The following is a 57,067-nucleotide window of genomic DNA, read 5'->3' on the forward strand; positions in this document are numbered from 1 at the left end:
AGAGACCAGAAGGACTCGAATCGCCTGGCCGGCACGTGCGAGAGCCAGCACCCCATGAACACGACGTCATAACGGCGGTCGGGTTCCCAGGCGAACAGGTCAGCCTCGACGAATCTCACCTGGGCACCATCAGGGACGCGGCTCGCGGCGATCGCGAGCATGTCCGGGGACGCATCGACGGCAGTGACGTCACCGGCGTGGCGGAGCAGCTGAGGGGTCCAGGTGCCGGGACCACAGGCCAGTTCCAGCACACTGCCCGCCGGACGGAACGCGTCGAGCGCCTCAGCCGACTCAGCGCCGCCGGGAAGATCGAGCAGCTGGTCAAGGTAGTCCGGGGCAAGGGCACTGTAGTAGGCACGCTGTTCGGACAGGAGCCGTTCCTGAGCTGATCCGGTGTTCATGGCGACACTGTGGGACTTGCCCCAGAGGCAAGGTCAACTCTCAGAAGGAGCGGCCACATCGAAGGTGATGTGCGGCGCCAGCGCCCGGAGGAAGTCGGCCGCGTCGAAGATGTGGCCCGCGGAAGCCACGCCCGTCGTGTGGGTTCGGCCCGTGAGGATGCGGGCGGTCGCCTCTGCCGCCAGCGGTGCGGTGACGGCGTAGATGTCCTGGCCCGTTGCCACGGCGCGTCGTTCGGTGTCGCCGGAGCGGACGACGGCTTCGACGGTGAAGGTCTGGTCGGAGCGGCCGGTCTCGTCGGTCGCGGACGGGGCCGGTGTGTCCGGGGACGAGAGGTCGCCGGCCGCTTCGGTCGTCATGTGGGTGCGTACCTCGGGGATGGAGAGGTGGCTGGGGATCGTGACCACGTCGGCCATCGTGAACTCCCCGATGACTTGCCTGGTGCCCATGGGGGCGGGGAAGGGCCACTTCAGGACGGTCGGCTCGGCGTCGTGGTACTCCAGCCGGCCGTTCGTGAAGCGGACGCGCCGGCCGGCCCGGCGCTCACGGGAGACCGTGCCCGCGACGCGCGTCCCGGGGGTGGGGTGCCAGCCACTGAGTCCGTAGGCGATGGTCGCTTCGTCGGCTGTCGTCCAGTCGCCCATCGCGGCCGTGGTGAGGAGGTCGCCCAGGCCGCCGTAGAAGGCCATCGCGGGGACGATCACCGCTCCCGCCGCCCGGGCGCGGTCCGCGAAGTGCGTGAACGTGTCGGCGTTGGCCTCGATCTCGGCGGCCACGTCCACGTACGGGATTCCGGCCCGCAGGGCCGCCTCGATCACGGGCGCGGCGGTCAGGGCGAATGGCCCGGCGCAGTTGATCACGGCGTCCGCCCCGGCCAGGGCGCGGTCGAGCGAGGCGGGGTCGTCGACCGAGGCGGGGCGGGCCTCGAGGCCGGGGGCGGATACCGCCGGCTCCCGCAGTTTGGCCGCGTCGCGGCCGGCGAGGATCGGGACGAACCCGCGATCGCGCAGTTCAGCCACCACGAAGCGTCCCGTGTGGCCGGACGCGCCGTACACCGTCACCGTCTGTCCCGTGCCCGTGCCCGTGCTCATTCCCGTTCCCATGGGTTCTCCCCCGTCGAGTGCTCACGCCGTTCGGTCCGCTGCGAGCTGTCACGGACATCCTGGCCACCGTGGGCCACCCACCGTGAGTGTCCGGAACGACGTAGCCCGTACAGTTCCGGACATGAGTGGTGTCGTCGCGCTCGCCGTCACCGACGGGATGCTGCACTTCGAACTGTCCCTGGCGTATGAGGTGTTCGGCTCGGCTCCGGCGGACGTGGACGTGCCCTGGTACGACGTCCGGGTCTGCGGGGTGGACGCCGTGCGGGTCGGGCGGTTCCGGCTGGAGCCCGACCAGGGGCTCGACGGGCTTCGGGACGCGGACACCGTGATCGTCCCCGGCTGGGCGGACACCGACCTGGAGCCGCCCGCCGAGCTCGTCGGCGCGGTGCGGGCGGCCCACGAGGCAGGGGCTCGGGTGGCCTCCCTGTGCACGGGCGCGTTCGTGCTGGCCTCGGCCGGCCTGCTGGACGGCGGGCGCGCGACCACGCACTGGGCGCACACCGGGGCGCTCGCCGCCCGCTACCCCCGGGTGGAGGTCGATCCGGACGTGCTCTACGTGGACAACGGCAGCGTGCTGACCTCCGCCGGGAAGGCCGCCGCGATGGACCTGTGCCTGCACCTGGTCCGTCTCGACCACGGCTCGGCCGTCGCCAACGCCGTGGCCCGCCGCCTGGTCGTACCGCCGCACCGGGCCGGGGGCCAGGCCCAGTTCGTCACCGCCCCGGTGCCCGCCCGGGACGACCATCCGCTCGCCGCGCTGCTGCCCTGGGCGATCGAGCGTCTCGACCAGCCGCTCAGCGTGGAGGACCTGGCGCGGCAGGCGGGGATGAGCTCGCGCCATCTGGGCCGCCACTTCAGGGCGGTGACCGGCACCACTGCGCTGCAGTGGCTGCTGACCCAACGGATCCGTCGGGCCCAGGAGTTGCTGGAGACCACCGACGACACGGTCGATGTCATCGCCGCGGCCACCGGCATGGGCACCGCCACGACGCTGCGCCGGCACTTCAACCGCACGGTCGGCGTGCCTCCGGACGCCTACCGCCGGACTTTCCGGGACGCTGACGCGCCCCTCAGCCGTCGGCAGGACCGTCCCGTCGGGCACCTCGCCCCGCGGCGGTGACATCGCGCATGGTCAGCAGAAACCGCCGCACCGTGGCCAGCTCCTGTTCGTCGAAGGCTCCCATCGCCCCGACCATCTCGTGGATCAGCGGCCCGAAGAACGACCAGCCCAGGGCGACGGCCTTCTCCTGCACGACGAGAAGCACCCGTCGGCGGTCGCGGGTGTCGCGTTCCCGGCGGACGAGCCCGAGTCGCTCCAGCCGGTCGACCAGGGCCGTGGTCGATGCCGAGTTCACCCCCAGCTTCGCTCCGAGCCGTCCGGGCGTGGCCCTCTCGCCCGCCCGACCGGCGTCCAGCAGATGGATCAGCGCCCGTACGTCCGTGGCATGCAGGCCGTTGCGGACAGCGAACTCCGCGGCGAACAGGTCCAGTTCGACGGTGACGGCCCGCAGCAGATGGACCAGTTGAAGGCCAGGATCCTGCTCGTCCACGCTCTCACTCCCGTAATATCTCGACCATCGAGATTATTGATGGTCGAGATATTACGGGCAAGGGCGGGCGGGGCCATGGGTGACGAGGCAGTTTTCTACGCGGCGTACGACGCCGTCCTGCGGCAGTGGCCCGTCGAGGTCCGGAGCGTCGACGTGCCGTCCCCCCACGGCAGCACCCGGGTCCAGATCTGCGGCCGGGAGGACGGCGTTCCGATCGTGCTGCTGCCCGGCGGCGGGACGACCTCGGTGGTCTGGTTCGCCACCGTCGGGGCCTTGGCCGCCAGCCATCGGGTGTACGCCGTCGACCTGATGGGCGACATCGGTCGCAGCGTGCACGACGGGGAGCGACTGCGCGGGGCCGGCGACCTGACGGCATGGCTCGACTCGGTCCTCGACGCGCTGGACCTGGACGGTGCACGCTTGTGCGGCCACTCCTACGGCGCCTGGATCGCCCTGAACTACGCGCTGCACGCGCCCCGCCGGCTCGACAGGCTCGCGCTGCTCGACCCGGTCAACTGCTTCGCCGGCATGAGCCCGCGCTACCTCGCGCATGCCCTGCCGATGCTGCTGAGGCCCACGGCCGAGCGGGTGCGGGCCTTCCACCACTGGGAGACCGGCCGTACTCCTGAGGATCCCGTGTGGCGAGCCTTCCTGGACAGCACGGCCGGCGCCCGGCGGTCGAAGGTCGTCGCCATGCGGCGTCCCAAGGCCCAGGCCCTGCGGGGTTGCACCGTCCCGGCCCTGGTGGTCCTGGCCGAACGCAGCCGGGCCCACAACGCGCGACGCGTGGCGGCCGCCGCACGCCGGCTGCTGCCCGAGGCCGGCGTCGTCACCCTGCCCGGCGCCTCCCACCATTCCGTCCCCACCGAGCGACCTGCCGAACTCAACCGGCTGTTGGCCCAGTTCCTGGCCTGAGGACGCCCGGCCGCGTCCTACCCAGGCAGGAGCTCTCTCCCCACAGGGAACGCACAGGCACTGTTCCTCCTCTTGTACGGCGTCACCCCCCAACTGAAGGGAATGCGCCGTGCGTTCACGTACACGTACACGTATACGCCTCTATCCGGCCGGGTCGATGGTCCTGGCTCTCGCCGCGGCGGGGTCCGTGCTGGCCGGGCCGGTCGGCTCCGCTTCTGCTGCCGACGCGGCCGGTCGCGCCGATCTGCGGGCGGATGTGAACCGCGACGGACGGGTCGACGTCACGGGCGGCAGCGACAAGGCCGGTGAGGACAGCTGGTCCGTCGGGCGTGGAGCCGTCTACCTGCCCAACATCGATGACGACAGCAAGCGGTGCCCGGTCACCGGGCCGGGCGGCAGACCGCTGTCCGACGCCAAGTTGGCCGCCTGCAACGACGGGTCCGACACGTCGGTCAACGGCAGTGCGGACGCCGCCGACCTCGCCCCGGTCCGTTCCGTGCCCCTGCCCGGCCTCCCCGCGGACGCCAAGGGCAGCCTGAAGATCACCACGGGTGGCAAGCACGCGCACCTCTTCCTCAAGCGGTCCGGGAAGTGGGTCCTGGTGACGTCCAAGACCCGGCTGACCGCAGCCGAGCTGCGTTCCGGTGTGGAGTTCGGTGTCGAGGGCACCGACATCGTGCGGGACAGCGCGAAGTGGGACGGACGTGCGGTGGTCCGGCTGACGGTGACGACCGGGCAGAAGTCCACCTCCGACGCCGTGACCCTGCGCGTCGCGCCGCTGCTGACCCACCATCACCTGCAGAACACCCAGCAGGTGATGGTGACCGAGGTCCAGGGTGAGGGCCCGTACAGCCGTCTTCAGCAGAAGTTCGTCGCCGAGCTCGCGAAGGAGGTCGAGCAGGCCGGAATCACCAAGCCGCTGGTCACCTTCGAGAAGTACGCCGACCCCTGGGCGCAGGACTTCGTCGAACCGGCCTACGTCAGCATGACCGGGCCGGGTGGTCAGCGGCACGTGATGCGCGTGATGCTGCGGTCCGCCCAGCCGGACCGGGACGCGGGCCGGGAGCTGTTCGAGAAGGTACGCGGCCGGGACATCGGTGTGGTGCAGGTGACCGACCCGGCCGAGCCCGACGACTGGTCGCTCAACTCCATGGGGAACCTGGAGACCATCCCGCCCTACGCGCACGGCGGCCGCTCGTTCCCGGCCGGGCGGATCATCATGGGCGAGCGCAAGGACAGCGGGGCGCGTCCGTCGAAGGTGATGCGGACGATGCTCAAGTCGCAGGGGTTGCAGGATCCGCTGCTGCTGGACACCTCCTGGCTGGGCGTCGGGCACGTCGACGAGTTCGTGCAGTTCCTGCCCGCCGACACGCCGCGCGGCTGGCGCATGGGTGTCGCCGATCCGGAGGCGGGGCTGCGGCTGCTGCGCGACGCCGAGCGCGACGGCCACGGCAAGACGAAGATGTTCTCCGTCCCGGGCCGCAGTGACAGTCCGGCGCCCAAGGAGACCATCGACCAGGCGCTCGCCTCCAAGCATCTGGTGGCCGACAACGAGATGGCCGCACGGCGCATCGCGGCCAACCTGGAGATCCTCAAGCGCGAGACGGGTGTCACCGACGAGGAGATCGTGCGGGTGCCCGCGCTGTACACCCGCGAGTCGGAGGTGACGACCGAGAGCGGCGACGAGATTCCCGTGCCGCGTCTGACGCGCATGGGCGCCGGCTCCGACCTCGTGGACAGCCTCGCGGACCACGGCCAGCAGAAGTGGCTCGCCGAGAACCCGGCCGCCCCGCGTGCGGCGGCTCCGGCGGCCCGGGCGACGGTGATGACCAGCGCGTACGTTCCCGGAGCGGTCAACGGTGTGCTCCTGGGGCGGGACCGCTACCTCGCCCCGCGCCAGTGGGGGCCCGTCATCGGCGGCAAGGACATCTTCACGGAGGCCGTCACCGCCGCTTACCAGCGGGTCGGGCTGAAGGTGTCGTACATCGACGACTGGTACACCTACCACCTCGGCATGGGCGAGGTGCACTGCGGCACCAACACCCTGCGCGACGCGACGGCCGCGTGGTGGCAGCGCCCGGCGCGCTGAGCCGTCAACGAGGAGCAGGCGGCGGAACCGGACGGTCAGGAGCCGTACGGTCCGTCGCCCCGGCCCCCGTCCTGCCGGGCGCGCTCGGGTGCGAGGCGGCGGTAGGCGGCGCGGGCGTGGGCGAGGCGGGCCAGGGACGTGCCGATGAGGGTGGCGGTGAGCAGGCAGGCGAGCCATGTGGTGTCGCGGGAGCCGGCCCAGGTGAGGGTGCCCGCGGGCGGGATGGCGAAGCCGTTGAGGAACAGCCAGCACAGGACGGCCGTGCCGGGGGCCGCCGTGAAGCGTGCGCACAGGCCGAGCACGGCGGCCAGCAGGGACAGCGCGAGCAGGACCAGTCCCGGACGGTCGGTCCCCACCACGGTGTTGAGAACTCCCACCAGCACCAGTGCGCCGCCGAACGCCCCGGCCCAGACCAGCGGTGTCGCCACCGGCTGCGGAACGGGCCTGGCTCCGGTGCCCAGCGGTCTCCACTCGATCATGCCGGCGCTTCCTTCCCCGAGGGTGCTCGTCAGGGTCCCACTCCCACCCGTTCAGTGGAAACGCTCGAACCGGACAGTCGGACGATGCCGCCTAGCATGACGAAACCCCAGGTCCAGGACCTGGGGTTGCTTCGTCCGGACCCGGCTGGCCCGCGTCACACGAACGCGCTCCGGCCCGTGATCGCCTTGCCGACGATCAGCGTGTTCATCTCGCGGGTTCCTTCGAAGGAGTAGATCGCCTCGGCGTCGGCGAAGAAGCGGGCGATGTCGTGGTCCAGGAGGATTCCGTTGCCGCCGAAGATCTCCCGGCTCCAGGCCACGACCTCCCGCATCCGCGCGGTGACGAACGCCTTGGCCAGGGAGGAGTGTTCGTCGCGGAAGACGCCGGCGTCCTGCAGCCGGGCGAGCTGCACCAGCATGCCCCACGAGGCGGTGATGTTGCCCAGGCTCTTGACGAGCAGGTCCTGCACGAGCTGGAAACCGCCGATCGGGCGGCCGAACTGCCGGCGCTCCCGGGCGTAGTCGAGGGCCAGTTCGTAGGCGCCGGTCATGACGCCCAGCGCCTGCCAGGCCACCCCGCTGCGGGTGGCGCGCAGGATCTCGGCGACGTCGCGGAAGGAGTTGATGTTCTGGAGGCGGTTCGCCTCCGGCACCCGGACGTCGGTGAGGGTGATCTCGGCGTTCTCCACGATCCGGAAGGCGATCTTGCCCTCGATCTTCGCCGGTTCGAAGCCGGACGTGCCCTTCTCTACGACGAAGCCCTTGACGTGGTTGTCGTCGACGTCCCGCGCCCACACCACGACGTAGTCGGCGAAGGTCGCGTTGCCGATCCACTTCTTGGCGCCGTTCAGGACCCAGGTGTCGCCCTCGCGCCGGGCGGTGGTGCGCATGCCGCCGGCGACGTCGGAGCCGCCGAGCGGCTCGGTCATGGCGAACGCGCCGATCTTGTCCATCGCGGCCATCGCCGGGAGCCAGCGGTCGCGCTGCTCCTGGTCGCCGCCGGAGTGGACGGAGTACATGGCGAGGCCGTTGTGGACGCCGAAGAAGGTGGCCACCGAGGCGTCGGTGCGGCTCAGTTCCATCGCCAGCATGCCGCTGAGCAGGTTGCTGACGGCGGGCCGGTGCTCGCCGTAGCCCTCGTAGGGCAGACCGGCGAGGCCGCTGTCGCGGAAGATGCCGACGAGTTCCCGGGGGAACTCGCCCTTGGCCCAGTTGCTGTTCACCAGCGGCTTGATCTCGTCGCGCAGGAGGGCACGGGCCTTGAGGAGGATCGCCCGCTCCTCGTCGGGCAGGAGCGTCTCGTAGGCGTAGAAGTCCGCGGTGAGCTGGTCTTCGAGCGGTTCCGTGGTGGTGGTCATCTCAGTTCTCCTCCTTGTCGGCGCCGTCCAGGGCGGACAGCACGGCGAGTTGCCTGCGGTCGCGCGTCTCGGTGAGTTCCGAGTACGTGGAGGAGCCGTAGGCCTGTTCCACGGCTGCGATGAGCCGTTCCCGCTGGTCGGGGTTCTGCGACGGGGTGCCGAGGGTCGCCCACATCCGCTGCATCGAGGTGCCGATGTGCTCGGCCATGTGCCGGTAGCCGCCCGGTCCGCCGCCCAGGTGCGAGCCGAGGAACGGACCGACCGTGGCCCAGCGCAGGCCCAGCGAGTTGGTCATCACCGTGTCGAGCTCCTCGGGCGTCACCACGCCCTGCTCGACGAGGTACACGGCCTCGCGGCTGAGCGCGTTCTGCAGCCGGTTCCCGACGAAGCCGGGGATTTCCCTGCGCTCGACGACCGGGGTGCGGCCGACCGAGGCGTAGAAGTCCACCGCCGCCCGTACGGCGTCCTCGCCGGTGCGCTCGCCGGGCACGACCTCGACGAGCGGGACGAGGTGCGGCGGGTTGAAGGGGTGGCCGATCAGGACGCGGGCGGCGGCGTCGTCCGCCAGCTCCTCGGTGAACTCGGTCGACGGGATGGCCGACGAGGAGCTGAGCAGCAGCGCGTGACCGGGGGCTTCCCGGGCGAGGGCGGCGAACAGGTCCTGCTTGAACTCGACGCGCTCGGGGCCGTTCTCCTGTACGACGTCCGCGTCCCGGACCGCCTCGGTGACGCCGGCGGCGATGTGCACCCGGTCGGCGAGGCCGGTCACGTCCAGGCCGCGGGCGGCCAGGTGCGGGGCGGCTTGCGCCAGGGCCCCGTCCACGGCCTCGGCGAGGTCCGGTCGCGGGTCGCTCACCCGGACCGTCAGGCCGTGCGCGGCGAACAGCGCCGTCCAGGACAGTCCGATGGTCCCGGCGCCGATCACCGCGGCCGTACGGAAGGTGCGGGTCATGACCCGGCTCCCTTCAGGTAGTCGTGGACCGGCTCGACGCCGTTCAGCGTCAGGTCGGTGACGATGTGGCTTGCGGAGACGACCTCCAGCACCGGCAGGTCGGCCAGCGGGGCGAGCACGTGCGCGAAGAGCTGGAGCCGGGCGGGGCCGGTCCAGGCCTCCTTGACGGTGACGTCGGTGATGCGCGTGCGGACGAGTTCCTGCACCCGCGGCAGCCCGTCGTAGCCGGGAACGGTCTTGAGCATGAAGGTCGGCACGGTGATCTGTGCCCGGGCCTCCCGCCGGTCCAGCTCGTGGTGCTTGTAGCCCATGGTCGCGGTGGCGACCCGCAGGCTGCCGTGGTCGAGGGTGCCGACGAGCGCGCCGGAGTCGACGGTGAGCGACGGGGAGCCGAGCACCTTCGGGTAGGCCGAGACCTCGCGGCCGGAGGCGGTCGCCGGGAAGTTGTCGAGGTACATCGCGTGCAGGTACTCGCCGTGCTCGCCCTCGAGGCTGACGGGGATCGCCTGGCCGGCCTCCGTGTAGGGGCCGTAGCCGGTGACGTCGCCCATCTTCATGACCTCGAACCGGACCAGGGGTTCACCGATCCGCAGCGGTTCGGGGACGACGGCCCGCAGCGCGTCGGGGTCGGTGCGGTAGACGACGTTGAGGTACTCCCGGTCGGTGAACCGCGGGACCGTCGGCGCGTACGCCGGGCCGGTGAGCGGGGTGGTGAGGCGCTGTCGTACGTCCTCGGCCCTCATGGTGCGCCTCACCGTCCCGTCCACCGCGCGGGGCGGCGCTCGGCGAAGGCGGTCATGCCCTCGCGTACGTCCGCCGAGGCCATCAGGGTCTTCATCTCGCCGCGCTGGAAGGCGAAGGCGTCGGCGTCGGGCGCACCGTCGGCGGCGCGGGCGACGCGCTTGACGGCCGCGAGCGCGAGCGGGGCGTTCTCCGCGAGCCGTTCGGCCAGCCGGAGCGCCTCGGCGACGGCCTGGCCGGTGGCGGTGACCCGGTTCGCCAGGCCCAGTTCGCCGGCGCGGCGGCCGTCGACGGGGTCGCCGGTCAGCAGGAGTTCCATGGCCAGGTGGTGCGGGACGCGCTTGGGCAGCCGGATCACGCCGCCGCCCGCGGCGATCAGCCCGCGCTTGACCTCGGGCAGCCCGAACCGGGCGTCCTCGGCCGCGACGATCAAGTCGCAGGCCAGGGCCAGTTCGAAGCCGCCGCCCATGGCGTAGCCCTCCACGGCGGCGATCAGCGGCTTGGCCGGCTCGGCCTCGGTCAGGCCGCCGAAACCGCGGCCTTCGACCTCGGGGGACTCGCCGCGCAGCGCGGCCTTGAGGTCCATGCCGGCGCTGAACGTGCCGCCCTCGCCGGTCAGGACGCCGGCCCGCAGCTCGGGTTCGGCCTCCAGTTCGTCCAGTGCGGCGGCCAGTCCGGCGGCGACCGCGGCGTTCACGGCGTTGCGGGCCTCGGGGCGGTCGAGGGTGATCAGCAGGGTGGAGCCGATCCGTTCGGTGCGTACGAGGGGAGTTGCGGGGGTGCTCATGGCTGTCCTCCAGTGACGGTCAGCGGGCGGCGGTGTCGAGCTCGGCGAGGACGTCCTCGGTGTCCTGGCCGGCGACCGGCGCCAGGCGGCGGATCGAGCCGGGCGTGGCGGAGAAGCGCAGCGGGATGCCGATGGTGCGGACCGTGCCCTCGGTCGGGTGCTCGACGGTGTCGAGGAGGTGGCCGCCCTGGACATAGGGGTCCTCGTGGGCGCGGTCCAGTTCCAGCACCGGGGCCATCGGGATGCTGTGCTTCGCGCACACCTCCGCCCACTCCTCGGTGGTCAGGGCCGGGGCGCAGGCGTCGACCAGGGCGGCGAGGTCCTCGTGGTCGGCGCTGTCGACGGCGTCCCCGCCCACGCGCGGGTCCTCGGCGAGGTCCGGGCGTCCGGCGGCGGTGAAGAAGTCCCGGTAGTTCCGCGGGTTGTACGGGATGACGCAGGCCAGGCCGTCCTTGGTGCGCACCGCCTTGTGGCCCTTGAGCATCGACAGCGGGAAACCGGTGGAGCCGGTCTCGGGCACGTGGGTGTGTCCGGCCAGGTGCTCGACGAGGTTGAACGCGATCAGGGTGTCGGTCATCGGGATCTCGACGAGCTGGCCCTGTCCGGTCCTGTTCCGGTGCAGCAGGGCGGCGAGCACGCTGTAGGCGATGGTCAGGGAGGAGACCTTGTCGCCGATGATGGTCGGCAGGTAGACGGGCTCGCCCAGCGCGCGGTCGGCGATGTCGACCAGGCCGGACGCGGCCTGCACGGTCTCGTCGTAGGCGGCGTGGCCGGCCCGGTCCGAGTCGCTGCGGAAGCCCTGGGCGTGCGCGTAGACGAGCCCCGGGTTGCGGGCGGCGATGTCGTCGTAGGACAGGCCGAGGCGGTGCAGTGCGCCCGGCCGCATGTTGGTGATCAGCACGTCCGCGGTGTCGATCAGCTTCAGCGCCCGCTCCCGGTCCGTGTCCTCCTTCAGGTTGAGGGCCACGCTGCGCTTGTTGCGGTTGACGTTGAGGTTCAGCGGGGTCATGCCCGGCGTGGTGCGGTAGTGGCCCACGCGCACGGTGTCGGCGGGCGACTCGATCTTGATCACGTCGGCGCCCAGGTCGCCGAGGATCTGGGCCGCGTAGGGGCCCATCACCACGGTCGACAGGTCGATCACGCGGATGCCTTCCAGGGGGCCGGTGGCGGTGTCCGTGATGTCCGTCATCGCTTTTCCTTCAACTCCTCGCTTCGCCATATGTGTGTATCTGGAAACTAAGTTAGCAAGGAGGGGATGGGGAACGGAAACAAATGGAGTGACCAATGAAAGAAAGGCGGTATGACCGCAGTGGTCATACCGCCTTGGCGAAATATCTTTCGAATACTCCAGCGAGTCAGGCGTGGAGCGGCTCGGCGAAGATCTCGCGAGCGGCGGCGATGACTTCATCCAGGTCACCGCCGTGCGCCCGGTCCTTGCGCCAGAGCAGTCCGGTCTCCAGCCGGGGGTGGAAATCCGAGAAGGGAAGGACGGTCACATTGTCGAGACGGTAATTCTGCACGGGGCTTCGAGGATCCAGCATGGAAATGGAGAACGCCAGGCCGCTGGACACTATCTCGGAAACGCCGTCGAACGTCGCGCTGCCGATTTCGATCCGTTTCTTGATGCCGAGCTCGGCCAGCTGCTGGTCGAGACCGCGGAAATACGCGTTGGTCACGGCCGTGGGCGAGCCCGCGTAGGCGAGTCCGGACAGTTCCGCCAGGGCGATCGACTCCCGCCCCGCGAACCGGTCCCTGGGCACGACCGCGCCGAGCCGTTCCGACATCACCGGCAGCTGTTCCAGGGCCGGGTCGCCGCCGGCCGGGAGGCGAGCCAGGGTCAGCGCCAGTCTGCCGTCGCACACCGCGTCGACCAGACGCTCGGTGCCGCCCGGCCAGCGCTTGATCTCGAACCGGTCCCCGACCCGCTCGGCGAGGGCGTCCATCCGGGTCCGCAGGTCCGGGTGGATACCGCTGGGAACGCCGAGCAGCAGGGTGGTCCGCCGCGGCCGGGTCGTCTCGTCCAGCCGCCACTGGATGGAGTCGACCTGCTCCAGGACCCCGCGGGCGATCGGCAGCAGCGCGCTGCCGGCCGGGGTGAGCCGCACGTGATGGGTGTCGCGGTCGAACAGCCGGTGCCCGAGCTCGTTCTCCAGATCCTTGATCCGCCGGCTCAACGGGGAGGCCGCCATGTGCAGTCTGCGGGCCGCGGTGGAGAAGTTCAGTTCTTGGGCGACGGCGACGAAATAGCGCAGGTGCAGGAGCTCCACGCGGTTCACCCTAACCGCTGCGGCCCTGGCTCCCCGGGGCCGTGGGACCGGAGAGTTCCTTCTCCATCAGCTCCTTCTCCAGCAGCGTGAAGGACTTGGGCGGCCCGCCCGGCTGCGGCTTGCCCTCCTTGTGGCCCACCACGCGATAACCGGCGTCCCGGTAGTAGGCGTTGAGCGGTGCGTTCCCCGCCAGGCAGTCCAGGCGGACCCGGCGCCGTCCGGCCTCGGCCACCCGGCGCTCCGCGGCCTCCAGCAGCAGCCGCCCCGTGCCGGGCGCGGCGGTGCTCCGGTCCACCATGAGCCGGTGCACGTATCCGGCCACGGGCGGCTGTGGCCCCCAGGCGGCCTCGTCGTCCCACCACAGCTCCCAGGCGCCGGTGACGCGCCCGCCGGCCTCCGCGAGCCAGACCTCGCCACGTGCCATGACCTGGCGGAAGTGGTCCTCGTCCAGCTCCCCCGGCCGCCACTGCCCGGTGATACCGCGGGCCAGCATCCAGCGGGCCGCGTCGTCGCGGAGGCGGACGAGGGTGGGCAGGTCGACCTCGGCGGCCGGGCGGACGCGTAGATCATTCACTCGGGGATCGTCGCACACCCGTCCGATGACGATCCGTGAGGACCGCTGTCCGTACCGCACTTGACCGATCCGGCCCCGGGAGGTCCCCGCCTGATGGAAACTCTTAGGGCGAGTCGGAGGGGGAACGGGGGGGCCGGGTGGCGGACGACAGGCGCATTGCCCTGCTCATCGGGGTGGGTGAGAACCCGGGGGCGCAGCATCTGCTTCCCTCGCTGGCGGCGACGGTCGACGCCGATCTGCGCGCACTGGGCGCCTCCCTGGAGGGCAGCGGCTACGAGGTGGAGACACTGGCGAATCCCACCCGGAACGAGATCACCGAGCACATCTCCGACGTGTCCGCGAGCGCGCCGCCCGGCAGCACGCTGCTCCTCTACTTCACCGGGCACGGCGTCCGGATCGGCACCACCGACTACCTGGTGCCCGCCGACGCCCTCGCCCCCGCCGGCGACGACGCGGACGGGTGGGAGCGGCCCCACGTACGGGAATCGCTCCTGGAGGCCGACATCAGCCGGTATCTGGCCGACTGCCGGGCCGGCACCGTGCTGTGGCTGATCGACGCCTGCCGCGCGGCGGATGCCCAGCGAGGCGGCGCCTTCGGGAGCAACATCGTCAAGGGTCCCCCGCACAGCGGATTCGCCATGATGACGAGCTGCGGCCCCGGCGAGCTCAGCGGCGGCGCCGAGACGGGCAGTTTCTTCACGTCGGCGCTCGCCCGGGCCTTCGACCCGCTGACCGAGGCCACCACGGTGGAGCAGGTGTACGAGAGGGCCCGGCGCGACACCCGGACGCTCGCCGTCGAGGCGCAGGCCGGACCGCAGCAGGTCCTGATCCGCTACGGCGACGACCTGGCGGAACGCACCAGGTCCCTGGTGGTCGCCGAGGGCAGACGGCTGCTGGAGGCGTGGCAGGACGCCGTGCGCACACCGGCCCTGTGGGAACGGGTCCCGGAGTGCGAGGCGGGCGCCGTGGCGCATTTCCAGGACTGTCTGTCCTCGCTGGCCGCGCAGGCCGCCCTGCACGTCCACCACGCCCAGCGGCGGCTGCCCGACCCCTGGGCCGACGACGAGTATCCGGTCCGGCTGCTGGGCGACCGGCTCCCCCTGCTGCTGCCCAAGGGCGCCGAACTGTCCGCCCTGGAGGTCACCGCGCTGATCGCCGGTGTCCTGTTGCACGAGACGGCCTGGGCCGAACGGCTGGGCCAGGCCGCCGGGTGCCGTCCGCGGCTGGTGTGGCGTGACGACGAGGCCGACGACCAGCGGCGGCACTACGAGCAGATCACCGAGCACTATCCCCAGATCACCGAGAAGCTCACGCACGCGTACCGCTGGCTCGGGGACCCCGCGGACGACCGGCACGCCGTCACGCTGTGGCTGGTGCACCGCTGGATCGAGGAGCGGTTCGCGACCGACGAGGAGGCCGTGCCCGCGGTGTTCGCCGACCGCTTCACGGCCCGGCTCCTCGACATGGCACCGCCGGCGGCGGGCGAGCGGCTCGGCGGCCGGGCGGAGGCCCTGTCCCAGGCGCTGCGCACGGTCGCCGCGGGCCTCGTCCTCGGGGCCCCGCCGGAGGACCAGCGGCTGCCACCGGACCGTCACGTCGTCCGCAGAACACCGTGGCGCCTGCGCGTACGGCCCCTCGCGGCGCTGCTGCGGCTCGCGGGGCTGCTCGCCTTCGACACCCGGTGTCTGCCGGAGGTCCTGGCCGAGCACCTCGCCGTCTCCGACCCGGTCGTGCCGCGCGAGGTGATCACGGTGCTCCGGGACGCCTACTGGGTCTCCGACGGGGACGGAAACGCCGCCTCGTACCTGCATCTGGACGCGGTCTGCCCGCATCCGGCGCTGCACGCGGCTCTCGCCACGGTCGTCGAGGACGCCGACGACCTCGGCCACCTCCTGCGGGAGTCGGCCCGCCGCCTCCCGCAGGACGAGGCCGCGCTGCTGAGAGGGCTCCCCGCGCGGCTGTCCGACCACGGGCTGCGGCCGGACCGCCGGCACGGCACGGACGCCTACGACGTGCCGCTCGCCCGTTTCTCACTGGCGCAGACGGAGATCCGCCGCCTGCTGATGGGCGAGAAGCTGTACGACGGCGAGCCCGAGCTCGCGCTGCGGGAGCTCTACCAGAACGCGATGGACGCCTGCCGCTACCGGGAGATGCGCGTCCGGTACCTGCGGGACCTCGGCCGGGAGCCGGCGCCGTGGGCGGGCCACATCCGTATCGAGACGGGCGAGGACGACCGTGGCCGCTACGTCGAGTGTGTGGACAACGGCGTCGGCATGACCGTCGACCAGCTCAAGAGCACCTTCACCCGGGCGGGCCGCCGGTTCGACCAGTCCCACGCCTTCCGCCGGGAGCAGGCCGCGTGGCTGCGGCACGACAGTTCACTGCGGCTCCACCCCAACAGCCGGTTCGGGATCGGCGTCTTCAGCTACTTCATGCTCGCCGACGAGATGACCATCGTGACCCGGCCGGTCGGCACCGACGGCCGTCCGGCCGCGAAGGCGCTGCGCGTCGAGATCCCCGTCAGCGGCAGTCTCTTCCGGGTCCGGGAGGAGGACGAACACGGCGGCACGGCCCTGCCCGAGGGCGGCACGCGCGTCCGGCTGCACCTGCGCCGCGCGGGAGCGTTGCCCGGGGACTCCGCCGTGTCGGTGCTGCGCTCGCTGGTCCTCCTCAGCGAGTTCCTGCTGGAGGTGCGCGACCAGGACGGCACCGAGGAGATCTGGCGGCCCGGGCGTCTCAAGTCCGGTGAGGAGCCGGGCGCGTTCACCACCCGGTTCGCCGTCGAGGCGGTGCCGGGCACGCTCTGGTGGGTCTCCGGCAAGGGAGCGATCGTGTGCGACGGGATCGCCACGGACGAGCGGCCCTTCGGGTACGTCCTCAATCTGTCGGGCGCGCACGCCGGCGAACTCAGCGTCAACCGCAAGAAGCTGGAGAGATACGACGTCCTGTGGGCGCAGGAGCAGGTCCGGGACGGAGCCCGGGCGTTCCTCGACGAGGCGGTGGCGGTGCCGGAACTGGAGTGGCTGTGGAACATGGAGTCCCGCGAGCCCTCCATCGCCCGCATCCTGTGGAAGGTCCTGCGGGGACACGGGGTGCTCGTGTCGGACAAGCACGGCCGGAGGATCGGTCTCGACGAGGTCGGCTGGTTCAGGCTGGACGCCCACCTGAACGACGGGCGCGGCCTGCGCGAGGAAGAGGAGCTCAAAAGGGTCCGGCCCTGGCGGCTGGCCGCCCTCGGTGCCGTGCATCGGGCCCGGAGCGAAGCCGCACCGCTGTCGCTCTCGGGCCACCCGGTACCGCAGCCGGGCTGGGCGGAGATCGCGGGCGAGGTCGAGGGCGACTGGCGCAATGCGGTCCAGGTGGCCAACAGGCAGGCCACGACCGTGGCGGAGGTGCTCCGCGCCACGCGGGGCCTGCGCGTCGCGCATCCGGATCTTGCCGGGCCGGCCGTCTTCGGTGACGGCGACCTGGAGTGGGAACCGGGCCGCACCGACTGGTACGTCATGACCGGGCTCCTCGGCAGGAAACGTGACCCGCTGGACGGCCTCACCCCTCCCTGGGGACGCCGTGCGCCCAAGCGAAGGGCCGGCGACGAGATCCAGTACCGGCACCCGCCCGAGGACCTCTCCGGTATCGCCCGCGCCTCCGCCATGTTCCAGGTGCCGCTCGGCGAGCTGGCCGAGGCGTGCGCCCGGTACGCGCCGTTCCTGCGCAGGCCGCTGGGTGCCGTCCCGGACCACCACCGCGACCACGTCTGCACGGAAGACGAGTTGCAGCTCCTCTATCTCCAGGAGGACAAGCACCACTGGCGGCCCGCCGTCCACCCCTGGGACGTACCGGTGGTGGCCGCCGCCACGGGCCTCGACCCGGGTGAAGTACAGCGGCGCATGGCGGGTTACGGCTGGCTGGGCCGCCCCGTGCCCGATCCGTTCCTGACCTCACACTGGGGCGCCGTACCGGCCGAGCTGCTCGGCATCCTGCGCACCTACCTCGTCCCGCGCGCCGGCGGCCGGCCCGTGCTGCCGTGGGCCGCCACCGTCGAACTGGCCGCGGAGGACGAGCTCTCCGTGTGGGAGGCCGAACGACTCCTGGCCCGTGAGACGGAGGACCTCGGAGTGGACCACCGACGGCGCTACACCCGGCGCTCGCCGGGACGGGACGTGGTCCCCTCGCCCGAGACCGCCCGTCTCGCCCATCGGCTGCACCAGTCGGGCATCCGCCTGGAGGACGGCGTCACACTCCGGGACCTCGCGTCCGTCCGCTCCCACGCCACGTCGTGGGAAGAAATGTCCTGGTACGCGGACGAGTTGCGAGAGGCCGGAGTGGATGTCCCGGACGCCGGCAATCTGCTGCGCGCCTGGGACGAGCTGCCCACGCCCAGCAGATACGCGTTCTCCGGGGAGGATCCCAACTGGGACGGTGCCGACTATCCCGTGCCGGCCACCTCGGCCGTGCTGTTCACCGGGAGCCAGCGGCTCCGGCAGCGGCTGTCGGTCCTGTGGGACACCGCGCACCGGGAGGCCCGCAACCTGGGGCTGGACGCCGGGCTCGTGGCCCCGCGCCCGCCCAAGGCGCTGCGGACGTTCGTCCCGACGCACGACGAGATGGCGGCGCTGGTCGAGACGGGCCCGCACGAGGACGTCGACTACGAGTGGTTCGAGACGCCACGCTGGACCCCGCTCACCGCGCAGCGGCTCGTGGGCTACGCCCGCGCACGCAGTCTCGGTGCGCGGGCGGCCTACCGGGCGCTGGCTCCGCTGCGGGCCATCGGTGCGCTGGTGCCGGAGCTGTCCACGGAGGCGGAGGCCGCCCTGCCGGACGACGTGCCCACCGCCCACGACGCCGTGGCGGTCGACCCGGCGTACCGCGTCTCCGCGCCCGGGGCCCCGCTGCACCCGCTCGACCTGGTCGGCATCGCCGGCCGCCTCGGTGAGCCGGTGCGGCACACCTGGGAACGGCGCATCACGCCGTACCTCGCCCTGGAGGCGTCACCGCCGTCGGTCACCGCCGTACCCGACGTCGTGCCCGGCTGGCAGGACCTCGCGATCCTCTCCGAGGGCCTCGACGGGCGACTTCCCGCACTCACGGGCCCGGTCGGGCAGGACCGGATCGAGCAGGGTGCCCGCGCGGTGGGTGAGACGCCCGAGTGGGTACACCGGCGACTGGAGCTCTACGCGGGGCTGTTCGGGCTCCGGCTCCCGTAGGTCGGCGTCAGGAATCCAGAGTGAGGACCGCCTGCACGCAGTGGTCCAGCATGGGCAGGTTGCGCGCGCTGAACGGCCGCTCCCGGGCGACGATCGGCCGGGGCCCGGGCACCCGGGCGGTCACGCGGGTTCGGGAACCCGCCGGTGGCCCACGAGGACGAAGAGTGCGCCGACGACGGCCAGGCCCGTCAGGACGGTGCCGAAGACGGTCGCCCCGGCGGGCAGCCCCACCGCGTCCATGAGGTAGCCCGTGGACACCGGCAGGAGACCGGCAGGGAGGTAACCGCCCACGTTCAGCGCGGCGTTGGCCTCGGCAAGCCGCTGTGGCGGGACGGTGGAGTTGAGCAGCGAGAGACCGCCGAGCTGGCCCATGCCCTGGCCGGCCCCGGCGAGCAGGGCCGAGGCGACGAGAAGGGCGACCGACGAGGCGTGCACAGCGGTGATCAGTGCGGCCATGCCGAGGGTGGTGCTGACCGCGCCGGCGGTCAGGACGGTGCGCCGGGGCAGCTTCCGCACGGCGAACTGGACGCCGGTGGCGGCGAGGAACATGACGAACGCCATGGCTCCGGAGACGATCCGGCTGGTGGTGCCGAGCAGTTCGGTCAGCAGCGTGGGGCCCAGCGACAGCACGAAGGACGTGGCGGTGATGCCAGGGGCGAACACGGCTATGCCCAGGGCGAGATGGACGCCGTTGCCGCGCGGGACGCCGGGTACGCGCACCCAGGCGCCCTCACCGGGCACGGCGGGACGGCGTACGGGCATGCGCAACACGGCGAGGACGGCCGTGGCCAGCAGCACCGCCTCGACGACGAAGACGGTCACCGTGGGCGCCGACAGCGTCTCGGACAGCAGGCCGGCGAGCAGCGGACCGAGGCCGGCCCCGAAGACCATCGCGCAGGAGGCGAGCAGCGCGGCCAGCCGCCTGCGCTCCGGGCCCGCCACGTCCGTCACGGCGGCCATGCCCGCGGAGACGACGGCGCCGACTGCGATTCCGGTGAACAGCCGGGCGACGAGCAGCGCCGTGACGGTCGTGGCCGTCGCGAAGATCGCGCAGGCGGCGAGGGCGAGGGCGAGCGCGGGCAGCAGCACGGGCTTGCGCCCCAGCCGGTCCGAGACCACGCCCGAGACGAGCAGCGAGCCGAGCAGGCCGACGATGTAGAACGCGAAGACGACGGTCAGCGTGCCCTTGGAGAAACCGATGTCGCGCTGCCACAGCACGTACAGCGGGGTCGCCGCGTTGGACAGCACGAAGACGGCCGTGACCGGCCACGCCGCCAGCCACACCCACCAGGTGGGGGCAGTGGTTGCGGCCTGACGTTCCGACATGGGTGGTCCCTCCGGTCAGCGTAGTACGAGTTTTTTCGAACCTAGCATGCAGTACGATGAAACTCGTACAGGCGATTCGGATGACAGGGAGCTGCCCATGTCCGCGACGGCTCACGACGTGCCGGTCTTCAAGGTGCTGCCGGAGCCGGAGAACCTACCGGAACCGCTGCCCGAGCCCGCGGTCGAGGAGCTGCGCCTGGAGACGGTGCTGGGCGCGCTGAGCGACCCGCTGCGCCTGACGATCGTGCGCAAGCTCCTGTTGGAGTCGGAGGCGTTCGACCACTCCTGCGGCTGGTTCGGCCTCGACCGCCCCAAGTCCTCCCTCACCCATCACTTCAAGGCGCTGCGCGAGGCCGGTGTCACCCGCCAGCGCCAGTACGGCCTGGAGCGCCGCAGCCACGTCCGCGTGGCCGACCTCGACGCCCGCTTCCCCGGCCTGCTGGAGCTGGTGGCGGCGTGGACTCCGGACACGCCCTGAGCTGACGCGAGAACCGCCACCGACGACCGCCCGGACACCTTGTTCAGTCAGCGGACCGGGTGGCCGAACAATCCGTGCCGCGACTGAACTGGGCTCGCCGGAAAGGGCCGCAGCACGGAGAGGGGTCGTCGGATGGGCGGGAGCGGGGGCGTCGCGGTCATGGTCGCCGGGCTGGTGCTGGCCGTCGGGGGTTGCGGGGACGGCGGGACGGACGGGAGGGCCGCCAAGTCGTCGGCCGAGCCGGAGCCGACCCGGTCGCCGTCATCGTCGTCGGCCGAACTCGTGGAATGGGTCGGCGACATGTGCGAGTCGACGGTCGCGCTCGAGAACCTGCGGAAGGGGAGCGCCGCGGACCTGAAGGAGATCCAGAACTCGGACGACGGTACCGGGATGCTCGCCCACGCCCACGCCCTCAGTTACCTCTCCACCACACCGGCGGACGTGGAGACCGTGGCCGGCGACCTGGAGGCCCTCGGTGCGTCCGGTGTCCCCGCGGCCGACCGGCTGCGCGACGCCCTGCGGAAGAAGGTGCGGAGGGTCGCGAACGAGCTCGGAGCCCGGCCACCGGCCGTGGGCCTCGAGTACGCCGAGAGCACGGTCGCGGACGTCGACGAGCAGGTCCAGTCCCTCACCCCGCCCGAGCCGGACCTGCCCGCGCTGACCGAGAAGATTCCGCGGCTCGCGGCGGCGTACGAGCAGGCCGAGCAGTGCGCACCGGGCTGGAAGCCCGACGGATCCTCCGGGGAGGGGGACTCACCCGCACCCGACCCCACCGGCCCGCTGCCCAAGGCCGCGGACGGCAAGAACTACGCGGCCTGCTCGGACGGCGCGTGCGAGGTCCTCGTGACCTCCACGGCGGACATCACGGCGAAGGGCACGAACGTGCACGTCATCGTGTCGGACGACTCCGTCACCTTCCAGTCGGGGGGCGGCGTGATGCAGTTCGGCGGCGCGGGCGGTGAGGCCGGGTTCGGCAACGGCCTCAAGGCGACCGTCGTGGCACACGACAAGGACGGCGCCGTACTGAGATTCGGCCTGTCCTAACTCCCGTGGCAGGCCTCCCGGTAACCGAGCTGCGGCAGGTACTGCCGCCAGTCGGCCCGGGTCAGGACCCCGCCGGTGTGCGCGCAGACGTACTCCGCCGCGCGGTCCTCGTCCAGCGTCCACACCCGGGCCGTCAGGTCGTAGCCCGCGGAGGCGAGGGCGTCGCCGCGGGGGCTGAACGCGACGGTGATGACGGTGTCGAGATGGCCGGTGAGTTCCTGCCCGGACGGCTCGGCCCGGGCCGGGTCGGACACGTCCCACAGGCGGACCGTGTGGTCGCCGCCGCCGGTCGCCAGCGTTGTGCCGTCCGGGGCGAAGGACAGGGCCCGGACCGCCGCGCGGTGTCCGGTCAGCTCCTCGCCCAACGGGCGGGCGCGGTCGTCCCGTCCGACGTCCCGCACGTCCCACAGCCGCACCGTGCGGTCGTCGCTGCCCGTCGCCAGTGTCCTCCCGTCCGGGGCGAACGCCACGGCTTCGACCGCCTCGTCGTGTCCGGTGAGGGCGGCGCCCGCGGGCCGGGCCCGCGTCCCGTCGCCGCCCACGTGCCACAGGCGGGCCGTGGCGTCCTCGGCGCCGGAGGCCAGAAGGCCGCCGTCCGGCGCGAAGGCCACGGAGGTGACGGTGTCCGTGTGACCGCGCAGCGTCGCGCCCAGCGGCCGGGGGCGGCCCGGTCGCCGTACGTCCCACAGCCGGACCGTGTCGTCCGCGCCGCCGGTGGCCAGGGTGCGGCCGTCCGGCGCGAAGGCGACGGCGTGGACTCCCCCGTCGTGGGCGCGCAGGGGTGCTCCGAGCGGGGCCGGGCGGTCGGGCGTGGAGACGTCCCACAGGCGTACGGTGCCGTCCCCGGACCCGCTGACCGCCGTACGGCCGTCGGGCGCGAACGCGACGGCCAGCACCCGGTCCTCGTGGGCGAGCGGCCGCGGCAGCCGGCGCGGGCGGTCCGGGCGGCGTACGTCCCACAGGCGGACCAGACCGTCGTCGGTGCTGGCGGCGGCGAGCAGGCGGCCGTCGGGGCTGTAGGCGACGGCGGTCACCGGGTTGGTGAAGTCCGTGAGGACGGTCGGCGGCCGGTGCCAGAGCAGGACGCCGCCGTCGGCGCCGGTGCTGGCGAGGGTGCGGCCGTCGGGGCTGAAGGCCACCTCCCACACGGGCTCCGTGTGCCCGGTCAGCGGTTCCCCGAGCCGCTGTGGATAGGCGGGGTTGGCCACGTTCCACAGCAGCGGCGCGTCGTCCTCGCCCGCGCTCGCCAGGGTCTCCCCGTCCGGGCTGAACGCGACCGACATGACGGGCGCGGTGTGCCCGGTGAGCGGCTCGCCCAGTGAGGTGGGCCGGTCCGGGCCGGACACGTCCCACAGCCGTACGGTCTCGTCGAAGCCGGCGGTGGCCAGCGTGCGGCCGTCGGGCGAGAAGGCCAGGGTCCAGACCGGGGCGGTGTGGGCGCGCAGGGGCTTGCCCAGCGGTGCGATCCCGTCGTTCCCGCCGTACCGCCACATCCGGACGGTGCCGTCGTAGCCCGCCGTCGCCAGGGTGTTCCCGTCCGGGGCGAAGGCGACCGCGCGGACGCTGCGCTCCTGCGAGTCGTCGGCCGCGGCGGGCCGGCCGAGCGGCGCGGGGCGGGCCGGGTCGGTCAGGTCCCACAGGCGTACGGTGCCGTCGTCGCCTGCCGTGGCCAGCGTGCGGCCGTCGGGGGCGAAGGCGACGGAGACGATGTTCTGCCCGTCGTGGCTCGCCGGCGGTCGGCCGAGCGTGCGCGGGTGCTCCCGGTCGCGCACGTCCCACAGGCGGATGGCACCGCCTTCGCCGGCGGCCGCCAGCAGGTCGCGGCCCACCGGTGCGAAGGCGACCGCGCCGACCCGGTCCGTTCCCAGCCGCAGCGGTTCTCCCAGGGCCCTGCCGCCGGCGTCCCACAGCCGGACCGTTCCGTCGTGGCCGCCGCCGGCCAGGGTGCGGCCGTCGGGCGCGTACGCCACGGAGCTGCCGACCCCGTCGTGGCCGGGCAGCCGCGTGGCCAGGACCCGGCCCGCGTCCGAGGCCAGCCGGGTGTGCAGGTCCGGGGTGGAGCGCATGCGGTACGCGGCCACGTCGAGCCGGGCGGCCAGCCCGGCGTTGGTGTCGCGGATCCGGTCGGCCTCGGCGGTGAGCTGCCCGAACACGGCGTCGTCCCGTTCGGCCTGCGCGGTCGCACGGGCCTGGAGGGCGACGACCGCGGTGCCGGTGGCCAGCAGGGCGAGCGCCGCGAGGACGGCCACGACCGTGCGGCGCAGGAGCGCGGCGCGGTGCCGGCGGCGGAGGGAGGTGGTGAGGAACCGCCGTTCCAGCGGGGTCAGTTCGTCACTGCCGGGAGCGGCGCCGTCCGCCGGGAAGGCCTCGCGGGCGGCGGACAGCCGGGAGCCGGCGTACAGCGCGGCGTTCTCCTGCCCGAGGTCCTGCCAGGTGCGGGCCGCCTCGGAGAGCGCGCGGTGGACACGCAGCCGGTCGCGTTCGGCGTCGATCCAGTCGCGCAGCCGGGGCCAGGCGGTGATGAGCGCCTCGTGGGCGAGCTCGGCGGTGCCGTCGTCGAAGGTGATGAGGCGGGCCCGGGCCAGCCGTTCCAGGACCACCCGGGTGTCGGCGGGGTCGCCGAAGCCCAGCTCCGCGTGGTCGGCGGGACGGCGCGTGTCGGCGGTCCCGTCGCCCGGCGCGACGAGACGCAGCAGAATACGGCGCGCCACCTCCGCCTGCGACGGGGTCAGTTCCCCGTACACCTGCTCGGCCGTCCGGACGACCGCGCCGTGCAGGCCGCCGGCCGCCTCGTACGCCGCCTCGGTCAGGGCCCGGCCGCTGCGGTGGCGCCAGGTCTCCAGCAGGGCGTGCGACATCAGCGGCAGTCCGCCGGGGGCGCCCTCGACTTCGTCCAGGAGCCGGTCGGTCAGGGCGCGTTCGACGATCAGTCCGGTCGCGGCGGCCGGGCGGACGATGGCCTCCCGCAGTTCCGCCCGGCTCATCGGCCCGGCGAGCAGCGTGGCGTCCTGCAACGCGGCGGTGAGACCGGGGTGCTCGGCGCACCGGCCGAGGAAGTCGGCCCGCACCGCGATGACCACGCGCAGCCTGCTGTCGGCGGCGGTGGCGGCGACGAGCCGGTCGATGAAGGCGTCGCGGTCGGCCGGGTCGGCGCCGAGCGTGTACAGCTCCTCGAACTGGTCGACGACCAGCCAGGTGTCGGCGTCGGTGTCCGCCACGGGTTCCAGCCGCTCGGCGTGCGTGCGCAGCGGGTCCGCGCCGGGGGTGAGGATCCGTACGGCCGCGGGCGGCGCGTCATCGCCGTCGGCCGCCCGCAGCCGGGGGATCAGGCCCGCTCGCAGCAGCGACGACTTTCCGCTGCCGGAGGGGCCGAAGACGGCGGTGAAACGGTGTTTGCGGTTCAGTTCGGTGAGCCGCTCCACGAGCTGGTCGCGGCCGAAGAACAGCTCGGCGTCGCCCGGTTCGAACCGGGTCAGGCCCCGGTAGGGCGGCCGGGTGGTGTCGTCGGCGGCTGTCTCGGCGGCCAGTTCGTCCGACGCCTCGCGCCAGCGCCGCTCCCATTCGGCGAGGTCACCGCCGCACGCCTTGGCGTAGGCGAGGGTCACCGCGCGGGTGGGCAGCTGCTTGCCCGCCGCCGCCTGCGACAGCGTGGTCACCCCGTACCCCGCCCGCCGGGCCATCTCCCGGTACGTGGGCCGGCCCGCGGCCTCGCGCAGCGCACGCAGCCCGGCGGCGAACCGCTGCACCGGCCCGGCCTCCGGATCCAGCTCGCCCTCGGCGCGCCCCGGCCCCGATCGTCCCGGCACGTGGCCGCCCCCTCCCCTCGTACGCCCTCCCCCGACCTTCCGCCGCATCAGCGGCCGTGACACGGGCGTTCACCCGATCCTCACGCTTCCTCCAGGTCACTCAGCCCGCTGCACGGCTCCCGGGTTGTTCGGTGCCGGGAGAGGGCCAGCCGAACAACGGCGGGCGGCGGTCGAATGGCCGGGGACGTGGCCGGGACGGGCCATGGGGCGGCGGTCCGAACCCTGCGAGGGGAGGGCTCGGGCCGCCCCGCGTCCGCACACACCCGCGACAGGCTGGAGGAGAGCCATGCACGGACGGCATCACACGGGGTTGATCCCCGCATGACGTACCCGGCGTACGAACCCGGTCCGCCGCTGCCGCCGGAGCCCTCCGAGCCGCCGCGGCCCCCGGCCCCTGCCGACCCGTGGGCGGTGGCCCTCGGCAACGCCGCACTGCTCGGCATCGGCTATCTGCTGCTGCGTCAGTGGCGCCTGGCCGCGATCGCCCTGCTGGGCACGGCCGTGCTCCTCGACCTCACCGCCTCCACCGCCGAGACCTGGTACGAGGTCCTGCTGCTCCTGTGGTGGGCGGCCGGTGTCGCACACGGCTGGTTCCTGGCCCGTCGCCGCCCGGAGCAGGCCGTACGACGGGGGCAGCGCGCGGGGACGCTCGCCCTCGCGCTCGCGGTGGTGCTGACCGCCGTACTGCTCCGCGTCGACGCGTACGGCATCGAGAGCCGTGTGACCGAGGCCCGCGAGGGCGGCGACTGCGAGGCGGCCGTCGCCGCGCAGGGCGAGGTGGGGTGGGGTCACCGCCTGGCGGGCGCGCCGGTGGTGGAACCCGGCGACGCGGTGGTGGAGGCGTGCCGCCGGCTGGAGGGGGCGGCGGCCACCCTGGCCCGCGCCGCGCGCAGGGGCAGCACCGAGGACCTGGGGCGGGGCTTCGGCACGCTCGCCGGCGTCCTGAACGAGCCCGGCAACGAGCAGACCGTCAGGACGGTCCTGGACACCTTCCTCGACGGCCTGCCCACCGACGACTCCTGCGACACCGCCGCCCTCACCGCCTGGCTCCGCGACCGCGGCCCCACCCGAGACGTCCTGGACCGCTCCGCCGGTACGGCGGCACGCACGGAACCCGCCGCCCTCGTGGACTGCGGCGACCACCTGATGACCGAGGACGCCTGGCAGCAGGCGCGGACCCACTACCAGCGGCTCCTCGACACGTACCCGGACGACGCCCGCGCGGACGAGGCCCGCGACGGCGTGCGCGAGGCCACCCTCGCCATCGAACTGGACCATGTGCGCGGCCTGGTCGAGAACACGTACGGCGCCGACTCCGGCTACTGCTCCAGGCCCGCGAGGTACAGCGGAGCCCCGCCGTACCGCAAGGGCACCAACCGCGCCCTGTTCCTCGGCGACTCCGAGTACACCGACAAGCTCCCCGGCTCCTGGCGCACCGGCGACCCGGCCAGGGCCGCGCTCGTGGTCTGCGCGGGCGCGGCGGAGAACGGAGCCGCCGTGGAGACCTGCGCCTACGAGAACGACACGTCCCGGTACCTGCCCCACCAAGTGACCTTCCACAAGGTGAAGATCCCCCTGAAGGTCTACGAACTGCGCACCGGCAAGCGCCTCGACCCGCGCTCGGTCCAGATCGACGGCGCAAGCTGCCCGAGCGTCCTGCGCTACGAGTACTACCTGCACGACTTCGGGCCCGGCGACCAGTTCGTCTCCACGACCAAGTCCGGCGTACGGGACGCCTTCCGCCCGGTCGTCCGACGGTGACCTTCGGGCCCCCGGCCGGGCCCGTCAATCCCGGCGCATCCGCCGCAGCGCGGCCCGGGCCGGGACAACCGTGGCCGCCGTGGCGAGCAGCAGACAGCCGGCCACCACGGCCGCGACCCAGGGCCAGGCCACCGACAGCTCGACCGGCAGCCCCAGTTCCCGGCGCAGCCCCCAGGCCGTGCCGACCAGGGCGGGAGCGGCCACCGCCAGGCCCAGGACGGCGCCCAGGGTGACGACGCAGCACGTCTCGGCCGTGAGGATCAGCAACACCTGGCGCGGTGTCGCACCGGACAGGCGCAGGACGCGGAGGTCCCGCACCCGGCCCGCGGTCGCCGTCAGCACGGTGGAGGCGACGGAGATCATGGTGTAGCCCGCCGTGATGGTGACGAGGATCAGCGTGAACAGCCACACCAGCCGGTCCTCCTCGGCGTCGTCCGAGGCCGCGTGGACCGTCACGGGGACTTCCTCCGCGCCGAGTTCCGGGAGGGGCGGCGTGGGCGTGTCGGTGGTGCGGTAGACGACGTCCGCGAGGGCCGACGGGTCGTGCGCGCGTACCAGCTCACGAGGCAGAAACACCTGGTACGGCATCGAGTCGTCCAGCACGGCGGCCACGCGCAGGTGCCGGGTGCGGCCGTCCTCGAAGGTGAGGGCGGCGGTACGGCCCTCCCGCCAGCCGTGCGCGGCGGCCACGGCGGCGGTGACGACGACGGTGTTCCCGCGGGGTGCCCGCGCCCGGTACGTCTGCTCGAACCCGGGCGTCACCCCGGCCGCCGACAGGGCCGCCCCGCCCTCGCCGCCGTAGACCGTCGTCGACAGCAGCGCCGTGCCCTCGACCCGGTCGGCCACAGCGTCCGACAGGCCCGGTGTGCCCCGGGGCACGACGGCCGCCTCGGCCCGTACGGCTGCGGCCTGCCGGGTCGTGTCGGCGCTCTGGGTGGTCTGCACGGCACTGGTGATCAGTACGGCGAAGGCGACGGTCGCCAGCACCGGGGCGATCGTGGCGGAGGTGCGGCGCACCGAGGTGATCATGTTCTCGCGTACGAGCACGGCCGTGGCACCGGGGCGCCTGGCGAGCGGCCGGGCCAACGCCCCGATCACGGGCCGGGTCAGCACCGGCAGCAGGAGGGTGAATCCGGCCGTCAGGCCCATGGCCGCGCTCAGCACCATCAGCACCATGGCGTCCGCCCCCACGAAGGCCGTACCCGCCGAGCAGGCAGCGCCCAGGGCCGTCGCCACCAGCCCCGTGACCCCCCGGCGGCGGGTCATCGGCCGGCTGTCCACCACGGCCTCCCGCATCGCCTCCAGCGGCTTCACCCGGGAGGCCCGACGCGCCGCGGCACCCGCTCCGGCGAGTGCCACGGCCACGCCCAGGGCCCAGGCGGCGGCCGGTACCCACCACCGGATGCTCACCTCGAAGCCGGCCGGCTGGAAGCCCGCGTCGATCAGCACCCCGGTCATCGCGGGCGCCAGCGCGACTCCCGCCACCGCCCCCGCCCCGGCGCTCACGGCGCCCACCGCCAGAGCCTCCCCGTACACCAGCCGCCGCACCTGCCGCGGTGTCGCGCCGATCGTGCGCAGCAGGCCGAACTCGCGGCGCCGCTGGGCCACGGTGAACGCGAACGTCGAGGACACGTTGAAGACGGTGACGAAGGCGGAGAGCAGCGCCATGGCGGTGAGCACCTGGCCGCCGATCCAGCGGGTCATCTCGTCCTGCTTCGGCGCGAGTGCGTCACGGGAGGCACCGGTGAGGACGGCGCCGTCGTCGCCGACGACGTTCCGGGCGGCCTGCGCGACCCGGGCGGCGTCGGTGCCGGGATCGAGGGCCAGTCCGATGGTCCGTACCCCGCCCGCGAGTTCGGCGGCCCGCCGGTCGGTGACGTAGTAGCCGGGGCCGTCGATCGTGCCGGACACCGAGAAGCGCCGGGGTCCGCGCGCCGTCAGCACCGTGAGGGACTCGCCCGGCCGGTGCCCGAGGGAGTCGTCCACGACGATCTCGCCGTCCGCCGTCGGCGGTCTGCCCCCGCTCAGGCCGTACGCGGCGAGCGCCGCGGCCGACCAGGGGTGGCCCTGGCGCTCCCCCGTGCGCTGCTCGCTGCCGGGGGCTTGCGCGTAGAAGGACCGGTCGGCCACCGCCGCGGCCACCCCCGGCAGCCGGCCGAGCTCCCGCCGCAGTTCCTCGGCGCGCTCCGGCGCCCACGGCGGGTTCTCCGTGAACACCCCGGCGGTCGGCGCTCCCGCCGGGCTCCGCACCAGCACCGGCGCCCCAGCGAGCCGTTGTGGCACTCCCGTACCGTCCGACAGCAGCACCAGCGCGCTCATGGTGACGACCGCGACGCCCAGCGCCACGGCCACGAAGGACCCCAGGAAGGAGGTCCACCGCTCCCTCGCGCTCGCCAGACTGATCACGGCCGCACCACCAGGGCGGCCGTCCGCGCCGCGATCGCCTCGGCGCCCTCGGCACCCGGCAGTTCGTCCACGAGCCGGCCGTCGGCCAGCAGCAGCACCCGGTCCGCGTACGCCGCGGCGGCCGGGTCGTGCGTGACCATCACGACCGCCTGTCCGCGGCGGTCCACCAGGTCCCGCAGCAGCCGCAGCACGACCCGCGAGGCCGTGCTGTCCAGTGCGCCGGTCGGCTCGTCGGCGAAGAGGACGGCGGGCCGGGCGATCATCGCCCGGGCGATCGCGACGCGCTGCTGCTGGCCACCGGACAGTTCGCCAGGCCGGTGTCCGTGACGGTCCGCGAGTCCGACCGCGGCGAGCGCCGAGTGCACCTCGTCCGCCGAGGGGCGTGACCCGGCCAGTCTCAGGGGCAGTTCGACGTTCTGCGCGGCGGTCAGAGCCGAGACCAGGTTGAACGCCTGGAAGACGAATCCGATCCGGTCCCGGCGCAGCACCGTCAGCGCGTCCTCGTCCAGCCCGTCCAGGTCCGTACCGTCGATCAGCACCTCGCCGGCGCTCGGCCGGTCGATGCCCGCCGCACAGTGCAGCAGGGTGGACTTGCCGGAGCCGGAGGGGCCCATGACGGCCGTCATCGTCCCGGCGGCGAAGTCCAGAGTGACGTCGTCGAGTGCGGTGACGACGCGGTCGCCTGTGCTGTAGTGCTTGGTCAGTGACCGGAGCCGGACGGGAAACGAGGCCGAAGTGCCGTGCGGCGTAGTGGTGTTGGTCGTGGTCATGCCCTCAAGGCAACGACGGTGACACCGCCCGGCGCATTGCCGCCCGGGCGAGAGCCGATACTCCACCTGGCACTACTGCCTCCGCCCCCCGGCGCCGCTACGGTCGACCGGGTGACCACCCCTCGAACCGTCCTGGAGGCGCTCACCCGCAGCCCGTTGGGGTTCCCGCGCACCGTCTGGCCGTGGCGCGCACTGGGCTATCTCCTGTCCGGCGGGGTGTTCGCGACCGGTGTCCACCTCGGTGTGGCCGGGCTGTTCACCGCGCCCCTCGGCACGTTCGCCAGGGTGCTCTGCGCGGGAGCGCTGGTGGCCTTCGCCGTCGCTCTCGCCGGTCCCCTGGAACACCGTCGCCTCGCCCTCGTCGACCGGGGCGATGGTGCCGGTGCCGGTGACGACCGGCAGCGTACGCGGCACCGCCCCCGCACCGCCGGCTACGGCGCCGTGTCCGTCCTGGCGGTCGGCTGGCTGGACCTGGCCGTGGTCCTGGTCTCGCTCGGCATCCCGGGCTTCCTCCTCCTGACGCCCTTCCAGCCCACCGCCATGCCCTGGCAGACCGTGGCGGGCCCGGTCGCGGGCGCGCTGCTGCTGCCCGTGGCCGCGTATCCCATCGGGGCGTGGGCCGCGGTCCGTGCGGCGGTGGGCCGTGCCGTGCTCCACCCGAAGGACCGCGAACTGGGCGAGGTCGTACGGTCCCGGGCCCGCCTCGTCGACGCCTTCGAGACGGAACGCCGCCGCATCGAACGCGACCTGCACGACGGTGCGCAGCAGCGGCTCGTCGCCCTCACCATGAAGCTGGGCTTGGCCGCCCTCGACCTGCCGCCCGGCAGCGCGGCGGCACAGCAGGTCGGCGAGGCACACGCCCTCGCCAAGGAGGCGCTCACCGAGCTGCGCGAACTGATCCGGGGCATCCATCCGCAGATCCTGACGGAACGCGGACTGCCCGCCGCCGCCCGGGACATCGCCGGGCGCTGCCCGGTGCCCACCGACCTCGACCTCGACCTGCCGGGCCGGCTGCCGGCCGCCGTCGAGCAGACGGCGTACTACGTGACCGCCGAGGCCCTCACCAACATCGCCCGGCACAGCGGTGCCGACCGCTGCCGCGTCACCGCCCGCTGCCACGACGGCGTGCTCCGCCTCGACATCGAGGACAACGGCTCAGGCGACGCCGACCCCGCTCGCGGTACGGGCCTCGTCGGCCTCGCCGACCGGATCGCCGCCGCCGACGGCAGAATGCTCCTGTCCAGCCCGCCCGGCGGACCCACACTGCTGAGAGCGGAGATCCCGTGCGTCGGCCCACCCTCCTGAGAGCGGAGACCTGATGCGGCAGTCCCTCCGCATAGTGCTCGCGGAAGACGCCGTCCTCCTGCGCGAAGGTCTCGTCCATCTGCTGGAGCGCTTCGGCCACCAGGTGCTCGCCGCGGTGGGCGACGGCCCGGCCCTGCTCGCCGCCGCCCGGGAACACCGCCCCGACCTGGTGATCACGGACGTCCGTATGCCACCGGGCCAGACGGACGAAGGCCTGCGCACGGCCCGCCGGCTCCAGGCCGAGCAGCCCTGTCTGGCGGTCCTCGTGCTCAGCCAGTACGTCGAGCAGACCTTCGCCGATGAGCTCCTGGACGACCGCCGCACCAGCGTCGGAACGGGCTACCTCCTCAAGGAACGCATCGGCGACGTCGAGGAGTTCGCCGACGCCGTCGCCCGCGTCGCCGCCGGTGCGACGGTCGTCGATCCGGAAGTGGTACGCCAGCTCCTGGCCCGTCGCCGCGACCCCCTGGACCGGCTCACGCCCCGCGAACGCGAGGTCCTCGCCCTCATGGCCGAGGGCCGCTCCAACGCGGCGATCGCCCGCCGCCTGGTCGTCACGGACGCGGCCGTCGCCAAGCACATCGCGAGTATCCTCCAGAAACTGGACCTGCCCCCGTCGGCCCCCGACGACCACCGCCGCGTACTGGCGGTACTGGCCTACCTGCGCGCCTGACGTCGCACCGGCCCACCGGCCGGGGGCCTCGGCCCTGCCCGCCGCGCCCGCACCGCACGCAGCCCCAGGAACACCAGCAGCCCGAACGGCGACAGCAGGATCGTGAGAACCAGCAGCGGTCCCATCAGCAGGGCGGGGATCTCCAGCCGCCGGCCCTCCCGGTACATCCACTGCCCGATCAGCAGATCCCAGGCGATGACCTGCGCCCAGACGGCACCGGCACCGTCCGGGAGGGCTGTCAGTTCCCGGAAGCTGCCGAGGTCCGGACTGCTGACCGCGGTCCACAGCTCGGGGAACACCGGTATCGCGAGCGCGAGATACACGAAGAGCACGGGCACCACGGTCAGCGGCGACCCGGCGATGCGAGCGGTCGGTCCCCAGGCCGGCGCGAAGATCATGAGCAGCCAGACGGGTGCGGCCAGGAAGAAGGAGAGCTCGAAGAGGAATCCGGTCACAGCACGAGGTCCTTGGAGGCGGGAGCACTTGTCGCGGCCGTCGCCCGGTGTGAAGGAGACGTCCGGCCCGTCCGCAGGGCCCAGTACGCCCCGAGGGCGACGGCGACCACCATCAGGCCGGCCGCCCCCAGCGTCGCCCCGTCCGGGCGGACCAGCGGCTGGCCGCGCAACGCCTGCCAGAGGACCAGCGCGAAGACGGCGGCGTACGCGCCCGAGGCGACCAGCACCAGACGCAGCCGGACCCGCTCGTCGGCGAGGCGGGCGAAGCGCGGTGCGAGGACGGTCAGCACCATGAGCAGCAGCGGCAGGAGTTGCAGCGCGTGCATGCCGAAGAAGTGCGGGATGCGCAGATCACCGCCGGTCGTGGACCAGCCGGTCAGCGGCATCGAGGGGCCCCCGTCCGGCACGCCGACGCTGTGCGCGCCGACCACCTTGGAGACACCGCGCTGCTGCCCCGGCGCGGGCTGGGTCATCAGGAAGCCGACAGCGGCCCCGGCCAGCGCCAGCAGGATCCCGGAGCGCATCGCCCAGGCGGACGCCCGGTCGGCGATCCGGGCCCGGAGCAGCAGCACGGCCACGACGAGCGTGCCGGCCCACAGGACGACGACCGTGACGGCCATCGCGTTGAACAGCGCCTCGTCGAACGGCGTTTCGTGATTGAAGTGGCTGCGCTTGCCGCGTACCACCTGCCCGGTGATGATCACCATCTCGACGAGACTCGCCAGCGCGACGACGGTCCCCGCCCACCAGCCCACGCGCCGCCGGTCGGGGAGCAGCGACAGCATCCAGGCGAGCGAGAGGCAGTACGCCACGAACGACACCGCGAACTTGAACGGCTTGGCCCAGATCGGCGCCCCCACGAGGACGCGGTCGTCGACCAGGACCCCCACAGCGGACACGACCGCCAAGGCCACCATCGCGGCCGAGAACACCACCAGCGGCCGATGCCAGGACGTACGCAAGACCCCATTGCGTAAGAACTCCATGCCCACCCCTGAGCTAGACGTGAATGGATAGCGACACTATCCGCTATCCGATAGCCCCACTATCTACCATGGGTGCCGGGTCGGCAAGGGCCGACACCACGGGCAGGCCGAAATTCGAGGAGTGAACCGGCGTTGCGTATCGGGGAGTTGAGCCGGAAGACCGGAGTGCCGGTGCCGACGATCAAGTACTACGTCCGCGAAGGGCTGCTCCCCGCCGGCGAGCTGACCAGCCGCAACCAGGCGAGCTACGACGAGACGCACGAACGCCGGCTCCGGCTGATCCGCGCCCTGCTCGACGTCGGCGGCATGAAGGTGGCGGAGATCGCGGACGTACTGAGGGCCGTCGACGACCCGGAGCGTCCGCTCCACAAGGTGCTCGGCGCGGCAGCGGACCGGATGGGCGGCACGGCCTCCGACCACGACGACGACGCATCGGCCGCCGCCCGCACCGCCGTGGCCGACCTCATCTCCCGACGCGGCTGGCACACCCACGAGTCGAATCCCGCCGCCGCCGACCTCTCCAGAGCCCTGGCCACCCTGACCCGGCTGGGCCACGGAACCTTCGCCGGACTCCTCGACACCTACGCCGAAGCCGCCGAGCAGGTCGCCCAGGCCGACCTCGCCTACGTGGACCGGCGGGTCGCGGTCGAGGACATGGTGGAGGGCGTGGTCATCGGCACCGTCCTGGGCGAGGCGGTGTTCAGCGCACTGCGCCGCCTGGCCCATGTCGACGCGTCGGCCAGGCTGTACGGGGCGAAGGGGGCTCCCGAGGGCGGCAAAGCCCCTTGACCTCAAGTGCCGTTGAGGTCGAATGATCGAGCCATGGACGAGACGAGCAGCACGACGAATCCGCGGGACCACTTCGAGATCACCACCCTCATCAGCGGCTTCTTCCGCACCATGGACGAGCGGCGGTTCGACGAGGGCTGGGCCGGGGCCTACTTCACCGACGACCTGCGGACGACATCACCGCTCGGCGAGGCCGAGGGCGCCGACGCGGTACGCGGCGTGGAGGAGGCCATCGGCCGGTTCGCCGCCACCCTGCACCTCTCCTCCGACGTCCTCGTCCGGGCCGAACCGGGTGCGCGGACGGCCCGTGCCTCCTGGAACGCACACATGACCCACGTCCACTTGGAGTCCACGCTCCGGGCACGGGGCGAGAGCGCCAACCCCCTGTTCACGGTGGGCGGCACCTATGAGGGGGAACTCCGACGCACCGACAGCGGTTGGCGCTTCAGCCACGTCTCCGTGCGGGCCGTCTGGACCACGGGCGAGCCGCCCGTCCTGCCGGAGGAGACCGCCGCCCGTGTCACGGAACTGACCGGCGCCCAGGCGTCGAACTGAGCCCGGCGGCCCATGGCTTCGGTAACGTGTTCGCCCGGGGCGGCCCGATCGGCTGCTGCCGGACGAAGCCCGGGGGGACACCGATGACGACCACTCATGCCTTGTCCGGGGTGGGGAGCAGCCCACCGCCGGGGAGCGACAGGGTGATCGACGTACGGGATCTGCGGATGCGCTACCGCAGCCAGGACGTCCTGAAGGGGGTCGAGTTCACGGCCCGGCGAGGCGAGGTCGTCGTGCTGCTCGGCCCGAACGGCGCGGGCAAGACGACCACGATCGAGGTCCTGGAAGGCTTCCGGATGCGCTCGGCCGGTGACGTGAGCGTCGCCGGGCTGCTCCTCGCCCCGTCCGTCCTGCGCAGGATGGCCCGCCGCGAGTCCGGGGCCGCCATGGCGGAACGGCACCGGAAGGCGATGCAGCGGGTCGGCTAGTGATGCGCGGGGAGCTGCGGGGGTGGTGGGAGCGCGGCCGGGCGCTGGGGGCGGCCAATCCGCTCGTCGTCGACATCGGTGTCGCGCTCCTGGTCCAGTTCGCGATGACCATGCCGTTCGTCGTGCCGCGGGTGGCCGGGGCGCCACCGGCTACCTGGGCCGCGTACGGGCTCAGCACGCTCGGCGTGCTGCCCCTGGTCTGGCGGCGGCGTGCCCCCGTCGCCGTGCTGTTCGCGGTGCTGGCCGCCAACGCGCTGTACCGGCTGACCGTGGACGGACCCGGGCAGCCGTTGCCGTACACCGGGCTGGTGGTCGTGTACACGATTGCCGCGCTGTCGCCCGCGCGCAAGCGGCTCGTCACCGGGCTCGTGTTGCTGGTCGCCGTGCCGGTCGGGGTGTGGCTCAACACCCGGTCGGCTCGGGAACTGACCTTCTCCGTCTTCGTGTTCGCCGCCGCCTATGTCCTCGGGCGGCTCACCGACGCCCGTCAGCGGGCCCACCGCGTCGAGGCCGAGCAGGCCGCCGCGCGCGAACGGGCCCGGATCGCACGGGAGATGCACGACATCCTCTCCCACGCCGTGAGTCTGATGATCGTGCAGGCGGAGGCCGGGCCGGTGGCCGTGCGGGCCGCGCCGGAGCGGGCCGAGGCCGCCTTCGAGGCCATCTCCGAAACCGGACGCGACGCCATGGCGCAGTTGCGCCGGATGCTGGGGGTGCTGCGGGAGAGCGATGGCGAGAGCGGCCGTCGGAGCGCAGGCGGGTCCGGTTGCCGTGAGCCGCAGCCCGGGGTCGCGGAGTTGCCCGGCCTGTGCGACCGGGTGCGGGCCGGCAGTGGCCTGGAGGTCGTGTACCGCACCGCGGGGACCGTCCGGCCGTTGCCGGGGGCGGTCGCGGCGACCGTCTTCCGGGTGGTCCAGGAGGCCCTCACCAACACTGTCCGGCACGCCGGTGCCCGTACCGTGACCGTGCAAGTGACCTACGGAGACGGCGACTTGTGTGTACGAGTGACCGATGACGGGCGTGGGCCGCAGGCCGGGGCCGCCGGTCGCCGGGGCGGGCACGGCCTCGTCGGGATCCGGGAGCGGGCGGCGGCCCTCGGAGGGAGCGCGGTGACCGGGCGGGGAGCGGACGGGCGGGGGTTCGAGGTGCGGGTCCTGCTTCCCGTCCCGGCCGGAGCGGAGGCCGGGCGGTGACGATCCGGGTGGTGGTCGCCGACGACCAGGAGCTGGTGCGCAGCGGATTCGCGCTGATCCTGGACGTCCAGCCGGACATCGAGGTCGTCGCGGAGGCGGGCGACGGGACGGAGGCCGTCGAGGCGGTGCGGCGGCACGCCCCCGACGTGGCGCTGCTCGATGTGCGCATGCCGCGCATGGACGGGATCGAGGCCTGCCGTGCGATCAGCGCCACGAGCGACTGCCGGACGGTGATGCTCACGACCTTCGACTCCGACGAGTACGTGTACGACGCGCTGCACGCGGGCGCGAGCGGCTTCCTGCTCAAGGACGTCCGCCGGGACGATCTCGTGCACGCGGTACGGGTCGTCGCCCGGGGCGACGCGCTGCTCGCGCCGTCCGTGGCCCGGCGTCTGGTGGAGCAGTACACGCGGTCCACGAGGTCCCCCCGGACCGCCGCCCGCCTCGACGTGCTGACCGGGCGGGAGCGCGAGACGCTGCTGCTGCTCGCCCGGGGCCTGTCGAACGCGGAGATCGCCGCGGAGCTGGTGGTCAGCGACCACACGGTCAAGACGCATGTCGGCAATGTGCTCGCGAAACTGGGCCTGCGGGACCGGATCCAGGCCGTGATCTGCGCGTACGAGACCGGGCTCGTCGCGGCCGGGGATCCCCCGCCCGGGGGAGCGGACCGGGCGGGCCCCTCCCCCTCGTCGGCGAGGAACTGACCCTGCGAGACCGCCCGCGGGGGCGATCCGCGCGAAGGCGCAGGTCCCGAGGATGGAGCCGTACCTCTCGACAACGGCTCACACCCACGGAGTTGACCATGCCGCGTACCGCTTCCCTGCTGGCCGCCGTGCTCCTCGCGGGCGTCGTGGCGGGGCCGTCCGCCCTCCCGGCCGCCGCCACGCCTCCTGACCGGGCCCCCGCCCACCTGGCCGCCCAGCACCGGAACCCCGCCCTCGCCGCCGCCATCGCCGGCCTCCCCGGCGCCGACGCGACCGCCGCGCTGGTACGCGTCGGAGGCGACGAGGGCGTCTGGCGGGGCAGTTCGGGCGTGCACGATCTGCGCACCGGCCGGCCGGCCGATCCGGGCGCCCGCTTCCGCGCCGGTTCCGTGACCAAGGTCTTCACCGCTGCCGTCGCCCTGCAACTGGCCTCCGAGGGCCGGCTGGACCTGGACCGCAGTGCCCGCTCGTACCTGCCGGAGCTGATCCCGGCGTCGTACGGGGGCGTCACCGTCCGGCAGTTGCTCAACCACACGCACGGCATCCCGGCCCCCGACTTCCCCGGCACCACGGTCGAGGAGGTGTACGCGCACCGCTTCCGGGTTCATGACGCCGAGGACATGGTCCGCTCGGCGACGTCGAAGAAGCCCGAGTTCGCACCGGGCGAGAAGCAGCACTACCTCAACATCGGTTACACGATCGCCGGTCTGCTGATCGAGCGCGTCACGGGCGACTCCTACGAGCACCAGGTCGCCCGCCGGGTCCTGAAGCCGCTCGGGCTGCGCGACACGTACTTCCCCGGGACGAACCCGCGCATCATCGGCCCGCACAACCACGGCTACCAGACGATGAGGCTGGACGACGGGACGGTCGGTCTGCGCGATGTGTCCGTGTGGGGCGCGACCGACGCCTGGGCGGCCGGGGACATCATCTCGACCACGGCGGATCTCGAACGCTTCACCAGCGCCCTGTTCCAGGGCCGGGTCGTGCACGGACCGCTCCTGGAGGAGCTGTTCACGCTGCCGGAGGTGACCGACTTCAGGAGCGGGAAGCCGGCCGCGTACTCCGTCGGCCTCTCGATGAAGGTGCTGGGCGGGCGCGAGGTCTGGGGCAAGACGGGTGGGCGCTGGGGCTACAACGCGGCCATCGCCTCCACCCGCGACGGCTCGCGCACCCTCGTCTACAGCGTCAACTCCACCGACGCCAAGGGCCAGGACATGAACAAGGTCGCGGAGAACATCATGGTGGCGGTGTACGGGCGCCCCTAGGGGGCGTCACGCCGTCGGCGGAGCCGCCCGTACGAGGCCCGTCTGGTAGGCGATGACGACCAGTTGCGCACGGTCGCGGGCGTTCAGCTTGGTCATGGCCCGGTGGATGTGCGTGCGCACGGTCAGCGGGCTGAGCGTGAGGTCCTCGGCGATCTCGGTGTTGGACCTGCCCTCCGCCGCCAGGGCCATCACCTCGCGCTCGCGGACCGTGAGGTCGGCGAGGCGCTCCGGTGGTGCGAGGTGGGCGTCGGGGGCGGGGGCCATGAGGAAGCGGGTGATGAGGGAACGGGTGGCGACGGGAGAGAGCAGCGCCTCGCCGGAGGCCACCGTGCGCAGCCCGGCCAGCAGGGTGTCGGCGGTGACGTCCTTGCCGAGGAAGCCGCTGGCACCGGCCCGCAGCGCCTGGGCGACGTAGTCCTCGGTCTCGAAGGTGGTCAGGATGAGGACGCGGGTGGCGGACAGGTCCGGGTCGGCGCAGAGCGTGGCGGTGGCGGTGAGGCCGTCGGTGCCGGGCATGCGGATGTCCATGAGGACGATGTCGGGGTGGTGGGCACGGGTCAGCTCCACCGCCTCCGCGCCGTCGGAGGCCTCGGCGACCACCTCCATGTCCGCGCAGGAGTCGATGAGGATCCGGAAGGTGGCCCGCAGCAGGGCCTGGTCGTCGGCGAGCAGCACCCTGATGGTCAAGGCGTGGTTCCTTCCGCGGGGTGGGTGGAGGGGTGCAGCGGCAGCGCGGTGGTGACCTCGAAGCCGCCCTGGGGGCGGGGCCCGGCGCACAGTTCGCCGCCGATGGAGTGGGCGCGTTCGCGCATGCCCATGACGCCGAAGCCGCGGCCCTGGGAGGCCTCCGGCTTGCCGGTGCCGTCGTTGGTGACCGTGATCAGCAGGCGGGAGCCGGTGTAGGCGAGGCGTACGCGGGCGGCCTCGGCGGTGGCGTGCTTGGTGACGTTGGTGAGCGCCTCCTGCACGATCCGGAAGGCGGTCAGGTCGACGCCGGGTGAGAGCGGCTGCGGCTCCCCCTCCGTGGTGACGGTGACCTCCAGTCCCGCCGACGCGCACGCCGAGACCAGCTCGGGCAGCCGGGCCAGGCCGGGGGCCGGTTCCAGCGCCGCGGAGCCGGGGCCGGTGTCGTCCTCGTGGTCGTTCTGGCGCAGCAGGCCCAGGGCGGTCTTCAGCTCCCGCAGCGCGGAGGACGTGGTGCCGGTCAGGTCGGTGAGGATCTTCCGGGTCTGCTCGGGGTTGGTGAGGGCGAGGTGCGCGGCCGTGCCGGCCTGGGCGTTGGCCAGGGCCATGTGGTGGGCGACGACGTCGTGGAGCTCCCGGGCGATGCGCATCCGTTCCTCGGTGACCCGCTGCCGGGCCTCCTCCTCGCGGGTGCGCTCGGCGTGTTCGGCCCGGGCCTGCACCGAGCGGACGTAGGCGCGGCGCAGCTGGGTCATCTTGCCGGCGGCCAGGGGCAGCATCAGCCAGAAGATCGGGCCGATCATCCTGAGCAGCAGCGAGACGTGGTCCATGGAGTCGGAGAACACGGCCGCGAGCGTCACCGCGAGCAGGGTGGTGAGGCCGTAGCTGCGGGTGGACTTCCGGTCGGTGAGCACGGCCAGCCAGAAGAGTGCCGCCATGACCGGGGCCAGCAGCAGCGGGGTGACCAGATAGCCCAGCGCGACCGCGGCCACCGTGCAGCTCCCGGCCACGACGACGGCGGTGCGCGGGTGGGTGCGGTGCTTGAGCAGGACGAGGCAGGAGACTCCCATGAGCACGGTGGCGGTCTTGTCCTGGTCCGGCGGATCGGCGCTGGGCAGGGTGAGGGAACCACCGAGCGTCGCGCAGCCCATCAGTGCCAGGACCATGGCCAGATCGACGAGGAAGGCGTGGCGTGCCGAGAACTTCTCCAGGCGGTCCGCGTAACGCCGCTCCAGACTGGTACTCATCGGGCTCTCCGGGGGGGGGTGGGCTGGGGACCATGGTGGTCGACGTCGGGCGGGAACGCCCGAGTGGCCGCCCGTGTCCTTCGCCACGGGCGGCCCTGGTGGCGGTGTGTCAGGTGCGCGCCGGTTCCAGGTCGCGTGCGGTGTCCGCCGCCGGTTCCTCCGTCTCCGGCCGGCGGGCGAGCGCCTCGCCCTCCACGTCGACCCGGGGCAGCGCCCGGTCCAGCCACTTCGGCAGCCACCACGCCCGGTGGCCGAGCAGGGCGAGCACCGCGGGCACGATGGCCATCCGGACGACGAAGGCGTCGAACAGGACGGCGGAGGCGAGTCCGAACCCGATCATCTTGATCATGGAGTCGCTCTCGCCGATGAACCCGGCGAAGACCGCGATCATGATCAGGGCCGCGGCCACGACCACCCGGGCACTGTGCCGGAAGCCCGACGTGACCGCCTGCGCGGGCGACTCGCCGTGGACGTACGCCTCCCGCATCCGCGAGACGAGGAACACCTCGTAGTCCATCGCGAGGCCGAAGACGATGCCCACCAGGAAGATCGGCATCAGGCTCATGATCGGGCCGGTCTGCTCCACGCCGAGGAGTTCCGCGCCGTGGCCCTGCTGGAACACGACCACGACCGCGCCGAGGGAGGCCAGCACCGACAGCAGGAAGCCGAGGGCCGCCTTGAGCGGGACGAGCAGGGACCGGAAGACCACCAGCAGCAGCACGATCGCCAGCCCGACGACCACGATCAGGTACGGGACCAGCGCGGCCTGCACCTTCTGGGCGATGTCGATGTTCATCGCGGTGCTGCCGGTGACCTCGTAGCTCGCGCCGGTGGCGGACTCGATGCCGGGCCGCTCGTCGCGGATGGTCGTCACCAGGTCCTTGGTCTTCTCGTCGGTCGGTGCGGTGGACGGCACGACGGAGAAGACGGCGGTGTCACCGGCGTCGTTGAAGCGGGCCGGGGAGACGGACACGACGCCCTTCGTGGCGCCGATCCGCTGGGCGATCTCGTCCGCGGCGCCCTTGGCGTCGGCGGCGCCCCTGCCGTCCACGACGACGGTCAGCGGCCCGTTGAAGCCCGGCCCGAAGCCCGCGGCGAGCGCGTCGTAGGCGCGGCGTTCGGTGGTGGAGACCGGCTTGGCCTCGTCCCCGGGCATGCCCAGCTGGAGGTCGGCCGCGGGCAGGGCGAGGGCGCCGAGGCCGACGACGCCGAGGAGCAGGACGGGGACGGGGCGGCGCAGCACGAACCGGGCCCAGCGGCTGCCGCCGTTGGTGTCGCCGCTGACCTCGATCCGGCCGCTCTTGCGGGCCCGCCGGGTGAGCACGGCGTTCGGCCAGAAGCCGAGGAAGGCCGGGACGAGCGTCAGCGCGACCAGCACGGCGACGACGACCGCGCCCGCGGCGGCGAGGCCCATCTTGGTGAGCATCGGGATGCCGACCACGGCGAGTCCGGCCAGCGCGATGACGACGGTGAGCCCGGCGAACACGACCGCGGACCCGGCCGTGCCGGCGGCGAGTCCGGCGGCCTCCTGCGGCGCACGGCCCTTGGCGCGCTCCTCCCGGTAGCGGGAGACGACGAACAGGGCGTAGTCGATGCCGACGGCGAGGCCCAGCATCATCGCCAGGGTGCCGGTGGTGGTGGACAGGCCGAGGGCCTGGGACAGGGTGAGGATCGTGGCCATGCTGACGCCGACGCCGATGACGGCGGTCAGCAGGGGCAGCCCGGCGGCGGCCAGGGAGCCGAAGGTGATGAGCAGCACGACGGCGGCGATGGCGACACCGATCACCTCGGCCGTGCCGCCCGGCCCGGCGTTGTCGGCCAGCGCGCTGCCGCCCGCCTCGACGGTCAGCCCGGAGTCCCGGGCCTGCTCGATGGCGCGCTCCAGATGGGTCCGGCTGGCGTCGGTGAGGTCGTTGGCCCCGACCCTGTAGGTGACGGTCGCGAAGGCGGTCGAGCCGTCCTTGCTGATCGTCCTCGCCCGGAACGGGTCGACGGCGCTCGCGACCTGCGTGCCGTCGCCGAGGCCGGTCACGGCCTTCTCGATGGCCTGCTTGTTCTCGGCGGCGGTCACCTTCTCGCCGCCGGGCGCGATGAACACGACCCGGGCGGTCGCGCTGTCGGCCGTGGCCCCGGGGAAACGCTGTTCCATCAGGTCGAACGCCTTCTGGGACTCGATGCCGGGCATCGAGAAGCCCTCGTCGGCGGCCCCCGGCGCCTTGAGGGCACCGAGCCCGACGGCGGCCAGGACGGCCGCCCAGACCAGGGCGACGTACCAACGTCGCCGGAAGGCCAGTCGGCCCACTCGATACAGGAAAGTAGCCACGGCAGGAGGTCTCCACATCTGGGTGTCGATCGTCTGCCAAGGCTCTCCGCCGGCGGCCCGTCCCGTCGTCGTGCGGCTGCCGACAATCCGGACTACTGAGAACGCAGTACGAGCGGACCCGCGCTCCACCTGGGGTACGAGATTCCCGGGCCATCCGGCGCGGCCTGTGCTACCGTCGTTGTTGTTGCAGTTTTGGTTCCCAGAGACTTCGAGTGCTCTATCGACCTTCGTCGACGAGCACTCTTTTTAGTTTCCGAGGATTTTCGGATCTCTCCGAGGGTGATCATTTCAGCGACTCCGAGTCCGTAAAGTGCGGGTCTCGGGTTTGTCCCCCTAAGGGAGATTCAGCATGGCATCTGGCACTGTGAAGTGGTTCAACGCGGAAAAGGGCTTCGGCTTCATCGAGCAGGAGGGCGGCGGTCCCGACGTGTTCGCCCACTACTCGAACATCGCCACCTCCGGCTTCCGCGAGCTTCAGGAAGGCCAGAAGGTTACCTTCGACGTCACGCAGGGCCAGAAGGGCCCGCAGGCCGAGAACATCGTGCCCGCCTGACGCTGACGCGTCCGACGTGACCGGGGCCCGCACCGTGAGGTGCGGGCCCCAGCCTCGTTTTCATCCCACACCCGGCTCAGTGTTGCGAATCCTGGTGCGGCCCGTCCCGGCCGCCGGGAATTCCCCGATACGTGTGCCGCATCGAGGAAGGATCCCCTTGGATCGCACCGCTCGCAAGAACAACGGCTCGCCCCACTCCCGTAAGGCCGCGGGCCGAGGCGCCTCCGCCCGTACGGCGGGCGCGGGCCGCGGCGGCCCCCGGCGCCGTACCGCGCCCGGCGGGGAGTTCGCGCTGCCGGCCACCCTCACCCCGGCGCTGCCCGCCGTCGAGGACTTCGCCGGACTGGGCCTGCCCGAGCGGCTGTTGACCGCGCTGCGCGCCGAGGGCGTGACCGTGCCGTTCCCGATCCAGGCGGCGACGCTGCCGAACTCCCTGGCGGGCCGGGACGTGCTGGGCCGCGGGCGCACGGGGTCGGGCAAGACGCTCGCCTTCGGCCTCGCCGTGCTGGCCCGCATCGACGGGCAACGGGCCGAGCCCCGGCAGCCGGTGGCCCTCGTCCTCGTCCCCACCAGGGAACTGGCGCAGCAGGTCACCGACGCCCTCACCCCCTACGCCCAGGCGTTGCGCCTGCGGCTCACCACGGTGGTCGGCGGTATGTCGATCGGCCGCCAGGCGAGCGCGCTGCGCGGCGGCGCCGAGGTCGTCGTCGCCACCCCCGGCCGGCTCAAGGACCTCATAGACCGCGGCGACTGCCGGCTGGACCGCGTCACCGTCACGGTCCTGGACGAGGCCGACCAGATGACCGACATGGGCTTCATGCCGCAGGTGACCGCCCTGCTCGACCAGGTGCGCCCCGGGGGCCAGCGGCTGCTGTTCTCGGCCACGCTGGACCGCAACGTCGACCGTCTGGTCCGCACCTACCTGCACGACCCCGTCGTGCACTCGGTCGACCCGTCCGCCGGTGCGGTCACCACCATGGAGCACCACCTGCTGCACGTGGAGGACGACGACAAGCACGCCACCACGACGGAGATCGCCGCCCGCGACGGGCGCGTGATCATGTTCCTGGACACCAAGCACGCCGCCGACCGGCTGGCCAAGAAGCTGCTGGCCGTGGGGGTGCGCGCCTCGGCCCTGCACGGCGGGAAGTCCCAGTCCCAGCGCACCCGGACGCTGGCCCGGTTCAAGGACGGCGAGGTCACGGTCCTGGTGGCCACCAACGTCGCCGCCCGCGGCATCCACGTCGACAACCTCGACCTCGTCGTCAACGTGGACCCGCCCGCCGACCACAAGGACTATCTGCACCGGGGCGGCCGGACCGCCCGGGCCGGCGAGTCGGGCACCGTCGTCACGCTGGTCCTGCCCCACCAGCGCCGCGAGACGGCCCGCCTGATGGCCGACGCCGGCATCACCCCGCGCGTCACCCGGGTCCGCTCGGGCGAGGCCGAACTGAGCCGTATCACCGGCGCCCAGGCGCCCTCGGGCGTGCCCGTGGTCCTCGCCCCGCCGCCCTCCGAGAGCGGCCCCGCGCGCACGGGTTCCGCCCCGCGCACCCGGCGCGGCAGGCCCTCCCGGGGCCGCCGCCGCTGACCCGCTCCCCGAAGTGGAGGCCGCGCGCGGTCCGCGTCACGTGCCGGGCCGCGCCGGAGCCAGCCGCACCACCGTCCCCTCCCCGTTGGACGACAGGAGCAGGGAGCCGTCCGGTGCGGCGGTGAGACCCGCGAACCGGGGTGCCACGCCGGGGAGGCCGTGCGCGAAGAGGGCGGGGGCCGGGCGGGCCGCGGCCCCCGGCGGGGTGCCGCCAGGTCTTCGGCCTCGACGCGGGTGCCGCCGGTCGTCAGGGAGACCGACCAGAGCCGGCGGTGAGCGTTCACGGTGAAGAGTTCGTCGCCGTGCACCGCCACGCCCTGCGGGGCGCCGAGGCCGTCCGCGACCGGTACCAACTCGCCTTCGTCCACGGGATGGTCGAGGCCTTCGGCCAGGTGCCGGTGGCGGGGTCGTAGGTCCGGTGGCCGTCCTTCGCGGAGACCGTCACGCGCGCGCTGCGGATGATCGACGTCGTCGAGCGGCGCTGGCACGACGGGCCTGGGGGCCCGCCTCAGCCCACCCCGAGCAGGGACGTCAGGTGCCCGTGGGTCCGGTCCCACCCCCATTCCCCGCGCACCCAGGCACGGCCCTTGCGGCCCATGTCCCGGGCCGGCTCCGTCTCGTCCAGCAACAGCGTCAGCCGGTCGGCGAGCGCCTCCACGTCACGGCCGTCGACCACGAAGCCGGTCTCCCCGTCCCGTACGGTGTCCGGCGCGCCGCCCGAGTCGCCGACGACGACCGGCAGTCCGGCCGCGGCCGCCTCCAGGAACACGATGCCGAGGCCCTCGACCTCCATGCCCGCCCTGCGAGTCCGGCACGGCATCGCGAACACCTGGGCGGCGGCGTAGAACCCGGGCATCTCCTCGTGCGGGTGCCCGCCCGCGAAGACCACCGCGCCGGCCGGCCCCCGCTCGGCCGCCAGCCGGCGCAGGGCCCGGGCGTGCGGCCCGTCCCCGACCAGCAGCAGCACCGCGTCGGGCACACTACGGCGCACCAGGGGCAACGCTCGTATCAGCGCGTCCTGTCCCTTGCGCGGGACGAGCCGCGCCGCGCACAGCACGACCGGACTGTCGCCCAGGCCGTACCGCTCCCGCACCCGGGCCGCCGCTGCCGCGGAGCCCCGGAAGACCTCGGCGTCCACGCCGGGCGCCAGCCGCCGCATCCGTGCCGCCGCCTCCGGTCCGACGGCGGCGGCGATCCGGGCCCGGGTGTACGAGCCGAGGTACGTGACGCTGTCCACCCCGGCGCCGACGCGGCGCAGCAGCGCGCGGGCACCCGGCGTGCGCGCCCACCACACCTCGTGCCCGTGCGTCGTGGCGACCAGCCGCCGCACCTCCGTACGGCGCCGCAGCTCGCCCGCCATCAGCCCGAGCGGGGCCGCGGCCCCGAACCAGACGCTGTCGCAGTCGAACCGGCGGGCCAGCTCCACCGCCCGGGCGGTGACCCGCCTGGTCGGCAGCAGCATGTGGCTGCGGTCCCGCACGACGGGGAACGGCAGCCGGGCGTCGTAGGCCCGGTCGCCCGGCGTGCTGGAGGTGTAGACGGCGACCCGGTCGGGCGGGAAGCGGACCGTCATGGCGTGGACGAAGGTCTCGATGCCGCCCTGCCGGGGCGGGAAGTCGTTGGTGACGACGAGCGTGCGCGGCATGGTCGGTCAGTCCTCCAGCGGCTTCAGGGTGAGCAGGTGGTTGCGGTGCGCCTCGGTGACCCGGCCCACGGGACGCCACCGGCCGGCCCGAGCCGGAACCAGCCGAGCAGCACCAGCGGGTAGACGACGTATCCGAAGCGGGTGGCGGGGATCAGGCACATCGCGATCCCGAGGCCCAGCGCGAGCCGGTCGGCGGCGGCGACGGTGGTGCGCGGCGGACGCGTCACGAGGGACCCGGCCACCGCGACCGCGCTCAGCGCCAGCGCCGCCACGGCGAGGGCGAAGCCCCCCGGCACGTACGTCGCCAGCAGATGCCCGGGCAGCGGGCTGGTCGCCGGGGATCCGGTGCCTCCCTCGCCGAGCGGGAAGAGCAGCACGTGCTCGGTGAACGCCCGGGGGTCGGCGAGCGCGACCGGCAGCACGGCGAGCACGGCGAGGGTGACGGCCGTGACACCGGCCCGCACGGCGGCCCGCCCCCCGGCGGTCACCGCGAGCAGGGCGAGACCGACGGGCAGCAGCGGCCAGGCCGTCCACTTCAGCGACGCGGCGGCGCCGAGCGCGAGCCCGGCGGCGACCGGGCCGCCGCGGCCGGCGAGGGCGAGCGCGAGACACATCAGGGCGATGACCGGCAGATCGACACCGCCGACGGCGAGCGGGAGGGCGACGGCGGGGGTGGCGGCGAGCCGGAGGAGGGGGCGGGCGGTGCGGTGCCGGGACGGCTGTGCCCCCCTGCCCAGCGCGGCGGCCAGCCCCATGGCCCCGAGTGACACCAGCCCGAACCACAGCCGGGCGTCCGCGAGCGGGACGTCGCCGAGGACGGCCCGGGGCAGCCCGAAGAGGGCCATGCCGGGCAGGTACGGGTTGTAGTCCCGCAGTCGGGCCGGGTCCGGGACGTACGGTGTGCCGGAGTCCAGCAGCAGCCCGCCGGACCGCTCGACGACCGTGACCTCCAACTGCCGTGCCCCGTCCGCGACCAGGAACACCAGCGGCACCAGCACGGACCCGACGGCGGCCACCGCCGCGCTCGCCAGGCCCCAGGGCCGCGCGGAGAGACGGGCGACGAGCGCGCCGAGACCGTAGCCGGCGGTGGCACAGGCGCCCCACACCTGGTGCGGGGCGATCGTCGTACGCAGACACAGCAGCAGTGCGAAGACGGCGCAGGCCGCCCAGCACAGGGTCTCCCATCGGCGGCCGGTGCTCCGCCGGGACGGCGGAAGGGAGACCGGGACGCGAAAGGGGCCGGGGAGGCCCACCGGCGCGGCGGTACGCACGGCCGCCGCCGAACCACCCGGCACCAGCGAGCCGACCAGCGGCAGCAGCCCTCGCGAACGCCCCTGCATCCCGCTCCCCCTGTCCACCGCCGGCCGGCCTTCCGTCTTTTCCGGCAAGTCTTCGCAAGGGGCGGACGCGAGGCGTCACACCGGGCACCGATCCTCGGTGTCAACCCGTGGTACTCGTCCGGCACCCGGATCAACCCGTACGGTGACGCGGGCCGGACACCTCCGGCCGACAATGTGGGCATGCGTCAGTCGTCCCTGCGCCCCACCGCATGGCCGCGGTCGCCCCGCTACCCGTACGTCAGCGGCGTCCTGCTGGTCCTCCTCGCCGCGGCCGAGGTCCTGCACTCCCGCATCAGCTCGACGACGGTCCTGGCCACCCTGCCCTTCGTGGTGCTCCCCCTGCTGTGGCGGCGACGTGAACCCCGCATCGGATGCCTGGTGGTGCCGGCGGCGCTGCTGAACTTCCTCTTCCGCCCGGAGCTGCTGATGACGGTGGCGGTGGCGGGAGTCATGGGCCTCTACACGCTCGCCCGCCACCGGGTCCTGCACCCCGCACTGCTCAGCGCGGCCGCGATCACCGGCTCGGTGCTGGTCAACCTGGGCCATGTGGCGACGGGCGTGTACGACCTCGGCGGCCGGGCGCCCGCCGTCGGCGCCGACGGCTCGCTGTCGTACTTCACGGAGTCGTTCGTCCTGGCCGTGGGCGTGGTGGCGACGGTCGGTGTCGCGGACGCCACCCGCAGCCGGGAGGAGTCCCGGCAGGCGCGCGAGGCGGCCCAGCGGGAACTGATCGCCATGGAGCGCAGGCATGCGGCGGCACAGGAACGAGCTGCCATAGCACGGGAGTTGCACGACATCGTGGCGCACTCGGTGTCCGTGATCGCCGTCCAGGCGGAGAGCGCCACGTACACCACACCCGACCTGTCCCCGCCCGCCCGCGACGGCTTCCAGCAGATCGCCTCGTCGGCCCGGTCGGCACTGACCGAACTGCGCCGGCTGCTGAGCGTGCTCCGCGCGGACGAGGCCGGAGCCGAGGAGGCGGCCCCGGTCGTACCGCAACCGACGCTCGACTCCCTGGGGGCGCTGCTGGAAGCCCACCGGTCGGGCGGCGGAGAGGTGATCCTGCACACGGCGGGCACCCGCCCCGCGGCGCTCCCGCCCTCCCTCGAACTCACGGTCTACCGCATCGTCCAGGAGGCCCTGACCAACGCCCGCCGCCATGCACCGGGCGCCGCGGTCGACGTCCGCCTCACCTACGAGGAGGACGAAGTCCGGCTGCGCATCACCGACGACGGCCCCGGCCCAGGGCCCGGTGCGGGACCCCGAGGCCCCCAACACTCCTCCGGCGGGCACGGGTTGAGCGGAATGCGGGAGCGTGCGAGCCTACTCGGCGGACGTCTGACCTGCGGGGCCGCCGGTCCCGGGGGTGGTTTCCTGATCGAGGCGGAACTCCCGGTGCGGGCGGTCGCGAAGAGCTTCGCGGAGGGTGTGTACGAGTGACGGCGGGGGAACCGATCCGGGCGATCGTGGCCGACGACCAGGCGGTGGTACGCACGGGGTTCGTGAACCTGCTGTCCACCCAGGACGACATCGACGTCGTGGGCGAGGCGGAGGACGGCGAACAGGCCGTCGCCCTCGCGCTGGCCCACCGGCCGGACGTGGCGCTGCTGGACATCAGGATGCCCGAGCTTGACGGCATCCAGGCCGCGCGCACGATCCTCCGGGAGACCGACGGTGCCACCAAGGCGCTGATGCTCACCACGTTCGACCTCGACCAGTACGTCTTCGACGCGCTGGCGGCCGGGGCCAGCGGCTTCCTCCTGAAGGACGCGACCTTCCCCGAACTCCTGCACGCGGTACGGGTGGTGGCCGCCGGCGACGCCATGCTGGCCCCCGGCATCACCCGCCGCCTGATCGCCGAGTTCGCCCCCCGCCGCCCCGTCACGGCCCCCAAGTCCCTCCTCGACCGCCTCACCGCCCGCGAGGTGGAGGTCCTCCTCCTCATCGCCCAGGGCCTCTCCAACAAGGACATCGCCGAACGCCTGACCATCACCGACCACACGGTCAAGACCCACATCAACCGCCTGTTCACCAAGCTGGACCTCCGCGACCGGGCCCAGGCGGTGATCGTGGCGTACGAGGCGGGTCTGGTGACGCCGGGGGAGGGCGGCTGAGGTCGCAACGAGGCCGGCCACTCAACGGGCTCGGGGACCGGCACGCCGGGCTGTGGCTGGACGACGCGGACACGGTCGCCCTGACCGCGAGGGCCGGCCAGTGCCCGATCGTGTTGACCGCCCCCGGCAGGCACTGCTGGAGTCGGCACGTGGACAGCATCCCCGCCAACCGGCGGCTCTGGAACCAGATCAGCAGCGCCTACCAGCACGAGCACGACCCGCAAATCGGCGCCACACCCCGGCTGTGGGGCATGTACTCCATCCCCGACGCGCACCTGCACGCCCTGGGCGACGTCACCGGCAAACGCGTCCTCGAACTCGGCTGCGGCGCCGGCCAGTGGTCAAGGGCGCTCGCCGCCGAGGGCGCCACCGTGGTCGGACTCGACCTGTCCGAAGCCCAACTCGCCGCGGCGGCCGACGCGATGGGAGCGGCCCGCTACCCGCTGGTGCAAGGCGCCGCCGAACAACTCCCCTTCGCCGCCGACAGCTTCGACCTGGTGTTCTGCGACTTCGGTGGGCTCAGCTGGGCGCCCCCGCACCTGGCCGTCCCGCAGGCCGCACGCGTCTTGACCCGAGGCGGGCGCCTGGTGTTCAACGTCGCCAGCCCATGGTTCGAAGTCTGCTACGACGAAGCCGCCAGCCGCGTGACCACGACGCTGCAGAAGGACTACTTCGGGCTGAACAGCATCGCCGAAGACGACGGCGCGACCAGCTATCAGCTCACCTACGGCGACTGGGTCAAGGTCCTGCGCGGCGCGGGTCTCATCATCGACGACCTCATCGAGCCGCGGCCCGACCTCGGCACACCCAACGGCTACAACGAAACCGACCCACCGGACTGGGCACACCGCTGGCCGGCGGAACTGCTCTGGGTGACCCACAAACCGTAGGTTCCGCCGCGCCGGGACGGGAGGGACTCATCGGTCTCGCCCCGGCGCCCCCGTGCTCTCCCGCCGCACCAACCGCGTCGGCACGAGCGTCGTCCCGTGCTCCTCCCCGTCCTGCCGCATCTTGCTCAGGACGCCCTCCACGCACAGCCGCCCCACCTCGGCGAAGTCCTGGTGGATGGTCGTCAGGGGCGGGAGGAAGGACGCGGACTCGGGGATGTCGTCGAAGCCGATGACGCTGATGTCGCCGGGGACGCGCAGCCCGCGTTCGTGCAGGGCCCGGAGCAGGCCCAGGGCCATCTGGTCGTTGGCCGCGAACACCGCCGTGCAGTCCGGCTCGCCGGCCAGCCGGAGCCCGGCCCGGTAGCCGGACTCGGCCGACCAGTCGCCCCGGACCAGGGGCGGCGGGACCCGGCCGGCCGCGGTCAGCGTGTCGCGCCAGGCGTTGGCACGGCGCTGGGCGGCGAAGGAGCCCTCCGGGCCGGCCAGGTGCCACACCGTCTCGTGGCCGAGGTCCAGGAGGTGCCGTACGGCGTCCCGCGCGCCGCCCGCCTGGTCGGTGTCGACCACGGTGTAGCGGTCGCCCGCGTCCGAGTCGGCCACCACGACCTGCACACCGGGCGGGAGGGAGACCGTCGCCGCGTCCAGCAGGTGGATCTCCATGATGACGATGACGGCGTCCACTGCGAGCTCGCCCAGGCGGGAGAAGGCGCCGTTCACCTCGTCCTGGGTGGGGACGGCGACGGGCAGCAGCGTGACGGCGTAGCCGTGCTGGGCCGCGGAGGTGGCGATGGCCTCCAGGGTGCGGATGTTGCCCATCGTGGAGAGGGAGAAGGTGATCACGCCGAGGGTGCGGAACTCGCCGCGCTTGAGGGCCCGCGCGGCGCTGTTGGGGCGGTAGCCCAGCTCCCGCATCGCGGCCAGGACCTGGCGGCGGGTGTCCTCGGTGACGCCCGGGAAGCCGTTGGAGACGCGGGAGACCGTCTGGGAGGAGACACCGGCGAGCTGCGCGACGTCGGCCATGGAGGCGCCCTGGCGCGGACGGGCCGGACGCCTTCTCGTACGGCCCGTGCCCTCGGGTTCTCTCTCACCGCCCACTGTGCCCACCTGCCCCTCGCCCCCCTCGCCGCGCAGGCGGCGCAATTTTCGGTCCGGAACGACTCCTTGACCCCTGAGATTCGGACAGTGTAGACATCCCGCCAGTGGATGTTTACGTAAACATTGCCTAGTCGAAATCGTACGAGAAGGCACCGAACGGCGCTGAACTCGCACCAGTCGCACCACGTAGGCCCCGATCTCTGCGTCCGCCGGGACGCGCGGACGCAGAAGAGTTGGAGTACTCGAGATGGCACACCGCACCCGCAAGAGAAGGCTCCTCGGGGCCATCGGCGTCACCGCCGTGGCGACCGGAACCATCCTGGCCACCACCACCCTGCCCGCCGCGCACGCCGAACCCACCGCGCAGGCGGCCGGCGTCACCGTCCGCCCCGACCCCTCCTACTCGGGGGAGAAGTTCGAGGGCTGGGGCACGAGCCTGGTGTGGTTCGCCAACGCCACCGGCGACTACCCGCCCGCGATACGCGAGAAGCTCTACAAGCTCCTCTTCGGCGACGAGGGCCTCGCCCTGAACATCGCCCGCTACAACATCGGCGGCGGCAACGCCCCGGACGTCAAGGACTACCTGCGGGCCGGCGGCGCGGTCGAGGGCTGGTGGAAGGCCCCCGCGGGCACCACCCGCGAGGACGTCGACTGGTGGGACGCGGAGGACCCGGCCGACTGGAACAGACACGCCGACAAGACGCAGCGCTGGTGGGTCGACCGCATCAAGAAGGACATCACCCACTGGGAGACCTTCAGCAACTCCCCGCCCTGGTTCATGACCGAGAGCGGCTACGTCTCCGGGAACTTCGACGCGGGCAAGGACCAGCTGAAGCCGGAGTCCGTGGAGGACTTCGCCAAGTACCTGGTGGGCGCGACCGAGCGACTGGAGAAGGCGCACGGCATCAAGGTCGACACGCTCGACCCGTTCAACGAGCCGAACACCAACTACTGGGGCACCAAGCTCGGCCCGGACGGCGAGCCGACCGGCGGTCGCCAGGAGGGCGCCCACATGGGCCCCGAGCTCCAGCAGAAGGTGCTGCGCGCGCTCGCCCCGGTGCTGAAGAAGTCCAAGTCGGACGCGGAGATATCCGCGATGGACGAGACGAACCCCGGAACGTTCGCCACCAACTGGAACTCCTACCCCCAGGACGTGCGGGACCTGGTGGGGCAGATGAACGTCCACACCTACGGCACCGGCCAGCGCACCACCGTCCGCGACCTCGCCAAGGCCGCCGACAAGCCGCTGTGGATGAGCGAGGTCGAGGGCGACTGGGGCGACGGCCAGAGCTTCACGGACATGCGGCCCGGCCTCGGCCTCGCCCAGCGCATCGTCGACGACCTGCGCGAACTGGAGCCCAAGGCCTGGGTGTTCTGGCAGCCGGTCGAGGACTACGACAACATGAAGCCGGGCGGGGAGTCCGCGAAGGGCGGCAACTGGGGCGAGATCCAGCTCCCGTTCAGCTGCACCTCCAAGGACACCCTCGAAACCTGCCCCGTCCACACCAACACCAAGTTCGACACGGCCCGCAACTTCACGCACTTCATCAAGCCCGGCGACCGGCTGATCAAGACCAACGACACGTCCAGCACCGCGGCGATCTCCCGCAAGGGCGACGCGGCGACCGTCGTCCACGTCAACAGCGCCACCGAGTCCCGCGAGGTCACCCTCGACCTGTCGAAGTTCGGCCGGGTCTCCTCCCACGCCACCGTCACCCCGGTGGTGACCAGCGCCGACGGCAAGCTGGAGAAGCAGAAGGCGGTCCGGGTCTCCGGCAAGCAGGCCACGGTCACCGTGCCCGCCCAGTCGGTGACGTCCTTCCTCGTCAAGGGCGTGTCCGGTGTCGCCAAGGACGCGGCCGAGCTGCGGAAGGGCCACACCTACCGGCTGACCGGCGTCCAGAGCGGCAAGGACCTCACCATCGCCGGCAACGGCACGGGCCTGGTCATCAAGAACGCCGACACCTCCGACCCGAGCGGCCAGCAGTGGCGGGTGGAGCAGATCCGCGGCACGGACAACCGCAAGCGGTACGTGTTCACCGAGACCGCCACGAACAAGCGCCTGGCCGTCCGCGACGGCGCCCTGGTCGCCGAGCCGGACGAGGGCCGCCGCGACAAGGCCACCGAGTGGATCATGTCCACGACCGGCGACGGCACCTGGACCCTCGTCAACGCCGCCACCGGCCAGCTCCCGGACGTCGCGGGCCAGTCCACGAACGACGGCGCCTCGGTCGGCCTCTGGCAGCCCAACTCCGGTTCCAACCAGCGCTGGAAGGTCACGGACGTGACGGGCAGCTGACGCTTCGCCCCGCACGCGCCTGCCACGACGCCCCCGGCCTGCCGCACCCCCTGGTGACGGCGGGGCCGGGGGCGTCCTGCCGGGGTGTCAGCGGGTACCGGACGGGAGGGCGGGCACCGCGACGGGACGGAGCACCATGAGCGACTCCTCCCGGCGAGCCAGCATCGCGAAGGGGAACCTGTCGATCTCCAAGCAGAGATCGACATCGTCCGGGTGGTATCCGCTCCGCAGTCCAGCGGCGAGGTCCACCGCGGCACGGGAATTCCTCGCGCGGTGGAGATACGGCGCCGCCTCGACATCGTCTCCGGCCATGCACCGACCGATGTACTCGACGCAGGCCAGATCCTCCTCGGCCCGGCCTCCCTCGCCGGTGACGACGAACGTCACCGGACCGGAATCCGCGGTCCGCAGGAACCGCGCGGTCGGGCCGGCCACCACGAAGCTCGCGCACAGGACCAGCGGCGCGCTCGCGACGGCCAGCGCACCCACGGTTCCGGCCGTCGTCTTCTGCACCAGCGTGCGACCGGCGAGATCACGTGACCTGAGCAGGCCGGGTGAGTTCACAGCGTCGAATCCCGCTGCCGGAGCCCCGTCCTTCAACGCCAGCCACCCCGGGCGGCTCTCCTTCAAGGCGAGTGCCTCGCTCTCCGTCGAGGCCAGGACGATTCTCTCGACACCACGCGAGAAGGCCCAGGCAGCCACGGTGAAGGCGCGCATGACGTCGATGACGACCGCGACACGGGGGACACCGGTCAACTCCGGGATGCCTATGAAGTGATGGCCTACGAAGTGATGGTCCATCGCGCCCCTCTGCTGTCCGTGGACCACCGAGGAGATCACGCGGAAGAGGAGATCTGCTCGCGTACCCACTCAGGATCGGGGTTTGTGTGCGGCCGGCCCGCCACGACGACGGTCGGCACGGTCTCGTCGCCGTCGTTGGCCGCCCTCACCGCTGAGGCTCCTTCCGGGTCACGCCAGATGTCGACCCAGTGCAACCGGCGGGCGCTGCGGCCCAGCCGGATGCGCAGTCGCATGCAGTACGTGCAGCCCGGGCGCCAGAAGACGACCGGCCGGCCGTCGACCGCGCTGCGGCGCTGTGCCTCCAGCGCACTGATGGATCTCGGGAAGAACAGGGGCGAGTTCACGCCTGCCAGTACCAGGAACACCAGCAGGACCGCTGTGGCCGCGCCGACGTCCTCCGCGAAGATCAGCCCCGTCGCGACGGCTGAGCCGCAGAGCATCAGCAGCATCGGCAGGATCCAGGCGCGCATCATGGTGACGCAGGCTACCGATGAGTCGGCATGCCCCTCGAACCGGACCACATGACAGGCTCAGAGCCCGGAAGGCGCTGACAGCCCGAACAGCCCCGCCGCGTTGTCGTGGCACACCGCCCGCAGCCAGTCCTCCCCCAGGTCCAGCCGTTCCAGGGCGTGGAGCTGGTCCACGTACGGATAGGGGATGTTGGGGAAGTCGGAGCCGAGCAGGACCCGGTCGCCGAGTGCGGCCAGCCGGGGCAGCGCCCGACGGGGGAACGGCATGAAGCCCTCGGTGAAGTCGGTGAACGCCATCGTCGTGTCCAGCCGCACCTCCCCGTACCGCTCGGCCAGGCCGAAGAACTCCTCGTACTCGGGCATCCCCAGGTGCGCGACGACCAGCCGCAGCCGGGGGTGCCGCGCCAGCACCCGGGCGATCGGCTCGGGGCCGGTGTGCTTGCCGGGCGCGGGCCCGGAGCCGCAGTGGATCACCACGGGGATGCCGGCCTCGGCCAGCAGCCCCCACGCCGGCTGGAGCAGTTCGTCGGCGGGGTCGTACGCCCCCACCTGCACATGCGCCTTGAAGACCCGCGCACCCGCCTCGACGGCCTCCCGGACGTACGCCTCGACGCCCGGCTCGGGGTAGAGGGTCGCGGTGTGCAGACAGTCGGGGGTGCGCCGGGCGAAGTCGACCGCCCAGCCGTTCAGCCAGCGGGCCATGCCCGGCTTGTGCGGGTACAGCATCGCGGTGAAGGCCCGCACGCCGAACTCCCGCAGGACGCCCGCCCGTTCCGCCTCCGCCTTCCGGTAGGTGATCGGCCACTCCAGCCCACCGGTCAACGGCCCGAGCGCGTCGAAGTAGCCCCACACCTTGTGCAGCACCCGCTCGGGCATGAAGTGCGTGTGCACGTCGACCAGCCCCGGAAGCCCGAGCCGCCCCCAGAAGCGGCGGACCTCCGCCGTTTCCGCACCTCCCACGGACACGTGGCCGGGCGAACCGGCAGGGTCGACTGGCGCCACACGGTGATCGTCCATGCAGCCCACGATCGGCCCGGGCGAGGTGGTGGGTCCACTCCCTTGCGCGAGAGTTCGGTGAGGGATCCGTCACCCGGGCGTCCACCGTGTCCGGTTGATCGTTCGTCGTCCCGTGGCTGAGGATGCCAGGGTCGGGGATGCGCAGACGTGGGGCAGTGAAGTCGGAGGTGGCGTACGTGGGTTCGAGTGCGGGGAAGCCGGTCGGTGAGGAGATTCTGATCATCGGCGCCGGTGTGGTGGGGGCCTCGGTCGCCTATCACCTCACCCGGCTGGGGCACGACCGCGTGACGGTGCTCGACGCCCGCGACCGTGCCGTGCTCTCCGGATCGACCGGCCTGGCGCCCGGCTTCGTGGGCCAGCTCAGCGCGACGCCAGAGCTGACGGTGCTGGCCAAGGACAGCGTCACCGCCTACCGCGCGCTCTCGGACACCGCACCCGCTCCGGTCTTCTGGCAGGTCGGCTGCCTGGAGGTCGCCACCGGCCCGGCCCGCCTGGAACAGGCGCACCAGGACGTCGAGCTGGGCAGGCAGGCCGGGCTGGAGGCGCGCGTCCTCGATGCCGCCGAGACCGTCGCCCTGGCCCCCGCGCTGGTCGACCCCGACCGCGCCCTGGGCGGGGTGTTCCTGCCGTCCG

The 57,067-nt window shown here is 72.9% G+C and carries 49 protein-coding genes (2 of these 49 only partly in view); 23 read left to right on the plus strand and 26 right to left on the minus strand.

Annotated features, from left to right (window positions below; translation table 11 throughout):
• Together GTY47_RS16650 and GTY47_RS16655 are read right to left on the minus strand one after the other, a co-directional pair.
• Nucleotides 1–401 carry the 5' portion of a class I SAM-dependent methyltransferase gene (locus tag GTY47_RS16650; protein ID WP_010032299.1) on the minus strand. Its footprint begins 262 nt before the window's first position, so 401 of the gene's 663 nt are visible here — the first part of the coding sequence; the start codon lies at nt 399–401; the stop codon falls past the left edge of the window.
• A gap of 33 nt (nt 402–434) precedes the next feature.
• The gene (locus tag GTY47_RS16655; protein ID WP_234025760.1) at nt 435–1,502 is read right to left on the minus strand and encodes a saccharopine dehydrogenase NADP-binding domain-containing protein; all 1,068 of its coding nucleotides are present in this window, start codon (nt 1,500–1,502) and stop codon (nt 435–437) included.
• A 121-nt stretch (nt 1,503–1,623) separates the two neighbouring features.
• Between GTY47_RS16655 and GTY47_RS16660 the strand changes: the two genes are divergently transcribed.
• Nucleotides 1,624–2,622 carry a helix-turn-helix domain-containing protein gene (locus GTY47_RS16660; protein WP_010032302.1) on the plus strand — a complete coding sequence of 333 codons (999 nt, stop codon included), beginning with the start codon at nt 1,624–1,626 and terminating at the stop codon, nt 2,620–2,622.
• On the opposite strand, the gene GTY47_RS16665 is transcribed toward GTY47_RS16660, so the two are convergent.
• Nucleotides 2,573–3,052 carry a helix-turn-helix domain-containing protein gene (locus GTY47_RS16665; protein WP_010032303.1) on the minus strand — a complete coding sequence of 160 codons (480 nt, stop codon included), beginning with the start codon at nt 3,050–3,052 and terminating at the stop codon, nt 2,573–2,575. The genes GTY47_RS16660 and GTY47_RS16665 overlap by 50 nt on opposite strands.
• A gap of 75 nt (nt 3,053–3,127) precedes the next feature.
• Between GTY47_RS16665 and GTY47_RS16670 the strand changes: the two genes are divergently transcribed.
• Both GTY47_RS16670 and GTY47_RS16675 read left to right on the plus strand, forming a co-directional pair.
• A complete protein-coding gene (locus GTY47_RS16670; RefSeq protein ID WP_010032304.1) occupies nt 3,128–3,967 on the plus strand; it encodes an alpha/beta hydrolase in 840 nt (279 codons plus the stop codon).
• A gap of 157 nt (nt 3,968–4,124) precedes the next feature.
• Nucleotides 4,125–6,056: a protein-arginine deiminase domain-containing protein gene (locus GTY47_RS16675; protein WP_010032305.1), complete on the plus strand. Its 1,932-nt coding sequence runs from the start codon at nt 4,125–4,127 to the stop codon at nt 6,054–6,056.
• Nucleotides 6,057–6,091: 35 nt separating this feature from the next.
• Here the strand turns inward: GTY47_RS16675 and GTY47_RS16680 are convergent, their stop codons facing one another.
• The 8 genes from GTY47_RS16680 to GTY47_RS16715 all read right to left on the minus strand — a co-directional run bounded on the left by GTY47_RS16680 (nt 6,092) and on the right by GTY47_RS16715 (nt 13,214).
• The gene (locus GTY47_RS16680; RefSeq protein ID WP_010032306.1) at nt 6,092–6,535 is read right to left on the minus strand and encodes a hypothetical protein; all 444 of its coding nucleotides are present in this window, start codon (nt 6,533–6,535) and stop codon (nt 6,092–6,094) included.
• 155 nt (nt 6,536–6,690) lie between these two features.
• The gene (locus tag GTY47_RS16685; RefSeq protein WP_010032307.1) at nt 6,691–7,893 is read right to left on the minus strand and encodes an acyl-CoA dehydrogenase family protein; all 1,203 of its coding nucleotides are present in this window, start codon (nt 7,891–7,893) and stop codon (nt 6,691–6,693) included.
• A 1-nt stretch (nt 7,894) separates the two neighbouring features.
• Nucleotides 7,895–8,845: a 3-hydroxyacyl-CoA dehydrogenase NAD-binding domain-containing protein gene (locus GTY47_RS16690; protein WP_010032308.1), complete on the minus strand. Its 951-nt coding sequence runs from the start codon at nt 8,843–8,845 to the stop codon at nt 7,895–7,897.
• Entirely contained in the window at nt 8,842–9,588 is a 747-nt protein-coding gene (locus GTY47_RS16695; protein ID WP_010032309.1) for an acetoacetate decarboxylase, read from the minus strand. Before GTY47_RS16695 ends, GTY47_RS16690 begins: the two co-directional genes overlap by 4 nt.
• 8 nt (nt 9,589–9,596) lie before the next feature.
• Nucleotides 9,597–10,373 (minus strand): crotonase/enoyl-CoA hydratase family protein, encoded by a 777-nt coding sequence (locus GTY47_RS16700; protein WP_010032310.1) that lies wholly within the window; start codon nt 10,371–10,373, stop codon nt 9,597–9,599.
• 19 nt (nt 10,374–10,392) lie between these two features.
• Nucleotides 10,393–11,562 carry a CoA transferase gene (locus GTY47_RS16705; RefSeq protein WP_010032311.1) on the minus strand — a complete coding sequence of 390 codons (1,170 nt, stop codon included), beginning with the start codon at nt 11,560–11,562 and terminating at the stop codon, nt 10,393–10,395.
• A 166-nt stretch (nt 11,563–11,728) separates the two neighbouring features.
• Nucleotides 11,729–12,640: a LysR family transcriptional regulator gene (locus GTY47_RS16710; protein WP_010032313.1), complete on the minus strand. Its 912-nt coding sequence runs from the start codon at nt 12,638–12,640 to the stop codon at nt 11,729–11,731.
• Nucleotides 12,641–12,650: 10 nt separating this feature from the next.
• On the minus strand, nt 12,651–13,214 hold the full coding sequence (locus GTY47_RS16715) for a GNAT family N-acetyltransferase (RefSeq protein WP_078602716.1): 564 nt from the start codon (nt 13,212–13,214) through the stop codon (nt 12,651–12,653).
• 137 nt (nt 13,215–13,351) lie between these two features.
• Between GTY47_RS16715 and GTY47_RS16720 the strand changes: the two genes are divergently transcribed.
• The gene (locus GTY47_RS16720) at nt 13,352–18,418 is read left to right on the plus strand and encodes a caspase family protein (RefSeq protein ID WP_010032315.1); all 5,067 of its coding nucleotides are present in this window, start codon (nt 13,352–13,354) and stop codon (nt 18,416–18,418) included.
• Nucleotides 18,419–18,538: 120 nt separating this feature from the next.
• Here GTY47_RS16720 and GTY47_RS16725 read toward each other — a convergent pair whose 3' ends face one another.
• Entirely contained in the window at nt 18,539–19,744 is a 1,206-nt protein-coding gene (locus GTY47_RS16725) for an MFS transporter (RefSeq protein WP_010032317.1), read from the minus strand.
• 97 nt (nt 19,745–19,841) lie between these two features.
• Between GTY47_RS16725 and GTY47_RS16730 the strand changes: the two genes are divergently transcribed.
• Both GTY47_RS16730 and GTY47_RS16735 read left to right on the plus strand, forming a co-directional pair.
• On the plus strand, nt 19,842–20,222 hold the full coding sequence (locus tag GTY47_RS16730; protein ID WP_010032318.1) for a helix-turn-helix transcriptional regulator: 381 nt from the start codon (nt 19,842–19,844) through the stop codon (nt 20,220–20,222).
• Between the two features lie 132 nt (nt 20,223–20,354).
• Nucleotides 20,355–21,266: a hypothetical protein gene (locus GTY47_RS16735; protein ID WP_010032319.1), complete on the plus strand. Its 912-nt coding sequence runs from the start codon at nt 20,355–20,357 to the stop codon at nt 21,264–21,266.
• Here the strand turns inward: GTY47_RS16735 and GTY47_RS16740 are convergent.
• The gene (locus GTY47_RS16740; protein WP_010032322.1) at nt 21,263–25,072 is read right to left on the minus strand and encodes a hypothetical protein; all 3,810 of its coding nucleotides are present in this window, start codon (nt 25,070–25,072) and stop codon (nt 21,263–21,265) included. The genes GTY47_RS16735 and GTY47_RS16740 overlap by 4 nt on opposite strands.
• A gap of 321 nt (nt 25,073–25,393) precedes the next feature.
• Between GTY47_RS16740 and GTY47_RS16745 the strand changes: the two genes are divergently transcribed.
• Nucleotides 25,394–26,833: a hypothetical protein gene (locus GTY47_RS16745; protein ID WP_010032323.1), complete on the plus strand. Its 1,440-nt coding sequence runs from the start codon at nt 25,394–25,396 to the stop codon at nt 26,831–26,833.
• 24 nt (nt 26,834–26,857) lie between these two features.
• On the opposite strand, the gene GTY47_RS16750 is transcribed toward GTY47_RS16745, so the two are convergent.
• Both GTY47_RS16750 and GTY47_RS16755 read right to left on the minus strand, forming a co-directional pair.
• The gene (locus tag GTY47_RS16750) at nt 26,858–29,239 is read right to left on the minus strand and encodes an ABC transporter permease (protein ID WP_010032325.1); all 2,382 of its coding nucleotides are present in this window, start codon (nt 29,237–29,239) and stop codon (nt 26,858–26,860) included.
• Complete coding sequence (locus GTY47_RS16755; protein ID WP_010032326.1) at nt 29,236–30,009, minus strand: ABC transporter ATP-binding protein; 774 nt, start codon at nt 30,007–30,009, stop codon at nt 29,236–29,238. Before GTY47_RS16755 ends, GTY47_RS16750 begins: the two co-directional genes overlap by 4 nt.
• A 111-nt stretch (nt 30,010–30,120) precedes the next feature.
• Here GTY47_RS16755 and GTY47_RS16760 point away from each other — a divergent pair, with 111 nt between their 5' ends.
• The gene (locus GTY47_RS16760; protein WP_040902340.1) at nt 30,121–31,314 is read left to right on the plus strand and encodes a sensor histidine kinase; all 1,194 of its coding nucleotides are present in this window, start codon (nt 30,121–30,123) and stop codon (nt 31,312–31,314) included.
• Between the two features lie 13 nt (nt 31,315–31,327).
• Nucleotides 31,328–31,987: a response regulator transcription factor gene (locus GTY47_RS16765; RefSeq protein WP_010032328.1), complete on the plus strand. Its 660-nt coding sequence runs from the start codon at nt 31,328–31,330 to the stop codon at nt 31,985–31,987.
• Here GTY47_RS16765 and GTY47_RS16770 read toward each other — a convergent pair.
• Complete coding sequence (locus tag GTY47_RS16770) at nt 31,972–32,442, minus strand: ABA4-like family protein (RefSeq protein ID WP_010032329.1); 471 nt, start codon at nt 32,440–32,442, stop codon at nt 31,972–31,974. The two genes, GTY47_RS16765 and GTY47_RS16770, sit on opposite strands and share 16 nt — an antisense overlap.
• Nucleotides 32,439–33,359 (minus strand): hypothetical protein, encoded by a 921-nt coding sequence (locus GTY47_RS16775; protein ID WP_010032330.1) that lies wholly within the window; start codon nt 33,357–33,359, stop codon nt 32,439–32,441. Before GTY47_RS16775 ends, GTY47_RS16770 begins: the two co-directional genes overlap by 4 nt.
• 201 nt (nt 33,360–33,560) lie before the next feature.
• On the opposite strand from GTY47_RS16775, the gene GTY47_RS16780 reads away from it, so the two are divergent.
• From GTY47_RS16780 to GTY47_RS16805, 6 genes are all read left to right on the plus strand, one after another.
• Nucleotides 33,561–34,217: a MerR family transcriptional regulator gene (locus GTY47_RS16780; RefSeq protein WP_029180645.1), complete on the plus strand. Its 657-nt coding sequence runs from the start codon at nt 33,561–33,563 to the stop codon at nt 34,215–34,217.
• A gap of 33 nt (nt 34,218–34,250) precedes the next feature.
• A complete protein-coding gene (locus GTY47_RS16785; RefSeq protein WP_010032333.1) occupies nt 34,251–34,772 on the plus strand; it encodes a nuclear transport factor 2 family protein in 522 nt (173 codons plus the stop codon).
• Nucleotides 34,773–34,855: 83 nt separating this feature from the next.
• Nucleotides 34,856–35,200 carry an ATP-binding cassette domain-containing protein gene (locus tag GTY47_RS16790; RefSeq protein WP_324604429.1) on the plus strand — a complete coding sequence of 115 codons (345 nt, stop codon included), beginning with the start codon at nt 34,856–34,858 and terminating at the stop codon, nt 35,198–35,200.
• 2 nt (nt 35,201–35,202) lie between these two features.
• Nucleotides 35,203–36,393 (plus strand): histidine kinase, encoded by a 1,191-nt coding sequence (locus tag GTY47_RS16795; RefSeq protein ID WP_040902342.1) that lies wholly within the window; start codon nt 35,203–35,205, stop codon nt 36,391–36,393.
• Complete coding sequence (locus tag GTY47_RS16800; RefSeq protein WP_010032338.1) at nt 36,390–37,097, plus strand: response regulator transcription factor; 708 nt, start codon at nt 36,390–36,392, stop codon at nt 37,095–37,097. The genes GTY47_RS16795 and GTY47_RS16800 overlap by 4 nt, the downstream gene beginning before the upstream one ends.
• 98 nt (nt 37,098–37,195) lie before the next feature.
• Nucleotides 37,196–38,365, plus strand: a complete 1,170-nt coding sequence (locus GTY47_RS16805; RefSeq protein ID WP_010032339.1) for a serine hydrolase domain-containing protein — start codon at nt 37,196–37,198, stop codon at nt 38,363–38,365.
• 6 nt (nt 38,366–38,371) lie between these two features.
• Here GTY47_RS16805 and GTY47_RS16810 read toward each other — a convergent pair whose 3' ends face one another.
• The 3 genes from GTY47_RS16810 to GTY47_RS16820 form a co-directional block, all read right to left on the minus strand.
• On the minus strand, nt 38,372–39,052 hold the full coding sequence (locus tag GTY47_RS16810; RefSeq protein WP_010032342.1) for a response regulator transcription factor: 681 nt from the start codon (nt 39,050–39,052) through the stop codon (nt 38,372–38,374).
• A complete protein-coding gene (locus tag GTY47_RS16815; RefSeq protein ID WP_010032343.1) occupies nt 39,049–40,296 on the minus strand; it encodes a sensor histidine kinase in 1,248 nt (415 codons plus the stop codon). The genes GTY47_RS16810 and GTY47_RS16815 overlap by 4 nt, the downstream gene beginning before the upstream one ends.
• 109 nt (nt 40,297–40,405) lie before the next feature.
• Nucleotides 40,406–42,619 (minus strand): MMPL family transporter, encoded by a 2,214-nt coding sequence (locus GTY47_RS16820; protein ID WP_029180646.1) that lies wholly within the window; start codon nt 42,617–42,619, stop codon nt 40,406–40,408.
• Between the two features lie 349 nt (nt 42,620–42,968).
• Between GTY47_RS16820 and GTY47_RS16825 the strand changes: the two genes are divergently transcribed.
• From GTY47_RS16825 to GTY47_RS41870, 3 genes are all read left to right on the plus strand, one after another.
• Nucleotides 42,969–43,172 (plus strand): cold-shock protein, encoded by a 204-nt coding sequence (locus tag GTY47_RS16825; protein WP_010032345.1) that lies wholly within the window; start codon nt 42,969–42,971, stop codon nt 43,170–43,172.
• Between the two features lie 157 nt (nt 43,173–43,329).
• Nucleotides 43,330–44,763, plus strand: a complete 1,434-nt coding sequence (locus tag GTY47_RS16830; protein ID WP_010032347.1) for a DEAD/DEAH box helicase — start codon at nt 43,330–43,332, stop codon at nt 44,761–44,763.
• A 272-nt stretch (nt 44,764–45,035) separates the two neighbouring features.
• Nucleotides 45,036–45,176, plus strand: coding sequence for a hypothetical protein (locus GTY47_RS41870; protein WP_324604430.1), 141 nt, complete (start codon nt 45,036–45,038; stop codon nt 45,174–45,176).
• Between the two features lie 95 nt (nt 45,177–45,271).
• Here the strand turns inward: GTY47_RS41870 and GTY47_RS16840 are convergent, their stop codons facing one another.
• Both GTY47_RS16840 and GTY47_RS16845 read right to left on the minus strand, forming a co-directional pair.
• On the minus strand, nt 45,272–46,408 hold the full coding sequence (locus GTY47_RS16840; RefSeq protein ID WP_010032349.1) for a glycosyltransferase family 4 protein: 1,137 nt from the start codon (nt 46,406–46,408) through the stop codon (nt 45,272–45,274).
• A 23-nt stretch (nt 46,409–46,431) separates the two neighbouring features.
• Nucleotides 46,432–47,748, minus strand: a complete 1,317-nt coding sequence (locus GTY47_RS16845) for a glycosyltransferase 87 family protein (RefSeq protein ID WP_010032351.1) — start codon at nt 47,746–47,748, stop codon at nt 46,432–46,434.
• 180 nt (nt 47,749–47,928) lie between these two features.
• Here GTY47_RS16845 and GTY47_RS16850 point away from each other — a divergent pair, with 180 nt between their 5' ends.
• The 3 genes from GTY47_RS16850 to GTY47_RS16860 all read left to right on the plus strand — a co-directional run bounded on the left by GTY47_RS16850 (nt 47,929) and on the right by GTY47_RS16860 (nt 50,752).
• Nucleotides 47,929–49,188, plus strand: coding sequence for a histidine kinase (locus tag GTY47_RS16850; protein ID WP_010032352.1), 1,260 nt, complete (start codon nt 47,929–47,931; stop codon nt 49,186–49,188).
• Nucleotides 49,185–49,862, plus strand: coding sequence for a response regulator transcription factor (locus GTY47_RS16855; protein ID WP_010032354.1), 678 nt, complete (start codon nt 49,185–49,187; stop codon nt 49,860–49,862). The genes GTY47_RS16850 and GTY47_RS16855 overlap by 4 nt, the downstream gene beginning before the upstream one ends.
• A 149-nt stretch (nt 49,863–50,011) precedes the next feature.
• Nucleotides 50,012–50,752: a class I SAM-dependent methyltransferase gene (locus tag GTY47_RS16860; RefSeq protein ID WP_010032356.1), complete on the plus strand. Its 741-nt coding sequence runs from the start codon at nt 50,012–50,014 to the stop codon at nt 50,750–50,752.
• Nucleotides 50,753–50,779: 27 nt separating this feature from the next.
• Here the strand turns inward: GTY47_RS16860 and GTY47_RS16865 are convergent, their stop codons facing one another.
• Nucleotides 50,780–51,772, minus strand: coding sequence for a LacI family DNA-binding transcriptional regulator (locus GTY47_RS16865; protein WP_010032357.1), 993 nt, complete (start codon nt 51,770–51,772; stop codon nt 50,780–50,782).
• Between the two features lie 322 nt (nt 51,773–52,094).
• On the opposite strand from GTY47_RS16865, the gene GTY47_RS16870 reads away from it, so the two are divergent.
• Complete coding sequence (locus GTY47_RS16870) at nt 52,095–54,146, plus strand: RICIN domain-containing protein (protein WP_010032358.1); 2,052 nt, start codon at nt 52,095–52,097, stop codon at nt 54,144–54,146.
• Between the two features lie 87 nt (nt 54,147–54,233).
• Here GTY47_RS16870 and GTY47_RS16875 read toward each other — a convergent pair whose 3' ends face one another.
• From GTY47_RS16875 to GTY47_RS16885, 3 genes are read right to left on the minus strand one after another with little or no spacing between them, the layout of a single operon-like run.
• Complete coding sequence (locus GTY47_RS16875; RefSeq protein ID WP_029180647.1) at nt 54,234–54,947, minus strand: 2-phosphosulfolactate phosphatase; 714 nt, start codon at nt 54,945–54,947, stop codon at nt 54,234–54,236.
• A 35-nt stretch (nt 54,948–54,982) separates the two neighbouring features.
• The gene (locus tag GTY47_RS16880; protein WP_010032360.1) at nt 54,983–55,420 is read right to left on the minus strand and encodes a glutaredoxin domain-containing protein; all 438 of its coding nucleotides are present in this window, start codon (nt 55,418–55,420) and stop codon (nt 54,983–54,985) included.
• Between the two features lie 57 nt (nt 55,421–55,477).
• Nucleotides 55,478–56,434 carry an amidohydrolase family protein gene (locus GTY47_RS16885; RefSeq protein ID WP_010032361.1) on the minus strand — a complete coding sequence of 319 codons (957 nt, stop codon included), beginning with the start codon at nt 56,432–56,434 and terminating at the stop codon, nt 55,478–55,480.
• A gap of 176 nt (nt 56,435–56,610) precedes the next feature.
• Between GTY47_RS16885 and GTY47_RS16890 the strand changes: the two genes are divergently transcribed.
• Nucleotides 56,611–57,067, plus strand: the beginning of a protein-coding gene (locus GTY47_RS16890; RefSeq protein ID WP_231911146.1) for an FAD-dependent oxidoreductase. The gene runs 779 nt beyond the window's last position; only the first 457 of its 1,236 coding nucleotides appear in the window; the start codon lies at nt 56,611–56,613; its stop codon lies beyond the right edge, outside the window.

Origin of the sequence: Streptomyces sp. SID5464 (assembly GCF_009862985.1) — a bacterium.
Classification (GTDB): domain Bacteria; phylum Actinomycetota; class Actinomycetes; order Streptomycetales; family Streptomycetaceae; genus Streptomyces; species Streptomyces chartreusis_D.

What these genes read in the sequence shown, in the direction of transcription:
- GTY47_RS16655 (WP_234025760.1), bottom strand. Translation starts at nt 1,502, where the DNA reads ATGGGAACGGGAATGAGCACGGGCACGGGCACGGGACAGACGGTGACG.
- GTY47_RS16660 (WP_010032302.1), top strand. Translation starts at nt 1,624, where the DNA reads ATGAGTGGTGTCGTCGCGCTCGCCGTCACCGACGGGATGCTGCACTTC.
- GTY47_RS16670 (WP_010032304.1), top strand. Translation starts at nt 3,128, where the DNA reads ATGGGTGACGAGGCAGTTTTCTACGCGGCGTACGACGCCGTCCTGCGG.
- GTY47_RS16675 (WP_010032305.1), top strand. Translation starts at nt 4,125, where the DNA reads ATGGTCCTGGCTCTCGCCGCGGCGGGGTCCGTGCTGGCCGGGCCGGTC.
- GTY47_RS16680 (WP_010032306.1), bottom strand. Translation starts at nt 6,535, where the DNA reads ATGATCGAGTGGAGACCGCTGGGCACCGGAGCCAGGCCCGTTCCGCAG.
- GTY47_RS16685 (WP_010032307.1), bottom strand. Translation starts at nt 7,893, where the DNA reads ATGACCACCACCACGGAACCGCTCGAAGACCAGCTCACCGCGGACTTC.
- GTY47_RS16690 (WP_010032308.1), bottom strand. Translation starts at nt 8,845, where the DNA reads ATGACCCGCACCTTCCGTACGGCCGCGGTGATCGGCGCCGGGACCATC.
- GTY47_RS16695 (WP_010032309.1), bottom strand. Translation starts at nt 9,588, where the DNA reads ATGAGGGCCGAGGACGTACGACAGCGCCTCACCACCCCGCTCACCGGC.
- GTY47_RS16700 (WP_010032310.1), bottom strand. Translation starts at nt 10,373, where the DNA reads ATGAGCACCCCCGCAACTCCCCTCGTACGCACCGAACGGATCGGCTCC.
- GTY47_RS16705 (WP_010032311.1), bottom strand. Translation starts at nt 11,562, where the DNA reads ATGACGGACATCACGGACACCGCCACCGGCCCCCTGGAAGGCATCCGC.
- GTY47_RS16725 (WP_010032317.1), bottom strand. Translation starts at nt 19,744, where the DNA reads ATGTCGGAACGTCAGGCCGCAACCACTGCCCCCACCTGGTGGGTGTGG.
- GTY47_RS16730 (WP_010032318.1), top strand. Translation starts at nt 19,842, where the DNA reads ATGTCCGCGACGGCTCACGACGTGCCGGTCTTCAAGGTGCTGCCGGAG.
- GTY47_RS16735 (WP_010032319.1), top strand. Translation starts at nt 20,355, where the DNA reads ATGGGCGGGAGCGGGGGCGTCGCGGTCATGGTCGCCGGGCTGGTGCTG.
- GTY47_RS16745 (WP_010032323.1), top strand. Translation starts at nt 25,394, where the DNA reads ATGACGTACCCGGCGTACGAACCCGGTCCGCCGCTGCCGCCGGAGCCC.
- GTY47_RS16755 (WP_010032326.1), bottom strand. Translation starts at nt 30,009, where the DNA reads ATGACCACGACCAACACCACTACGCCGCACGGCACTTCGGCCTCGTTT.
- GTY47_RS16765 (WP_010032328.1), top strand. Translation starts at nt 31,328, where the DNA reads ATGCGGCAGTCCCTCCGCATAGTGCTCGCGGAAGACGCCGTCCTCCTG.
- GTY47_RS16775 (WP_010032330.1), bottom strand. Translation starts at nt 33,359, where the DNA reads ATGGTGGCCTTGGCGGTCGTGTCCGCTGTGGGGGTCCTGGTCGACGAC.
- GTY47_RS16785 (WP_010032333.1), top strand. Translation starts at nt 34,251, where the DNA reads ATGGACGAGACGAGCAGCACGACGAATCCGCGGGACCACTTCGAGATC.
- GTY47_RS16790 (WP_324604429.1), top strand. Translation starts at nt 34,856, where the DNA reads ATGACGACCACTCATGCCTTGTCCGGGGTGGGGAGCAGCCCACCGCCG.
- GTY47_RS16795 (WP_040902342.1), top strand. Translation starts at nt 35,203, where the DNA reads ATGCGCGGGGAGCTGCGGGGGTGGTGGGAGCGCGGCCGGGCGCTGGGG.
- GTY47_RS16805 (WP_010032339.1), top strand. Translation starts at nt 37,196, where the DNA reads ATGCCGCGTACCGCTTCCCTGCTGGCCGCCGTGCTCCTCGCGGGCGTC.
- GTY47_RS16815 (WP_010032343.1), bottom strand. Translation starts at nt 40,296, where the DNA reads ATGAGTACCAGTCTGGAGCGGCGTTACGCGGACCGCCTGGAGAAGTTC.
- GTY47_RS16825 (WP_010032345.1), top strand. Translation starts at nt 42,969, where the DNA reads ATGGCATCTGGCACTGTGAAGTGGTTCAACGCGGAAAAGGGCTTCGGC.
- GTY47_RS16840 (WP_010032349.1), bottom strand. Translation starts at nt 46,408, where the DNA reads ATGCCGCGCACGCTCGTCGTCACCAACGACTTCCCGCCCCGGCAGGGC.
- GTY47_RS16845 (WP_010032351.1), bottom strand. Translation starts at nt 47,748, where the DNA reads ATGCAGGGGCGTTCGCGAGGGCTGCTGCCGCTGGTCGGCTCGCTGGTG.
- GTY47_RS16850 (WP_010032352.1), top strand. Translation starts at nt 47,929, where the DNA reads ATGCGTCAGTCGTCCCTGCGCCCCACCGCATGGCCGCGGTCGCCCCGC.
- GTY47_RS16865 (WP_010032357.1), bottom strand. Translation starts at nt 51,772, where the DNA reads ATGGCCGACGTCGCGCAGCTCGCCGGTGTCTCCTCCCAGACGGTCTCC.
- GTY47_RS16870 (WP_010032358.1), top strand. Translation starts at nt 52,095, where the DNA reads ATGGCACACCGCACCCGCAAGAGAAGGCTCCTCGGGGCCATCGGCGTC.
- GTY47_RS16875 (WP_029180647.1), bottom strand. Translation starts at nt 54,947, where the DNA reads ATGGACCATCACTTCGTAGGCCATCACTTCATAGGCATCCCGGAGTTG.
- GTY47_RS16880 (WP_010032360.1), bottom strand. Translation starts at nt 55,420, where the DNA reads ATGATGCGCGCCTGGATCCTGCCGATGCTGCTGATGCTCTGCGGCTCA.
- GTY47_RS16885 (WP_010032361.1), bottom strand. Translation starts at nt 56,434, where the DNA reads ATGGACGATCACCGTGTGGCGCCAGTCGACCCTGCCGGTTCGCCCGGC.